The organism is Streptomyces sp. NPDC007205, from assembly GCF_040634095.1.
Classification (GTDB): domain Bacteria; phylum Actinomycetota; class Actinomycetes; order Streptomycetales; family Streptomycetaceae; genus Streptomyces.
The window spans coordinates 1-57,671 of the sequence record NZ_JBEYEW010000036.1; the positions used below are offsets into that span (position 1 = coordinate 1).

Annotated in this window: 45 protein-coding genes and 3 pseudogenes (1 of these 48 running past the window's edge); 25 read left to right on the forward strand and 23 right to left on the reverse strand. The window is 71.0% G+C overall.

What is annotated here, in order from left to right; translation table 11 throughout:
* The 8 genes from ABZ624_RS35115 to ABZ624_RS35150 all read left to right on the forward strand — a co-directional run.
* Positions 1-276, forward strand: a 276-nt coding sequence (locus ABZ624_RS35115) for a carbonic anhydrase (RefSeq protein ID WP_360098358.1), incomplete at its 5' end; no start/stop codon positions are given.
* Positions 277-284: 8 nt separating this feature from the next.
* Complete coding sequence (locus tag ABZ624_RS35120; protein ID WP_360098360.1) at positions 285-1,763, forward strand: SulP family inorganic anion transporter; 1,479 nt, start codon at positions 285-287, stop codon at positions 1,761-1,763.
* Positions 1,764-1,868: 105 nt separating this feature from the next.
* Positions 1,869-2,672, forward strand: coding sequence for a slipin family protein (locus tag ABZ624_RS35125; protein ID WP_360098362.1), 804 nt, complete (start codon positions 1,869-1,871; stop codon positions 2,670-2,672).
* 10 nt (positions 2,673-2,682) lie between these two features.
* The gene (locus ABZ624_RS35130; RefSeq protein ID WP_360098364.1) at positions 2,683-3,231 is read left to right on the forward strand and encodes a YbhB/YbcL family Raf kinase inhibitor-like protein; all 549 of its coding nucleotides are present in this window, start codon (positions 2,683-2,685) and stop codon (positions 3,229-3,231) included.
* A 55-nt stretch (positions 3,232-3,286) separates the two neighbouring features.
* Positions 3,287-4,141 carry a PPK2 family polyphosphate kinase gene (locus ABZ624_RS35135; RefSeq protein ID WP_360098367.1) on the forward strand — a complete coding sequence of 285 codons (855 nt, stop codon included), beginning with the start codon at positions 3,287-3,289 and terminating at the stop codon, positions 4,139-4,141.
* 114 nt (positions 4,142-4,255) lie between these two features.
* A complete protein-coding gene (locus ABZ624_RS35140) occupies positions 4,256-4,546 on the forward strand; it encodes a hypothetical protein (protein WP_360098369.1) in 291 nt (96 codons plus the stop codon).
* A gap of 191 nt (positions 4,547-4,737) precedes the next feature.
* Positions 4,738-6,261, forward strand: a complete 1,524-nt coding sequence (locus ABZ624_RS35145; protein WP_360098371.1) for an FAD-dependent oxidoreductase — start codon at positions 4,738-4,740, stop codon at positions 6,259-6,261.
* Positions 6,262-6,370: 109 nt separating this feature from the next.
* Positions 6,371-7,225: a polysaccharide deacetylase family protein gene (locus ABZ624_RS35150; RefSeq protein WP_360098373.1), complete on the forward strand. Its 855-nt coding sequence runs from the start codon at positions 6,371-6,373 to the stop codon at positions 7,223-7,225.
* 175 nt (positions 7,226-7,400) lie between these two features.
* Here the strand turns inward: ABZ624_RS35150 and ABZ624_RS35155 are convergent, their stop codons facing one another.
* Positions 7,401-8,150: a helix-turn-helix domain-containing protein gene (locus ABZ624_RS35155; RefSeq protein WP_360098375.1), complete on the reverse strand. Its 750-nt coding sequence runs from the start codon at positions 8,148-8,150 to the stop codon at positions 7,401-7,403.
* 236 nt (positions 8,151-8,386) lie between these two features.
* On the opposite strand from ABZ624_RS35155, the gene ABZ624_RS35160 reads away from it, so the two are divergent.
* From ABZ624_RS35160 to ABZ624_RS35185, 6 genes are all read left to right on the forward strand, one after another.
* The gene (locus ABZ624_RS35160) at positions 8,387-9,052 is read left to right on the forward strand and encodes a DUF4097 family beta strand repeat-containing protein (protein ID WP_360098441.1); all 666 of its coding nucleotides are present in this window, start codon (positions 8,387-8,389) and stop codon (positions 9,050-9,052) included.
* A 67-nt stretch (positions 9,053-9,119) separates the two neighbouring features.
* Positions 9,120-9,836, forward strand: coding sequence for an aminoacyl-tRNA hydrolase (locus ABZ624_RS35165; protein WP_360098377.1), 717 nt, complete (start codon positions 9,120-9,122; stop codon positions 9,834-9,836).
* Between the two features lie 129 nt (positions 9,837-9,965).
* Positions 9,966-11,375, forward strand: a complete 1,410-nt coding sequence (locus tag ABZ624_RS35170) for a DUF692 domain-containing protein (protein ID WP_360098379.1) — start codon at positions 9,966-9,968, stop codon at positions 11,373-11,375.
* 204 nt (positions 11,376-11,579) lie between these two features.
* Positions 11,580-12,350, forward strand: coding sequence for a DUF4142 domain-containing protein (locus ABZ624_RS35175; RefSeq protein ID WP_360098381.1), 771 nt, complete (start codon positions 11,580-11,582; stop codon positions 12,348-12,350).
* A gap of 98 nt (positions 12,351-12,448) precedes the next feature.
* Entirely contained in the window at positions 12,449-13,228 is a 780-nt protein-coding gene (locus tag ABZ624_RS35180) for a TIGR04222 domain-containing membrane protein (protein WP_360098383.1), read from the forward strand.
* A 147-nt stretch (positions 13,229-13,375) separates the two neighbouring features.
* Positions 13,376-15,022: an alpha/beta hydrolase gene (locus ABZ624_RS35185; RefSeq protein WP_360098385.1), complete on the forward strand. Its 1,647-nt coding sequence runs from the start codon at positions 13,376-13,378 to the stop codon at positions 15,020-15,022.
* A gap of 64 nt (positions 15,023-15,086) precedes the next feature.
* Here ABZ624_RS35185 and hemQ read toward each other — a convergent pair whose 3' ends face one another.
* Both hemQ and hemG read right to left on the reverse strand, forming a co-directional pair.
* Positions 15,087-15,818, reverse strand: a complete 732-nt coding sequence (gene hemQ / locus ABZ624_RS35190; protein WP_360098387.1) for a hydrogen peroxide-dependent heme synthase — start codon at positions 15,816-15,818, stop codon at positions 15,087-15,089.
* Positions 15,819-15,823: 5 nt separating this feature from the next.
* Positions 15,824-17,323 (reverse strand): protoporphyrinogen oxidase, encoded by a 1,500-nt coding sequence (hemG, locus tag ABZ624_RS35195; RefSeq protein WP_360098389.1) that lies wholly within the window; start codon positions 17,321-17,323, stop codon positions 15,824-15,826.
* 159 nt (positions 17,324-17,482) lie between these two features.
* Between hemG and ABZ624_RS35200 the strand changes: the two are divergent.
* Positions 17,483-17,641 (forward strand): annotated as a pseudogene (locus ABZ624_RS35200) (DUF4349 domain-containing protein); the annotation flags it as partial.
* A 69-nt stretch (positions 17,642-17,710) separates the two neighbouring features.
* The gene (locus ABZ624_RS35205) at positions 17,711-19,123 is read left to right on the forward strand and encodes an FAD-dependent oxidoreductase (protein ID WP_360098391.1); all 1,413 of its coding nucleotides are present in this window, start codon (positions 17,711-17,713) and stop codon (positions 19,121-19,123) included.
* A 4-nt stretch (positions 19,124-19,127) separates the two neighbouring features.
* On the opposite strand, the gene ABZ624_RS35210 is transcribed toward ABZ624_RS35205, so the two are convergent.
* The gene (locus tag ABZ624_RS35210) at positions 19,128-19,391 is read right to left on the reverse strand and encodes a hypothetical protein (protein ID WP_351251173.1); all 264 of its coding nucleotides are present in this window, start codon (positions 19,389-19,391) and stop codon (positions 19,128-19,130) included.
* Positions 19,392-19,482: 91 nt separating this feature from the next.
* On the opposite strand from ABZ624_RS35210, the gene ABZ624_RS35215 reads away from it, so the two are divergent.
* The gene (locus tag ABZ624_RS35215) at positions 19,483-20,307 is read left to right on the forward strand and encodes a rhomboid family intramembrane serine protease (RefSeq protein ID WP_360098393.1); all 825 of its coding nucleotides are present in this window, start codon (positions 19,483-19,485) and stop codon (positions 20,305-20,307) included.
* Position 20,308: 1 nt separating this feature from the next.
* Here ABZ624_RS35215 and hemE read toward each other — a convergent pair whose 3' ends face one another.
* Positions 20,309-21,367, reverse strand: coding sequence for a uroporphyrinogen decarboxylase (gene hemE / locus ABZ624_RS35220; RefSeq protein WP_360098395.1), 1,059 nt, complete (start codon positions 21,365-21,367; stop codon positions 20,309-20,311).
* Between the two features lie 86 nt (positions 21,368-21,453).
* Here hemE and ABZ624_RS35225 point away from each other — a divergent pair, with 86 nt between their 5' ends.
* From ABZ624_RS35225 to ABZ624_RS35235, 3 genes are all read left to right on the forward strand, one after another.
* Positions 21,454-22,131, forward strand: a complete 678-nt coding sequence (locus ABZ624_RS35225; protein WP_360098397.1) for a DUF3000 domain-containing protein — start codon at positions 21,454-21,456, stop codon at positions 22,129-22,131.
* A gap of 288 nt (positions 22,132-22,419) precedes the next feature.
* Entirely contained in the window at positions 22,420-23,076 is a 657-nt protein-coding gene (locus ABZ624_RS35230) for a response regulator transcription factor (RefSeq protein WP_351211103.1), read from the forward strand.
* Between the two features lie 133 nt (positions 23,077-23,209).
* Positions 23,210-24,499 carry a ribonuclease D gene (locus ABZ624_RS35235; RefSeq protein ID WP_360098399.1) on the forward strand — a complete coding sequence of 430 codons (1,290 nt, stop codon included), beginning with the start codon at positions 23,210-23,212 and terminating at the stop codon, positions 24,497-24,499.
* Between the two features lie 16 nt (positions 24,500-24,515).
* Here ABZ624_RS35235 and ABZ624_RS35240 read toward each other — a convergent pair.
* Positions 24,516-24,629, reverse strand: a pseudogene (locus tag ABZ624_RS35240) (carbohydrate ABC transporter permease); the annotation flags it as partial.
* Between the two features lie 154 nt (positions 24,630-24,783).
* Between ABZ624_RS35240 and ABZ624_RS35245 the strand changes: the two are divergent.
* Together ABZ624_RS35245 and ABZ624_RS35250 are read left to right on the forward strand one after the other, a co-directional pair.
* Complete coding sequence (locus ABZ624_RS35245; RefSeq protein WP_360098401.1) at positions 24,784-26,001, forward strand: acetyl-CoA C-acyltransferase; 1,218 nt, start codon at positions 24,784-24,786, stop codon at positions 25,999-26,001.
* Positions 25,998-28,127: a 3-hydroxyacyl-CoA dehydrogenase NAD-binding domain-containing protein gene (locus ABZ624_RS35250; RefSeq protein ID WP_360098403.1), complete on the forward strand. Its 2,130-nt coding sequence runs from the start codon at positions 25,998-26,000 to the stop codon at positions 28,125-28,127. The genes ABZ624_RS35245 and ABZ624_RS35250 overlap by 4 nt, the downstream gene beginning before the upstream one ends.
* 117 nt (positions 28,128-28,244) lie before the next feature.
* Here ABZ624_RS35250 and ABZ624_RS35255 read toward each other — a convergent pair whose 3' ends face one another.
* The 6 genes from ABZ624_RS35255 to ABZ624_RS35280 form a co-directional block, all read right to left on the reverse strand.
* Complete coding sequence (locus tag ABZ624_RS35255) at positions 28,245-29,261, reverse strand: hypothetical protein (RefSeq protein WP_360098405.1); 1,017 nt, start codon at positions 29,259-29,261, stop codon at positions 28,245-28,247.
* A gap of 46 nt (positions 29,262-29,307) precedes the next feature.
* Complete coding sequence (locus tag ABZ624_RS35260; RefSeq protein ID WP_360098407.1) at positions 29,308-30,360, reverse strand: NlpC/P60 family protein; 1,053 nt, start codon at positions 30,358-30,360, stop codon at positions 29,308-29,310.
* A 37-nt stretch (positions 30,361-30,397) separates the two neighbouring features.
* Positions 30,398-30,880 (reverse strand): poly-gamma-glutamate biosynthesis protein PgsC/CapC, encoded by a 483-nt coding sequence (locus ABZ624_RS35265; RefSeq protein ID WP_351251157.1) that lies wholly within the window; start codon positions 30,878-30,880, stop codon positions 30,398-30,400.
* Complete coding sequence (pgsB, locus tag ABZ624_RS35270; RefSeq protein WP_360098409.1) at positions 30,877-32,505, reverse strand: poly-gamma-glutamate synthase PgsB; 1,629 nt, start codon at positions 32,503-32,505, stop codon at positions 30,877-30,879. The genes ABZ624_RS35265 and pgsB overlap by 4 nt, the downstream gene beginning before the upstream one ends.
* Before the next feature lie 6 nt (positions 32,506-32,511).
* On the reverse strand, positions 32,512-34,845 hold the full coding sequence (locus tag ABZ624_RS35275; RefSeq protein ID WP_360098411.1) for a HAMP domain-containing protein: 2,334 nt from the start codon (positions 34,843-34,845) through the stop codon (positions 32,512-32,514).
* 203 nt (positions 34,846-35,048) lie between these two features.
* A complete protein-coding gene (locus ABZ624_RS35280) occupies positions 35,049-36,266 on the reverse strand; it encodes a CapA family protein (RefSeq protein ID WP_360098413.1) in 1,218 nt (405 codons plus the stop codon).
* 20 nt (positions 36,267-36,286) lie between these two features.
* Here ABZ624_RS35280 and ABZ624_RS35285 point away from each other — a divergent pair, with 20 nt between their 5' ends.
* A complete protein-coding gene (locus ABZ624_RS35285) occupies positions 36,287-37,261 on the forward strand; it encodes a hypothetical protein (protein WP_360098415.1) in 975 nt (324 codons plus the stop codon).
* 38 nt (positions 37,262-37,299) lie between these two features.
* Complete coding sequence (locus ABZ624_RS35290; protein WP_360098417.1) at positions 37,300-37,716, forward strand: NTP pyrophosphohydrolase; 417 nt, start codon at positions 37,300-37,302, stop codon at positions 37,714-37,716.
* 513 nt (positions 37,717-38,229) lie between these two features.
* Here the strand turns inward: ABZ624_RS35290 and ABZ624_RS35295 are convergent.
* The 10 genes and pseudogenes from ABZ624_RS35295 to ngcE form a co-directional block, all read right to left on the reverse strand.
* Positions 38,230-38,481, reverse strand: a pseudogene (locus ABZ624_RS35295) (glycosyltransferase); the annotation flags it as partial.
* Positions 38,478-39,986, reverse strand: a complete 1,509-nt coding sequence (locus ABZ624_RS35300) for an amino acid permease (protein ID WP_360098419.1) — start codon at positions 39,984-39,986, stop codon at positions 38,478-38,480. The pseudogene ABZ624_RS35295 and the gene ABZ624_RS35300, both read right to left, overlap by 4 nt.
* A gap of 151 nt (positions 39,987-40,137) precedes the next feature.
* A complete protein-coding gene (dxs, locus tag ABZ624_RS35305; protein ID WP_360098421.1) occupies positions 40,138-42,066 on the reverse strand; it encodes a 1-deoxy-D-xylulose-5-phosphate synthase in 1,929 nt (642 codons plus the stop codon).
* A 128-nt stretch (positions 42,067-42,194) separates the two neighbouring features.
* On the reverse strand, positions 42,195-43,505 hold the full coding sequence (locus ABZ624_RS35310; RefSeq protein WP_360098423.1) for a sugar ABC transporter permease: 1,311 nt from the start codon (positions 43,503-43,505) through the stop codon (positions 42,195-42,197).
* On the reverse strand, positions 43,502-44,302 hold the full coding sequence (locus ABZ624_RS35315) for an ATP-binding cassette domain-containing protein (RefSeq protein WP_360098425.1): 801 nt from the start codon (positions 44,300-44,302) through the stop codon (positions 43,502-43,504). The genes ABZ624_RS35310 and ABZ624_RS35315 overlap by 4 nt, the downstream gene beginning before the upstream one ends.
* 188 nt (positions 44,303-44,490) lie before the next feature.
* A complete protein-coding gene (locus tag ABZ624_RS35320; protein ID WP_360098443.1) occupies positions 44,491-45,591 on the reverse strand; it encodes a substrate-binding domain-containing protein in 1,101 nt (366 codons plus the stop codon).
* A gap of 133 nt (positions 45,592-45,724) precedes the next feature.
* Positions 45,725-46,936: an ROK family transcriptional regulator gene (locus tag ABZ624_RS35325; RefSeq protein WP_360098427.1), complete on the reverse strand. Its 1,212-nt coding sequence runs from the start codon at positions 46,934-46,936 to the stop codon at positions 45,725-45,727.
* A gap of 205 nt (positions 46,937-47,141) precedes the next feature.
* Positions 47,142-48,065 (reverse strand): carbohydrate ABC transporter permease, encoded by a 924-nt coding sequence (locus tag ABZ624_RS35330; protein WP_360098429.1) that lies wholly within the window; start codon positions 48,063-48,065, stop codon positions 47,142-47,144.
* A gap of 5 nt (positions 48,066-48,070) precedes the next feature.
* The gene (locus ABZ624_RS35335) at positions 48,071-48,997 is read right to left on the reverse strand and encodes a sugar ABC transporter permease (RefSeq protein WP_360098431.1); all 927 of its coding nucleotides are present in this window, start codon (positions 48,995-48,997) and stop codon (positions 48,071-48,073) included.
* Positions 48,998-49,027: 30 nt separating this feature from the next.
* Positions 49,028-50,473, reverse strand: a complete 1,446-nt coding sequence (ngcE, locus tag ABZ624_RS35340) for an N-acetylglucosamine/diacetylchitobiose ABC transporter substrate-binding protein (RefSeq protein WP_360098433.1) — start codon at positions 50,471-50,473, stop codon at positions 49,028-49,030.
* Positions 50,474-50,834: 361 nt separating this feature from the next.
* On the opposite strand from ngcE, the gene ABZ624_RS35345 reads away from it, so the two are divergent.
* The gene (locus ABZ624_RS35345; protein ID WP_360098435.1) at positions 50,835-54,638 is read left to right on the forward strand and encodes a GH92 family glycosyl hydrolase; all 3,804 of its coding nucleotides are present in this window, start codon (positions 50,835-50,837) and stop codon (positions 54,636-54,638) included.
* An 11-nt stretch (positions 54,639-54,649) separates the two neighbouring features.
* On the opposite strand, the gene ABZ624_RS35350 is transcribed toward ABZ624_RS35345, so the two are convergent.
* Positions 54,650-57,671: the 3' portion of a GH92 family glycosyl hydrolase gene (locus tag ABZ624_RS35350; RefSeq protein WP_360098437.1), read on the reverse strand. The gene runs 401 nt beyond the window's last position; only the last 3,022 of its 3,423 coding nucleotides appear in the window; its start codon lies beyond the right edge, outside the window; it ends in the stop codon at positions 54,650-54,652.

Below are 57,671 nucleotides of genomic sequence, written 5' to 3' on the forward strand. Positions count from 1 at the left end.
GCGCTGGTGCGCGGCGACGACCTGACCGCCGTACCCGCCGTGCGCGACTGGCTCGCGCACGCCACCCCGCGTCCGGCCGGCGCGGCCGAGGATCCGGAGGTCGCCGAGGGCGTGCAGGCCCACGTCCTGACCCAGCTGCTGCGGCTGCGCTCGTACCCGTGTGTCGAGCGCAGGCTCGCGGCGGGGCAGCTGGAGCTGCACGCCTGGTACTACGAGGTGCACACCGGCACCGTACGGACGCACCGCCCGCAGACCGACACCTTCGAGTCCCTGTGAGCGCGCCGATGACCAGCAAGAACCTGATATCCCGGTTCCCTCACCTGCGGCAGGACTTCGCCGCCTCCCTCGTCGTCTTCCTGGTCGCGCTGCCGCTGTGCGTGGGGGTGGCCGTCGCCTCCGGGGTCCCGGCCGAACTGGGCCTGGTCACCGGCATCGTGGGCGGCCTGGTCACCGGGCTGATGCGCGGCAGCAGCCTGCAGGTGTCGGGTCCGGCGGCCGGCATGACCGTGCTCGTCTACGAGGCGGTCAAGGAGTTCGGCCTGCCGGCGCTCGGCGTGATCGTGCTCGCCGGCGGACTGATCCAGGTGGGCATGGGCCTGCTCGGGCTGGGCCGCTACTTCCGCGCCATCTCGGTCTCCGTCGTCGAGGGCATGCTGGCCGGCATCGGACTCGTGCTCGTCGCCGGGCAGTTGTACCCGGCGCTGGCGGCCAAGGCCCCCGACTCGGGCCTTGACAAGATCGCCGGGCTGCCCGGGGCGTTCTGGGGCGCCCTCGGCAACGGCACGGCGCTGGCCTCGCTCGCGGTGTGCGCGGGCACGGTCGCCGTACTGCTGCTGTGGAAGCACGTCCCGGCCAAGGTGCGTACGCTGCCCGGTCCGCTGGCCGCGGTCGGCCTCGCCACGGTGGCCGCCTTCGCGCTGGACCTGCCGGTCGCCACGGTCGAGGTGCAGGGCCTGCTGGGCTCGGTCCAGCCGCCGCCGCTCAGCGCGTTCGGCGGGCTTGCGGGCATCGGGATGCTCGGCACGGTCGTCGCCTTCACGCTGATCGCGTCCGCCGAGTCGCTGTTCAGCGCGGCGGCCGTGGACCGGCTGCACTCCGGGCCGCGCACCGATTACGACAGGGAACTGGTCGCCCAAGGCACCGGCAACACGGTGTGCGGGCTGCTGGGCGCACTGCCGATGACCGCGGTGATCGTGCGCAGCGCGGCCAACGTCCAGGCGGGCGCCCGTACGAAGGCCTCCCGTGTCCTGCACGGCGTGTGGCTGCTGCTGTTCGCCGCGCTGCTGCCCGCCGTGCTCGCCTACCTCCCGATCCCGGCGCTCGCGGGCATCCTGGTCCACTCCGGCGCCAAGCTGGTCCCGCTCCGGGCGTTGGCCGTGCTGTGGCGCGAGCACCGGGGCGAGGCGCTGATCCTGTCCGTCACGGCGGTCTCGATCGTGGCGGTCAGCATGTTCGAGGGCGTGCTGATCGGTCTCGCGCTGGCCGTGGTCAAGACCGCCTGGGAGGCCTCGCACATCAAGCTGGAGGTCATGGACAAGGGCGCGGGCCCGGTCGACGCGCATCTGTCCGGCAACGCGACCTTCCTGCGGCTGCCGAAGATCCTGGACGGCCTGGAGTCGCTGCCCCAGGACCGCCCGGTCCGCCTCGACCTGTCCGGCCTGCACCACCTGGACCACGCCTGCCGTACGGCCCTGAAGAACTGGGCGGAACGGCACAGCGCGGCTGGGACGGAACCGGTGAAACTGACGGTGCCGGTGGGCTGAGGTGGTCTGAGGCGGCCGTACCAGGGGGCACCGCTCCCTGGTACGGCAGAACTGGCATATCGTTACAGCAGCGGACAAAGCAGGCCTCACGAACTGGAGGTCATCATGGTCCAGGAACTGCTGGGAGCGATCGCCGCGGCGGGCAGCGCCGGTCTGGTGTACCTGGCGATGGCGGCCCGGGTCGTCAAGCAGTACGAACGGGGCGTGCTGTTCCGGCTCGGGCGCGTCGCGGACGACGTACGGTCGCCGGGCCTGAACCTGATCATCCCGTTCGTGGACCGGCTGCAGAAGGTCAACATGCAGATCGTCACGATGCCGATCCCCGCCCAGGAGGGCATCACCCGCGACAACGTCACCGTCCGCGTGGACGCGGTCGTCTACTTCCGGGTGGTCGACGCCGAGAGCGCGCTGGTGAAGGTGGAGGACTACAAGTTCGCGGTCTCGCAGATGGCCCAGACGTCCCTGCGGTCGATCATCGGCAAGAGCGACCTGGACGATCTGCTCTCCAACCGCGAGAAGCTCAACCAGGGCCTGGAGCTGATGATCGACAGCCCGGCCGTCGGCTGGGGCGTCCAGGTCGACCGGGTGGAGATCAAGGACGTGTCGCTGCCGGACACGATGAAGCGGTCCATGGCACGCCAGGCCGAGGCCGACCGGGAGCGCCGCGCCCGGATCATCAACGCGGACGCCGAGTACCAGGCCTCCAAGAAGCTGGCCGAGGCCGCCCAGCAGATGGCCGACACACCCGCCGCGCTCCAGCTGCGGCTGCTGCAGACGGTGATGGCGGTGTCGGCCGAGAAGAACTCCACACTGGTCCTGCCCATCCCGGTGGAGCTGCTGCACTTCCTGGAGCGGGGCAACCGGCAACCGCTCGCGTCGAACAGTGACGGGGAGCCCCGCTCCGGCTAGCGTGCCGCCCATGCGCAGGAGCTGGGTGATCGCCGTGGCCGCGACGGCCCTCGTAACGGGCTGCGGGCGCGGCGGCCGGCCGACCGCCGCGCCCTCCCTCGACGCCCCCCGCAAGCTGACGGTGACCAGTGCGGCCTACACCGACGACGGCACCGTCCCCGGCCGGTACACCTGCGACGGCGCGGACGTCTCGCCTGCGCTGGCCTTCACCGCCGTACCCACGGACACGGCCGCGCTGGCCCTGCTCCTGCGGGACCCCGACGCCCCCCGGGGCCCGTTCACGCACTGGCTGGTGTGGGACATCGGCCCGCACACCCGGCAGCTGTCCGCCGGTGAGCGTCCGCCGGGGGCGACCGAAGGCCGTAACGACTTCGGGAAGACCGGGTACGGCGGCCCCTGCCCGCCGCGCGGAGACCACCCGCACCACTACGTCCTGACGGTCTACGCCCTCGATCACCGGCTCTCCCTGCCCCCGGACGCATCCGCCGCCGACCTGCTGCGCGCCCTGTCCGGCCACACGCTGGCGACGGGGACACTGACGGGGCGCTACTCCCGTTGATCACCGCGCGGGGCGCCACGGCTGGCGGAACCGGCAGGGTCGGGCGCACCATGCCGTGGTGAAGGAAAGCGCGAAGGATCTCAGGGAGTTGTTGCGCCTTCCGCCCGGTGAGCCGGTTGTGCTTGCCGGGCATGACGCGCGGGCCACTCCCGGCGCCCCGGGCGGGAAGCGGGCCGGGCGCGCCGACAGTGCTCGTCTGGGCAAGCGCCTGGCGAACCTTCAGGAACGGCTGTGGGCGGCGGCCACGGCGGGGGACCGGCGGCGGGTGCTGCTGGTGCTCCAGGGCATGGACACCAGCGGCAAGGGCGGGACGGTCAAGCACGTCATCGGCCATCTCAACCCGTCGGGCTGCCGGATCCAGGCGTTCAAGGCGCCCACCGAGGAGGAACGGCAGCACGACTTCCTGTGGCGGGTGCGCCGGGCCCTGCCCCGGCCGGGCGAGATCGGCATCTTCGACCGCTCGCACTACGAGGACGTCCTCATCGCCCGTGTACGGCATCTGGCCCGGCCCGCCGAGATCGGCAGCCGCTACGGCCTCATCAACGACTTCGAGCGCTCCCTCGCCGAGGACGGCGTGACCGTGATCAAGTGCTTCCTGCACGTGTCCTACGACGAGCAGCGACGCCGGCTGCTGCGCCGCCTGGACCGCCCGGAAAAGCACTGGAAGTTCGATCCCGGCGACATCGACGAGCGCACCCTGTGGCCCGCCTACCAGGAGGCGTACGAACTGGCCCTGGAGCGCTGCGCGGCGCCGTACGCGCCCTGGTTCCTGGTGCCGGCGGACCGCAAGTGGTACCGGAACTGGGCGATCAGCCGCCTGCTGCTGGAGCACCTGCGGGAGATCGACCCGCACTATCCGAAGGGCGACTTCGACGTGGCGGAATGCCGGGAGCGGCTACTGAAGGGCTAGATCCAGAAATACCGGCGCGTCGCTGCCGATTTTGGGCTATTTTCACATAATCTCCGTGACTGTAAGAGGTCGCCCCGTTGCAGACCGCATCCACACTCACGTCATGGAGATGACATGCACAGACTTCGCAGGGCTGCCGTGCTCGTCGCGGCCCTCAGCACCGTCGGGCTCGTCACCGCCGGCACGGCCTACGCCGACGAGCACGAACACGGTGACGACCACGACAAGGGGGGGTGGCACGTCATGCAGAGCTCCAACTGCAAGGACCACGACCTGAACGTCGACGTGCTCGGCGAGGTCGGCATCCTCAACGGCCTGCTGGGCAACGCGCTCAACGGCGAGGGCGACCCGGGCGCGCAGGCGACCCACATCGGCTCGACCATGGGCTGCAGCAACAAGGCCTGACACCGGTCCGGCTCAGAACTCCCTGACGGCGGGAAGCGGCAGCGGGCCGGACATCCGGTGGGCCGGTCCGCCGCCCACCGCCGACAGGGACGGGCGTGGTGACCTCACGCGCAGGTGCGTGTGGGGCCACCACGCCCTCACTCGCTTCGGGAGCGATCACTGAAGACGCCGCGCGTGGGTACCCGGCGGCCATGCAGGAGCAGCGGCACGTCACCGACTCGTACTGGCTCCGGACCGCACCGGCGCCGCCCCGTCCCGCGCTGGCCGAGGACCTGGACGTCGACGTGGCCGTCGTCGGCGCGGGCATCGCCGGGCTGAGCAGTGCCCACGAGCTGACCCGGGCCGGGCTGCGGGTGGCGGTGCTGGAGGCCGGGCGGGCGGCGGCCGGGGTCACCGGCTACACCACCGCCAAGCTGACGGCTCAGCACACCCTCGTCTACGACCGGCTGCGGCGCACCCGCGGCCCCGAGGGAGCCCGGCTGTACGCCCGCTCCCAGTCCGAGGCGATCGAGCACGCGGCGGGGCTGGTGGCCGAGTTGGGCATCGCCTGCGAGTGGGAGACCCGGGACGCGTACACGTATGTGCGGGACCGGGCGCGCGTGGACGAGGTGCGGGCGGAGGCGCATGCGGCGCGCGAGGCGGGGCTGCCGGCCGCGTTCACCACGGAGACCGGGCTGCCGTTCCCGGTGGCGGGCGCGGTCCGGGTGACCGGGCAGGCGCAGTTCCACCCGGTCAGATACCTGCGGGCGATCATCGACGACCTGGTCGCGCGCGGTGGCCGGCTGTACGAGGGGACACGGGTCGTCGGCCTGCAGGAGGGCGGCGAGCCCTGCCGTCTGACGACCGAGTCGGGGCACACGGTCACCGCCCGCGACGTGGTGATCGCCACCCACTACCCGGTGTTCGACCGGGCGCTGCTGTTCGCCCGGCTCTCCCCGCGCCGCGAGCTGGTCGTGGCGGGTCCGCTGGGCGCGGGCCCGGATCCGGAGGGCATGTACATCACGCCGGAGGAGAACACCCGCTCGGTGCGGACCGCGCCGTACGGCACCGACGGGCAGCGGCTGCTCGTCGTCACCGGGGAGCACTTCACACCCGGCACCGGCGATGTGCGGGCCGGCTTCGAGGGGCTCGCCGCCTGGGCCGAGGAACACTTCCCCGGGGTGGCCCTGGACCACGCCTGGGCGACCCAGGACAACGACTCCACCGACACCGTGCCGCTGGTCGGCCCCTTCCACCCGGGCGCCCGGCACACCTGGGTCGCCACCGGCTTCGGCGGCTGGGGGCTGAGCGGCGGGATCATGGCCGGGCTGCTGCTGACCGCGCTGATCACCGGCCGGGACTGCGCCTGGCGCGAGTTGTACGACCCGCGGCGGCTGAAGTCGGTGGTGCGCGAGGCGCCGTCGCTGCTGAAGACACAGGCGGAGGTGGCCCGGCACTTCATCGGCGACCGCCTGAAACCGCCGGCCTCGGTGGACGACCTGGCACCCGGCGACGGGGCGGTGGTCCGCGGGGACGGCGGCCGGCTCGCGGTGCACCGGGACGAGGAGGGCGCGCTGCACGCGGTCTCGGCCCGCTGTACCCACCTCGGCTGTCTGGTCTCCTTCAACCGGGCCGAACGCGCCTGGGAATGCCCCTGCCACGGTTCCCGCTTCGCCGTCGACGGCACGGTGCTGCAGGGCCCGGCGGTCCGACCGCTGGAGCAGCGGGACCTCTGAGGCCGCGCCGGCTCCTGCCGCGCCGGAGTCTCCCGCCGCACGGGGGCCGTATCACCCCACTGCAGGACAAATAATCACACAAGTCGTCAGTTAGTCATATTTTCATATCGTGATCCCACAACTACGCCGTATCACCACCGTCTGTGCCCTGGGCGCGGCTCTCGCCGCCTGCGGTACCGCGGACCCGGCGGGCAGCGCCCGCCGGGTCCCGGCCGACTCCCCCGTCCCCGCCTCCCCGTCCGCCTCACGTCCGCCCGTGCTGACCCCGGGCCCCGGCGGGCTGACCCCGGTCTTCGAACACGGCCCTCGCACCCTGGGCAAGACCGTGGCGCTGACCTTCGACGCCGACATGACCGCCGACGAGGGGCCGCGCGCGGCGGCCGGCGAGCACTTCGACAACCCGGATCTCATCGGCACCCTGCGCACGCTGAAGGTGCCGGCGACGATCTTCATGACCGGCCGGTGGGCCGACGAGTACCCGACCGAGGCCCGCAGCCTCGGCCACGACCCGCAGTTCGAGGTCGCCAACCACTCCTACAGCCACTACGCGTTCACCAGCGACTGCTACGGCCTGCCCACCGTCGACGCCGGCACGATGCGCTCGGAGGTGGAGCGGGCGTACGCCTCCCTGCACAAGGCGGGCGTGCCGCACGCGCTGCCGTACTTCCGCTTCCCCGGCGGCTGTTACGACCAGCAGGCGCTGCGCGCGCTGAGCGGGCTCGGGGTGACCGCGGTGCAGTGGGACGTGGTGAGCGGAGACGCGTTCGCCACCGACGCCGACGCCGTCGCCCGGCAGGTGCTGGACGGGGTGAAACCCGGCTCGGTGGTCGTCATGCACTGCACCCGCAGCGCCGCCCCGACCACCGAACGGGCCGTGCGCGCGGTCGTACCGGAACTGCGCAGGCGCGGATACCGGTTCGTGAAGGTCTCCGAGCTGATCGGCGAGACGTCCGGCCATCGGTGACCGTCCTGGGCTGGAGGCATGAGCGACGAGGACTACTGCACGATCGTCGATGCCGCCAAGCCGCCCCAGGCCGACGACCCGCCGTATGCCGGGTGTGTGCTGTGCCGGGTGCTCCCGCGGCCGGACGAACCGTCAGGTCCGTCCGCCGCGACCGGCGCCTCGCCGAGGCCCCGGGTCAGGGGCGACGGGGCGCGGCCGTGTCGCCCGAGGTCGTCTCGGTTGTGGTGTAGAGGATCTCGCGGGCCTGCTCCGCGGCGCGGGTGACGCTCTCGTTGATGAAGTCGAGGAAGCGGGCGACGTTCTCCAGGCGGGTGGCCGCGGGGGTGTGGGGGCCGAGGACGGTGACGCCCTGCCGTGCGGTTTCGACGAGCTGGTCGTTGGATCGGGCGCTGCGGATCATCGACTGGTACCAGAGGTCGTCGTCGACGATGTAGCGCTCGCGGCGGCGTTCGTCGCGTTCCCGGCGGACGAGGTCCAGGTTCTCGAGGAACGTGATCGCTTTGGAGACGGACGCCGGGCTGACCTTCAGGCGCTGGGCGAGTTCGGAGGCGGTGAGGCTGCCCTCGTCGGTCATATAGAGGCAGCCCAGTACCCGGGCCGTCATCTTGGGCAGGCCCGACACCATGAGAACGGTGGTGAGCCTCTCCTGGTACTCGGCCACGGCCTCGGCGTCGCGTCCGTGGGGCTGGGGGACTGACTCCGGCCCCCGGGAGGAGGCGGGCCTGCGCCGGTGAGCGCGGCGTTCGGTGGCGCGATGGGCCAGATCGGCGCGGTAGGCGGTGGGGCCGCCGTTGCGCATCACCTCGCGCGTGACCGTAGAGGTCGGACGTTCCAGGCGTCGGGCGATCTCCGCGTAGGCGAGGCCGTCGGCCAGCCCCAGCGCGATCTGCTGGCGTTCCTGCTGGGTGAGCCTGCCTCCCGGCATCGGCAACTCCTCGGTGGTCCTTCGTGGTGCTCCCTGAGCCCCACTATAGCGTTCACTTTCGATCCATTGCAACGAAAGGCCGGTCTTCGTTGCGTTACCTTCAGGGCCGTTGCAACACTTTAACCGCTGTGACCTGCGCAGATACTTATTTTGCGCAACGAATGTGTTGCCATGGATTGGAAGGCAACGTAGCTTTTCCGGTGTCAGAAACAACGAAGCGAACACCGGAGAGCATGATGCAGAAGTTCGACACCCCCGCCCCGATCTCCGCCGTCCTGCACGTCCCCGCCGGACGCGTCCAGTTCATCGCCGCCGAGCGCACCGACACCACCGTCGAGATCCAGCCCGCCAACCCCGCCAAGCGGCGCGACGTCCAAACCGCCGAACAGACCGGTGTCACCTACGCCGACGGCGTCCTGCGGATCAACACCGCCGAGCCCAAGAACCAGCTCTTCGGCCCCTCCGGCGCCATCGAGGTCACCATCAAGCTGCCCGCCGGCTCCCGCGTCGAGGCCACCACCGCCGGCTGCGAACTCCGCGGCGTCGGCCGCCTCGGCGACGTCGTCTTCGAAGGCGCCTACCGCCAGATCAAGGTCGACGAGACCGCGAGCCTGCGCCTCACCGCGGTCGACGGCGACATCGAGGTCGGCCGCCTGGGCGGCCCCGCCCAGATCAGCACCGCACGCGGCGACATCCGCATCACCGAAGCCATACGCGGTACCGTCGAGCTGCGCACCCAGTCCGGCGACATCACCATCGGCGCCGCCACCGGCGTCTCCGCCGCCCTGGACGCCGGCACCAGCTACGGCCGCATCACCAACACCCTCAAGAACGACGGCACCACCGCACTCGACATCCGCGCCACCACCTCCCACGGCGACATCACCGCGCGCAGCCTCTGAAGGGACGCGACCGTGGGGCGGTGACCGCATGTCAGACGCAGGCCACCGCCCCTTAGGGTTGGCCGGTGTGAGCCAGAATCTGCCGTCCCCCGGAGTCAGTCCCTTCCAGGCCGAGCGCAATCCCCGTGACGAGGCGCCGCAGTTCGTGCTGCCGCTCGTGGTGCGGATCGAGCGGAGTGCGCCGCCTGCTCGTACCGATGCGCTGGAGACGGCCGCCCGGGCGGTGCTCGAACTGCTCGGGGACGAGCGGGCCCGCGGCGACGGGGAGTGGGCCGAGGCCGTGCGGAACTGGGAGGACGCGCGGATCCGCAAGGTCGTCCGGCGGGCCCGGGGCGCCGAGTGGCGGCGGGCCGAGTCGCTGCCCGGGATCACGGTGGCCGGCAAGTCCGCGGAGGTACGCGTCTTCCCGCCGATCCCGCTCGACGGCTGGCCCAAGGACCTGGCGAAGCTCCAGGTGTCCGGCACCGAACTGGAGGACCCCGAGCCGCCCACCGGGTCCGATCCGGCGCAGCCCGTGCTGTGGCTGAACCCGGAGCTGGAGATGTCGGCCGGGAAGGCGATGGCCCAGGCCGGGCACGGCGCCCAGCTGGCCTGGTGGGCGCTGCCCGACGCGGAGCGCACCGCCTGGCGGGACGCGGGTTTCGCGCTGGCCGTCCGTGCGGCGGACCCCGCCGACTGGCCCCGGCTGACCGGCAGCGGGCTGCCGGTGGTCAGGGATGCCGGCTTCACGGAGATCGCCCCGGGCAGCTGCACGGTCGTCGCCGACCATCCCGCGCTGCGCTAGCCAGGGCCGCTCTCCGGGCCCCGGACGGCGCGGGGCCGAACCTCAAATATTGCTCTGAACCCGGTGCGCAGGAGGTTCGGGGCCGGCCACCGGGGCCATACCCCCGTCATTCGCAGGAGGGGTGGAACCATGCGGCGACTGGGTACGGGGATCGGCTGGCGGCCGGAGATAGCGGACGCCGTGGAGCGTATGCCGGGCATCGACTGGGTGGAGGTCGTGGCGGAGAACGTCTGCCCGGGCCACCTGCCCGCATCACTGCTGCGGCTGCGTGAGCGCGGGGTGACCGTGATCCCGCACGGCGTCTCCCTCGGCCTGGGCGGCGCCGACCGCCCCGACAAGGGCCGGCTGACGGCACTCGCCGAGCGGGCGCAGGCGCTGGGCGCGCCGCTGGTCACCGAGCACATCGCGTTCGTCCGCGCGGGCGGCCCGCTCACCGCCTCGCCGCGCCTGGAGGCCGGGCACCTGCTGCCGGTGCCGCGCACCAGGGACGCCCTGGACGTACTCTGCGAGAACGTGCGCATCGCCCAGGACGCCCTTCCGGTGCCGCTGGCCCTGGAGAACATCGCCGCGCTGTTCTCCTGGCCGGGCGAGGAGCTGACCGAGGGGCAGTTCCTGTCGGAGCTGGTCGAGCGCACCGGCGTACGGCTCCTGATCGACGTGGCCAACCTGCACACCAACCACGTCAACCGCGGCGAGGACCCCGCCGAGGCGCTGGGCGCGCTGCCCGTGGAGGCGATCGCCTACGTCCATGTCGCGGGCGGCTTCGAGCGTGACGGCGTCTGGCACGACAGCCACGCGCACCCCGTACCGCGCCCGGTGCTCGACATCCTCACCGACCTCGCCTCCCGCACCGTCCCGCCCGGTGTCCTGCTGGAACGGGACGAGAACTTTCCGGAACCGTCCGAGCTGGAGCGTGAGGTGGCCGCGGTCCGGGAGGCGGTCACGGCCGGGCGCGGGCGTGCGCGCGGGGCCGCGGAGACAGCCGCCGGCACCGGCGCCGGCTCGGCGCGTGGGAGTGTCGCGGTTCTGACTCGACCGGCGGTCGGTGCGCGGGAGGACGTCGGCGGGCGGGAGGGCATCGGGGCGCGGGAGGACGTCGGCGGGCGGGAGGACGTCGGCGGGCGGGTCGGTGCGCGGGAGCGGGTCGGGGTCGCCCAGGCCGCCGTGCTGTCCTCGCTGGTGGCCGGGACGCCGGTGCCGGAGGGGTTCGACCGGGTGCGGATGGGGGTGCAGGCGCGGGCGCTCGGGGCGAAGCGGGCTGATGTGGTGGCGAAGGTTGCGCCCGAGCTGCCGGTGATTCTCGGTGACGGGTACCGGGGGGCGTTCCTGGAGTATGCGCGGGTGCGGCCGATGAGTGAGGGATACCGGCGGGACGCGCTGGACTTCGCCGGACATGTGCTGGAGGCCGGGCGGCCACAGGACGCGGGGGCCCGGCGGGCGCTGCGGGAGTGGTGGCTGGACCGGGCGGGGCCGGCGCCGAGGGCCGCCGGGCGGGTGGCCCGGGTGGCACGGAGGGTGCTGCAGCGGCACGGGGGCTGAGCGGGAGGTGGGGTCGCTCACCGGCACCGGCCAGGTGCAGTTCCCCGGGGGCGCGCAGACCTGCGCGACCAGCCACGACGCACCCGTGGTCGCCGACGCACCGTGGCCCCACCGCGACAGCCGAAGCCCCGCAGAGAACCCGCGTAATATGCCAAGCCGCACCACCCCCTGCTCATTCGCGTACGGTGCGCTACAGGAGGCGCCATGCGACCCCGACCCCCGGTCAAGGGCCGAGGCATATTCAACGGCACCGGACTCGTCATCACGGCCCTCGCGGCGACCGCGGTGGCGCTGCTGTACCCGCTCTGGTCGTACGCCGACCGCCAGGGCACGGTCGGCGCGAACGTGCTGAGCGCGCAGACCGTCACCACCCCGTACGGCCCCCTGTCCGCGCAGGACCGGGACTTCGTCACCAAGGTCCGGCTGGCGGGACTCTGGGAACTGCCCGCCGGCGAGCTGGCGGAACAGAAGGGGACCACGGCCGCCGTGCGCACCGCGGGCCAGCACCTCGTCGACGGCCACACCTCGCTGGACGCGCATGTGCGCACCGTCGCCACCCAGCTCGGCGTACCGCTGCCGAACGAGCCGAACGACCAGCAGAAGCAGTGGCTCGCCACCCTGGGGGCGGCGCAGGGGGAGGACTTCGACCGCCGGTTCGCCGCCGTCCTGCGGCTCGCCCACGGCCGGGTGTTCGCGCTGGTGGCCCAGGTACGGGCCGGCACCCAGAACTCCCTGGTCCGTGATCTCGCCGACGACGCCAACGCGACCGTCCTGGACCACATCAAGGTCCTGGAGGCGACGGGATACGTCGACTTCGCGGCGCTCGCGCGGGACCTGGCGGCCTCGCCCACCCCCGTGCCGTCCCCGCCCGCCGTCGCCCCGAGCGCCGCCGTGCCGGTCCTGCCCTCGCCGGGCGAGTCGTACTCCCTGCCGCCCGCCGCCGCCAGCCCGCCGCCCGCGACGGCCGGCCCCTGACCCGGGCCCGAAACGGAACGTCACATACCGCTAACACTGTGTGCGGATATGGAAACGGGGCATGGTGTTCACCCAGGCCTCTGGCATAGAAACACATCATGTTCTGGGTCCTTCTCCTGCTTGTGGCCTGCGCTTTCGCCGGTACGGCGTGCACCCGGCTGTGCCTGGCCGCCCTCCGCGCCGCGGCCCTGGACACGGATGCCGCCGCACCGGACCGGGAGCACGGTCTGACCCTGTACGAGGCCGCCTTTCTCTCCGGCGGTCCGGCCCGGGTCGCCGATGTGACCCTGGTCTCCATGGCCCGACAGCGGCGCCTGCTCCTCGCGCACACCGGCTGGGCCACGGTGGTGGACCCGCGGGGGCGCGACGAGATCGAGCAGTCCGTCATAGGGGCCATAGGGCCTGAGGGGCAGTCACGGATCGCGCCCGTGCGGGCACGGGCGGCCGGTGCCGAGGCGGTGCGGCGGCTCGCCGACCGGCTGGTACGCGCCGGTCTCGCCGTCCCCGACGGCGCCGGTACGACCGTGGGCGCCGCCGTCCGCCAGGTGCGCGCCGCCGCGCTGGCCGCCGCGGCGCTCGGCCTGACCGCGCTGCTGCTGCCCCTCCCGACCGGGACGCCGCGGCTGCTGGTCGGTCTGTGGTTCGCCCTGCCCCTCACACTGGCCCTGAGCTGCCTGGCCATCGCCCGGTTCGAAGTGCATCCGTACCCGCGCTGGGCCTCCCCGGCCGGGCAGCGGCTGCTGAGCACGCTCGTCCGCAGGCCGGCTGGTGACGAGCGGTCGTTCCTCACCTCGGTCGCCCTGCGCGGGATCCGCGCGATCGGCGAGCCGGAGCTGCGCGCCGCGTTCACCCACCGCGACCAGCCCTGGCGGGAGTGACAGCGCTACGGGGGCGCATAGGGGCATTGACGCCGACACCGGCCCGGTGGTGCTTGCCTTCGTCCATGGCCGACCGAAATATCCCTTCTGTTGTCGCCGGGCCGTGGCAGCCATGCCATCGCCGCCGTTGCACCGAAGGGATATGCGATGAGAGCTGCCGCCCTGTACTCGGCTGCAGGGACCCTGCTCCTGACCACCCTGGCCGCGGCCCCGGCAGGCAGCGCGCCCGCCGCCGGAGCGGCCCCCGGTGCCCCCGGCGCGGCCGAACTGCGCGGCACCGAGGCGGCCGTGGCCCGCGCCGGGGCGTCCGGCATCGCCTTCGGCGCGTGCTCCCCCGCGGACGTGCCGCACGCGCCGAAGAACGTGCGGTGCGGCACGGTGACCGTCCCGCTCGACTACGCCCACCCGAACGGCAAGCAGATCACCCTGACCGTCAGCCGGGCCCTGGCGACCCAGAAGGACCCGCACAACAGCAAGCGGAAGGTGCCCCGGCAGGGCGCCCTCGTCTACAACCCGGGCGGCCCCGGCGCGTCCAGCATGCACTTCCCGCTGGTCGGCACGGCCCCGGAGTGGAAGCGGATCGCCGCCGCCTACGACCTGGTCGGCTACGCCCCGCGCGGCGTGGGCCGTTCGGCGCCGCTCTCCTGCGAGGACCCGAAGCACTTCTTCAAGGCGCCCACCGCGTCGCCGGCGCACCCGTCGGAGGCGTACAAGCGCGAGCGGATCGCCGAGGCGAAGGCCTACGCGCGCGGCTGCGCCGAGCGCTCCGGGGACAAGCTGCGCCACTACACCTCCCTGAACAACGCCCGGGACCTGGACGTGCTGCGGGCCGCGCTGGGCGAGAACCGGCTGACCTTCCTCGGGGCGTCGTACGGCACCTATTTCGGTGCGCTGTACGCGACGCTGTTCCCCGCGCACGTACGGCGCATGGTGCTGGACTCGGCGGTGAACCCGGACCCGGCCAAGGTCTGGTACCGGAACAACCTCGACCAGTCGGCCGCGTTCGAGGGGCGCTGGGCGGACTTCCGGGACTGGATCGCCCGCCACGACGACGTCTACAAGCTCGGTGACACCGCCGGGAAGGTCCAGCACAGCTACGACACCGCGCGGGAGCGGCTGGCCGCCAGGGCGGCCGGCGGGAAGGTCGGTCCCGGCCAGCTGCAGAGCGCGTTCCTGCGGGCCGGGTACTACGACGACTTCTGGCCGAGCCAGGCCCAGGCCCTGTCGGCGTATCTGCACGGTGACCCGAAGCCGCTGGTGCGGCTGGCGGCGCCGGACCTGAAGACGGCCGCGGAGGCGGAGAACGGCAACGCGGTCTACACGGCCGTGGAGTGCAACGACGCGCCGTGGCCGACGGACTGGAAGGTGTGGGACCGGGACAACACCCGGCTCGCCCGGGTGGCGCCCTTCGAGACCTGGGACAACGCGTGGATGAACCTGCCGTGCGCCTTCTGGCCGGCGCCCCGCCAGGAGCCGCTGGATGTGCGGACCGGGCTGGGTGAGCTGCCGCCGGTGCTGATCCTGGCGGCCGAGCGGGATGCGGCGGCGCCGTATCCGGGTGCGCTGGAGATGAACCGGCGGCTGGCCGACTCGGTGCTGGTGACCGAGCGGGACGCGGGCACGCACGGCATCGGGGGCGGCGCCAACCAGTGTGTCAACGCGTATCTCGACGCCTACCTGCTGGAGGGGCGGGTGCCCGGGCGGCGCGCGTCGTGCGCGCCGCACCGGTTGCCTCCGGCGGTCGGGCCGGCAAAGGAGTCCCAGCGGAGCTCTCTTCCCCGGGGCCGGCGCTAGGGGCCTGCCGGGGTGCCGCCGTCGGCCGTCGGGCGGCTTTGGGGCGCTGCCCCTCGGGGCGCCGTCAGGCCAGGCCCGCCACCAGGTCCGCGATGTCCTTGCGGCGGCCCGTGTAGAACGGGATCTCCTCGCGGACGTGCCTGCGGGCCTCGGAGGCGCGCAGGTGGCGCATGAGGTCGACGATGCGGTACAGCTCGTCGGCCTCGAAGGCCAGGACCCACTCGTAGTCGCCGAGGGAGAAGGAGGCGACCGTGTTGGCGCGCACGTCGGGGTAGCCGCGGGCCATCTTGCCGTGGTCGGCGAGCATGCGGCGGCGGTCCTCGTCGGGCAGCAGATACCAGTCGTAGGAGCGCACGAACGGGTAGACGCTCACGTAGTTGCGGGGCGTCTCGTCGGCGAGGAACGCCGGGATGTGCGAGCGGTTGAACTCGGCCGGGCGGTGCAGCGCCATGTTGGACCACACGGGCTCGAGCGCGCGGCCGAGCTTGGTGCGGCGGAAGAGGTTGTACGCCTCCTGCAGTTGGTCGCTGGTCTCGGCGTGCCACCAGATCATGAGGTCGGCGTCGGCGCGCAGGCCGGAGACGTCGTAGGTGCCGCGGATCGTCACGTCCTTGGCGGTGAGCTGGTCGAACAGCTCCTGGACCTCGTCGGCGTAACCGGCGCGGTCCTGAGGCAGCACGTCCTTCAGCTTGAAGACCGACCACAGGGTGTAGCGGATGACCTCGTTGAGGTCCTTGGCCAGCTTGCCCTTGTTCGGGATCCTGCCGGACTCGGTGGTGGGGGCGTCGTCACTCATGGTCCCTATTCTCCCGCTCCGCCGTGGAGGCTCTGCACCGGGTTGGCCGTGAGCTCCCGGATTCCGCTCAGGTCACCCCCCAGCTGATCCACCGCCGCGTACGCGCTCGCGATGCACGCCGGGATGCCCACGCCGTCGTACTGCGCGCCGCACACCGCGAGGCCCGGCAGCTCGGCGACGTGCTCGCGGATACGGGCCACGCGCGCGTGATGCCCGACCGGGTACTGCGGCAGTCCGTCGGTCCAGCGGGTGACCCGGGTCTGAAGGGGTACGGCGTCCAGGCCGGTGGCCTCCCGCAGGTCGTGCCGGGACACCTCGGCCAGGGCGGCGTCGTCGGCCTGGAGGATCTCCGTCTCGCCGAACCGCCCGACGGACGTGCGCAGGACGACCACGTCGGGTTCCTCCTCGGCGATCCAGCCCCACTTCTGCGAGGCGAAGGTCGAGGCCTTGATGGTGCGTCCGTCGACGGGCGGCACGAGGAAGCCGCTGCCCTCGGGGAGTTTCAGGTCCGCGCGCCGGTAGGCGAGGGTGACCAGGGCCATCGAGGCGTACTCGACGGCGGCGAGTTCGGTCGCCGCGGCCGGGGCCTCGGCTCGCAGGAGGCCGGCGGCCGCGCTCGCGGGGACGGCGACGACGACCGCGTCCGCGTTCAGCACGCGGTCACCGGCGACGACGCGCCACGCCGTCTCCCCGGGTGCCTCCGCTCCCCCGCTCTCGGGGCCCGGTTCCGCCGTCCCGCCCCGGCGCAGCTCGCGCACCGGCGTCCCGGTGAGGATCTCTCCCCCGCGCGCCCGCACCGACTCGCAGACCGCGAGCGGGAGGCTGCCCACCCCACCCTCGATGCCCATGAACACCGGCCCGGTCTGCTGGGCGGCGGCGGCCTTCGCCTGGATGTCGCGGACGGCCTCCGTGAGGGAGGCGTGTGCGCGGGCGGCCTGGAAGAGCTGCGGGACGGCCGAGCGCATCGAGATGCGGTACGCATCGCCCGCGTACACCCCGCCGAGCAGGGGCTCGACCAGGCGGTCGACGACCTCGCGGCCGAGCCGGGCAGCCACGTACTCCCCCACGGCCACGTCGTCGCCGAGCTCGGTGCGCGGCAGGTCGGCCTCGCGCCCGATGCGGGCGAGACCCTCGTCGGACAGCACCCCGGAGAGCGCGGCGGCGGTGCCGGGCACGCCCATGACATGGCCCTTGGGCATGGGGCGCAGGGCGCCGCGGGTCCAGATCGAGGCGCTGGCGGTGGCCGGGGGCTGGAGCCGGCCGGCGAGGCCCACCTCCCGCGCCAGGGCCACCGCCTCGGGGCGGCGGGCGAGCATCGACTCGGCGCCCAGGTCGACCCGCACACCCGCGATCTCGCCCGCCAGCAGCTTGCCGCCGACCCGGCCGGAGGCCTCCAGCACCGTCACGCGCATGCCGCGCCCGAGCAGCCGGTGGGCGGCGGCCAGCCCGGCGATACCGGCTCCGATGACGACGACATGCCCCGTACGCGTACCCGTTCCCCTCATGCCCCCACTCTCTCAGACCCCACTGACACTGCGGCCGGAGCCCGAGGTCCTCCGCACCGGGCCGCTGTCCGAACGTTCCGGGGCGTCCGGCGGTCGTAGGGGCCCGGCCACCACGTTCCGCATGACCCCTACGCCCCACCAGGGCCCTGGCGGGGATCCGAGGACGTCACCGGCCAGGTCGTGGACGTGGACAGCCGCGTCGAGTCGCAGCGGGCCGGCGTGGACCGGGTCCGGGCGCTGATGGTCCGGGCGGCCAGGCCGGGCGATGTCGCCGTGCTGGAGGGCGAGTTGAGGAGTGGCGAGGCCGGCCTGGAGGCGCCGGTGCCGCAGCCCTCGCCGGAGCAGCCCGGCCGGGACTGGCATGCCCCCGCCCCGTAGCGTGGTCCCATGACCATGAGCGGTGGGCGGGGCGGCAGCGGCAGCGGCAGCGGCAGGGAACGGCTGGTCGTCATCGGCGGCGACGCCGCGGGCATGTCCGCGGCGTCGCAGGCGCGCCGGCTGAAGGGGCCCGGCGAACTGGAGATCGTGGCCTTCGAACGCGGCCACTTCACCTCCTTCTCGGCGTGCGGCATCCCGTACTGGGTGGGCGGTGACGTCCCCGAACGGGACGCCCTGATCGCCCGCACACCCGGGGAACACCGCGCGCGGGGCATCGATCTGCGGCTGCGCAGGGAGGTCACGGAGATCGACGTGGCCGGACAGCGGGTACGCGCGCGTGACGTCGATTCCGGCGCCGAGTCCTGGACGCCGTACGACAAACTCGTCATCGCGACCGGCGCGCGCCCGGTCCGCCCCGACCTGCCCGGCGCGGACGCCCCCGGCGTGCACGGCGTGCAGACCCTGGACGACGGCCAGGCCCTGCTGGACACGCTGGCACGCACGCGTGGCCGCCGAGCGGTGGTCGTGGGGGCGGGCTACATCGGAGTGGAGATGGCAGAGGCACTGCTCCACCGCGGCTTCGAGGTGACCGTCGTGAACCGCGGCAGGGAACCCATGTCGACGCTCGACCCGGACATGGGCCGGCTGGTGCACCGGGCCATGGAGGGCCTCGGCATCACCATGGTGAACGACGCCGAGGTCACCAAGATCCTCACCGGGGAGGACGGCCGGGCCCGCGCGGTCGCCACCGAGGACGCCGAGTATCCCGCGGACGTGGTGGTCCTCGGCATCGGTGTCCGCCCGGAAACCGCGCTCGCCAGGGCCGCGGGCCTCCCGCTCGGCGCCCACGACGGCCTGCTCACCGACCTCGCGATGCGGGTGCGCGGCCACGAGAACATCTGGGCGGGCGGCGACTGCGTGGAGGTGCTGAACCTGGTCTCCGGCCAGGAGCAGTACATCCCCCTCGGCACCCATGCCAACAAGCACGGCCAGGTCATCGGCAGCAACATCGGCGGCGGTTACGCCACCTTCCCGGGCGTGGTCGGCACGGCGGTCAGCAAGGTCTGCGACCTGGAGATCGCGCGCACGGGCCTGCGCGAGAAGGACGCCCAGCGGGTGGGCCTGCGGTACGAGACCGTCACCATCGAGTCCACCAGCCGCGCCGGCTACTACCCCGGTGCCTCCCCGATGACGGTCAAGATGCTCGCCGAACGCCGCACGGGCCGGCTGCTGGGCGTCCAGATCGTCGGCAGGGAGGGCGCGGCGAAACGGGTCGACATCGCCGCGGTGGCGCTGACCGCGCAGATGACGGCGGACCAGATGACGGCCCTGGACCTGGGCTACGCCCCGCCTTTCTCACCGGTATGGGACCCGGTACTGGTGGCAGCGAGAAAGGCGGCGGCGAAGATCCGCGTCTCCTAGGGGCCTAGGCCGTCCCGCTGATCCGCGGCAGAGCGGAAACAGCGGCCGGCTGCTCCCCGGACGGCTTCGCATGAGTCGCCGTCGGCCGGGCGGACCGCAGCCGGTAGCTCACGGCCTCGTCCAGCGTCACGGGCCGCTGCATCTGCGAAGCGAGCCGTCCCGCTTCCTGACCGAGCCGCGCGACGTCCTCCCACGGGAGCCGTACGACCAGGGAGAGCTCCGCCTCGCCGTCGGGCAGAGCATGCATGGGAGTAACTCGTTCGCTCATCGCCTGTCCTCACATCGGTTGACGGAAGATACGCACGCCCGCCCGACGGCGTTCACCGATTCGCCCGCCCCGTCCCGGGCACTACTTCTGTGTGGTCATCCCCGTCCATGACGTGAACCCGGTGCGCCGCACCCCCTGGGTGACGTACGCGCTGATCGCCGCGAACGTCCTCGTGTTCGTCACCACGCCCGGCATGGCCGGTTCCGTGGCCGGCGGCAGCGACCTGGCACAGCTGTGCCATCTGCACGCCTTCATGGACCACTACGCGGCGGTCCCCAGAGAGCTCATCCACCATCGGATACCCCGGCTGGTCCCGACGGGAGACGTCGGCGTGGGCCCGCACGGCCCGGGCTGCGTCGTGGCACCGCCGTCCTACGACAAGTCGCCGCCGCTGTCGGTCTTCACGGCGATGTTCCTGCACGGCAGCTGGCTGCACCTGCTCGGGAACATGCTCTTCCTGCTGATCTTCGGCAACAACGTCGAGGACCGGATGGGCCACATCCGCTTCTTCCTCTTCTACGTCGTCTGCGGTTACGCCGCCGGCTACGGCTTCGCGCTGCTCAACGCCACGTCGGGGGACCCGCTGATCGGTGCGTCGGGCGCGATCGCCGGGGTCCTCGGCGCCTACATCGTGCTGTGGCCGGGGGCGAGGGTCTGGGTCCTCGTGCCGTTCCTGGTCTTCCTGCCGCTCAGGCTGCCCGCCTGGCTGGTGCTGGGCTTCTGGTTCGTGCTGCAGGCGGTGTACTCGTCCGGGCACGGTGTGTCCGGAGCCGGCACGGTGGCGTACGCGGCGCACGTGGTCGGCTTCGTGGCGGGCATGCTGCTCGCCTGGCCGCTCAAGCCCGGCACGCCACCACCGCCGGAGCCGCGCGGCCTGCTGTTCGGCAGGCGGGCCCGGCCCCGGTACACGTGGTGACTCAGCGTGCCGTCTGTGTGTGGACGTACTCCACGAGGCGGGTCAGCGCGTCCGGGTCGGTGTTCGGCATGACGCCGTGACCGAGGTTGAAGACGTGCCCCTCCAGGCCGGCGGCCGCGTCCAGCACCTCGCGGGCCCTGGTCTCGACGGTGTCCTTGTCGGTGAACAGCACCGTCGGGTCGAGGTTGCCCTGCAGCGCCTTGCCGGGCCCGACGCGGCGCACCGCTTCGTCCAGCGGGACGCGATAGTCGACGCCGACGACGTCCGCGCCGGCCTCGCCCATGAGCTTCAGCAGCTCACCGGTGCCCACACCGAAGTGGATGCGCGGAACGCCGTAGCCGGCGACGGCGTCGAAGACCTTCGCGGAGGCCGGCATGACCGAGCGCCGGTAGTCGGCCGGGGCGAGGGCGCCGACCCAGGAGTCGAACAGCTGGACGGCGCTCGCGCCGGCCTCGATCTGCACCTTCAGGAAGGCTGCCGTGATGTCCGCGAGGCGGTCGAGCAGGTCGGCCCACAGCTCGGGGTCGCCGTACATCATCGCCTTGGCGTTCTCGTACGTGCGCGAGGGACCGCCCTCGACGAGGTAGCTCGCGAGGGTGAAAGGCGCGCCCGCGAAACCGATCAGCGGGGTGGCGCCCAGCTCCTTGGTGAGCAGGCCGATCGCCTCGGTGACGTAGGAGACGTCCTCGGGCGTGAGGTCGCGCAGCCGGGCCAGGTCGGCGCGGGTGCGGATGGGCTCCTCGACGACCGGGCCGATGCCGGGCTTGATGTCCAGGCCGATACCGATGGCCTTGAGCGGGACGACGATGTCGCTGTAGTAGATCGCCGCGTCCACGCCGTGCCGGCGCACCGGCTGCAGCGTGATCTCGGTGACCAGCTCGGGCCGCGTGCAGGACTCGAGCATGGGGATGCCCTCGCGCACCTTGCGGTACTCGGGCAGGGAGCGGCCGGCCTGACGCATGAACCACACCGGCGTGTGCGGCACGGGTTCGCGCCTGCACGCCTTGAGGAAGGCGCTGTCGTACGTCGCTGTCGGCTGCATGCTGTCGTTGGCGGTCACGGGGCAAGTCTCGCACGAGGGCAGCGGGCGACGGCGCGGGGTGTCTTGCCCTGCACAAGGCCTCGCTTCCCCTTACTCTTCCCCGCATGGCTGCGGCTCACGGACGAATGTCGGACAGCGCTGACGGAATGGACGACGTGAAGGACACCGAGGAGGCGGACCGGCGCGCGAGCACCTCGGGTCCGCCGGCTTTCCGGGCCGCGGTCGACGCCCTGCGCAGCAGCCGGCTGCGGCCGCAGGTCGAGGTGGAGCCCACGCCCGCCCCGCAGCGGCTCGCCCCGTACGCGTACGCGCTGGAGGCCGTGGTGATCGACGGCGAGCAGGAGCTGGCCGACGGACGGCTGGTGCTGCTGCACGACCCGGCAGGCCATGACGCCTGGCGCGGAACGTTCCGGCTGGTGACGCTGGTGCGCGCGGAGCTGGAGCCGGAGATGGCGGCCGATCCGCTGCTGCCCGAGGTGTGCTGGTCGTGGCTGACGGGTGCGCTGCAGGCGCGGGGGCTCGGCTACGGCGAGCCGAGCGGGACGATCACGCGCGCGAGCAGCCACTACTTCGGCGGTCTCGCCGACCGTCCGTCGGCCTCGCAGATCGAGATCAGGGCGTCCTGGACGCCCCGCGAGGGGCTCGGCGGGGTGCCGGACACGGCCTCCCATCTGGTCTCCTGGTGCGATCTGCTGGCCCAGGTCGCGGGCCTGCCGCCGGCCGGTCCGGGCGACGCCTCGGTGGTGACGCTGCCGCAGCGCAGGGGCCCGCAGCCACGGTGATCAGGTGAGCCGGCCGGCGGGTGCCGGCGGCGTCATCCGCATGGGCGCCTTATTGACCATCCCTTTGTCGATACGGCCACTTTCCGACCCGGAATCGCATCCGCTCGGGCCGACTCGATCTTCGGATGATCGATCGTGCGTCCGAATTGCGCAGATTGTTACTCACTAGATCGTGATCATTCTCTAAAGGCGGACGAGTTTGCTGCCGAAGACGACTGTGACCTTGAAAGCACGGTTCGTCCCGGCTTCCTCCCCCAAGCCGGCCCCGTCCCCCACCCAGGAGGCCTGGTGTCCGTTCTCCTCGAGCAGCCCGCAAGCCTGGTCGCCTACCGCCCGAACAAACCGACCGCCATGGTGGTCGTGGCCGACCCGCGCGTCCGTTCCACCGTCACCCGTCATCTGTGGGCTCTCGGCGTGCGCGATGTCATCGAGGCCTCGTCCATCGCGGAGGCCCGCCCCCGCATCGGCAACCCGCGCGACATCTGCGTCGCCGATGTCCACCTGCCCGACGGCTCCGGCCTGACCCTGCTGTCCGAGACCCGCGCCGCGGGCTGGCCCAACGGGCTGGCCCTGTCCGCCGCCGACGACATCGGCGCCGTGCGCAACGCCCTGGCCGGTGGGGTCAAGGGGTACGTCGTCACCGGCACCCGTACCAACCTCGGCCTGCCCGCCCGGCCCGGCGCCGCTCCCCTCGGCGCCGCCCGGATGCACCGCCGCCCCCCGGGTGCCCCGAGTCACCCGGGCGGCTACCGCGAGCTGTCCGGACGCGAGGTCGAGGTGCTGCGGCTGGTCGCGGAGGGCCAGTCCAACAAGGCGATCGGCGTCTCGATGGGCCTGTCCGCACTGACCGTCAAGAGCCACCTCGCCCGCATCGCCCGCAAGCTGGGCACGGGCGACCGGGCCGGTATGGTGGCCGTGGCCCTGCGCACCGGGATCATCCACTGAGCCGTTCGGAGCGCGGCCGGTTCACTCATGTGAACCGCACCGTTCACCGGCCTGACTGGTTTACGACCATTCCGCGCCCGTCGACGGAACGTTCCGGCGACGGGCGACGTCCCCGCACGGATACCCTTGACAGGTGACCGACGCCCAAGAGACCGCAGCAGACAGCTCCCTGCGCACCACCGGAGGCACCCCTCCGGACGACGCCGGATCTTCTGTGACAGGGGCGCCGACACCGCTGCTCGAACCCCGCGAGGGCATTCCGCCCGTCGTCACCGACGCGGCCGCGCTCGCCGAGGTGGTCGCCGCCTTCGCCGCGGGCTCCGGCCCGGTCGCCGTCGACGCCGAGCGCGCCTCCGGCTACCGCTACGGCCAGCGGGCCTATCTGGTGCAGCTGCGCCGCGAGGGCGCCGGGAGCGCGCTGATCGACCCCGTGGCCTGTCCCGACCTGTCCGGGCTCGGCGAGGCGCTGTCCGGCGTCGAGTGGGTGCTGCACGCGGCCACCCAGGACCTGCCCTGCCTGCGCGAGATAGGCATGGTCCCGACCCGGCTCTTCGACACCGAGCTGGCCGGCCGGCTGGCCGGGTTCCCCCGGGTCGGCCTCGGCGCGATGGTCGAGAGCGTCCTCGGTTTCGTCCTGGAGAAGGGCCACTCCGCCGTCGACTGGTCGACCCGGCCGCTGCCCGAGCCGTGGCTGAGGTACGCCGCGCTCGACGTGGAACTCCTCGTCGACCTGCGCGACGCCCTGGAGAAGGAGCTGGACCGGCAGGGCAAGCTGGAGTGGGCCCTGCAGGAGTTCGACGCGATCGCGGCTGCTCCCCCGGCCGAGCCGAGGAAGGACCCGTGGCGGCGCACGTCCGGGATGCACAAGGTACGTCGGAGGCGGCAGCTCGGTGTCGTGCGGGAGTTGTGGGAGACGCGGGACCGTATCGCTCAGCGCCGGGATGTGTCCCCCGGCAAGGTGCTGAGTGACGCGGCCATCGTGGAGGCCGCGCTCGCTCTGCCCGCCCATGTGCACGCCCTGGCCGCGCTGAACGGGTTCGGGCACCGCATGGGGCGGCGGCAGCTGGAGCAGTGGCAGGCGGCGGTGGACCGGGCCAAGGCCCTGCCCGACAATGCGCTGCCGCAGCCCGGGCAGGCGGTGACGGGGCCTCCGCCGCCGCGCGCCTGGGCGGACAAGGATCCCGTCGCCGCGACGCGGTTGTCGGCGGCCCGGGCGGGGGTGACCGCTCTTGCCGAGCAGCTCACCATGCCCCAGGAGAATCTGGTGTCTCCGGACACGGTGCGGCGCATCTGCTGGGAGCCGCCGAAGGTGGTGGACGCCGGCTCCGTGGGGGCCGCCCTGGCGGGGTACGGCGCGCGGGCGTGGCAGGTGGAGCTGGTGACGCCGGTGTTGGTTTCGGCGCTGTCGGTCAAGGGAGCCTGAGGACCTCACCTCGTCGCGGGAGGATCACCAGGACCGTTCCCGCGGAGATGATCTCCCAGTGGGCCCCGCAGGGGCCGCGGAAGCGGAACCGGGACGTCGAGATCACGCCAAGATCCCGGGACGGCATCCAACGACGACTCACCGTTGTGCAGAGCCCACCAGTGTGACGTTCACCGCTCCAGCCGAGGGGACTGGGCAGTCACGTTACTCGTAAGTAGCATGGGTTCTGAGCGCGCGCTCAGCGCAGCGCGGCAGTGCCATCCCGCATCTGGAGGAGAGCCATCGTGCCTCGTACCGTCAGGGACGTCGTCTTCGTCGACGGCGTCCGCACCCCGTTCGGCAAGGCGGGCCCGAAGGGCATCTACCACGAGACCCGCGCCGACGACCTCGTCGTGAAGGCGATCCGGGAGCTGCTGCGCCGCAACCCCGGTCTGGACCCGAAGAAGATCGACGAGGTCGCCATCGCCGCGACCACGCAGATCGGTGACCAGGGGCTCACGCTCGGCCGCACCGCCGGGATCCTCGCCGGTCTGCCGCAGTCCGTGCCCGGCTACTCGATCGACCGCATGTGCGCCGGCGCCCTGACCGCCGTGACGACGACCGCCGGTTCGATCGCCTTCGGTGCCTACGACGCCGTCATCGCCGGTGGCGTGGAGCACATGGGCCGCCACCCGATGGGCGAGGGCGTGGACCCGAATCCGCGGTTCGTCTCCGAGAAGCTGGTCGACGAGTCCGCCCTGTTCATGGGCATGACCGCGGAGAACCTGCACGACCGGTACCCGCAGATCACCAAGCTGCGCGCCGACGAGTACGCGGTGCGCTCGCAGGAGAAGGCCGCCAAGGCGTACGCCAACGGCAAGATCCAGCAGGACCTGGTGCCGATCTCGGTGCGCCGCACCAGCCCCGAGGCCGGCGAGACCGGCTGGGGCCTGGTCACCGCCGACGAGCCGATGCGCCCGGGCACCACCCTGGAGAACCTGTCCGGCCTGAAGACGCCGTTCCGTGTGCACGGCCGGGTCACCGCCGGTAACGCGGCCGGTCTCAACGACGGTGCCACCGCGTCGATCATCGCGAGCGAGGACTTCGCCCGCGAGAACAACCTGCCGGTGAAGATGCGGCTCGTGTCGTACGCCTTCGCGGGTGTCGAGCCGGAGGTCATGGGCTACGGCCCGATCCCGGCAACGGAGAAGGCCCTCGCCAAGGCGGGTCTGTCCATCTCCGACATCGGTCTGTTCGAGATCAACGAGGCCTTCGCCGTGCAGGTGCTGGCCTTCCTCGACCACTACGGCATCGCGGACGACGACGAGCGCGTCAACCAGTACGGCGGCGCCATCGCCTTCGGTCACCCGCTGGCCTCCTCCGGCGTCCGGCTGATGACGCAGCTGGCCCGCCAGTTCGAGGAGCAGCCGAACGTCCGCTACGGCCTGACCACCATGTGCGTCGGCTTCGGCATGGGCGCGACGGTCATCTGGGAGAACCCGCACTTCGAGGGGGACAAGTGAGCACCACCGCCGAGCTTCTGAAGCAGGCTTCCGACCTGTTCCCCGACGAGGTCGTCACCAGTGCGCACGTGCGCCACTTCGACCTGCCGTCCGGCGCCGGCCGCTTCGCGCTGATCACGCTGGACAACGGCCTGGACCACACCAAGCCGACCACCTTCGGCCCGGCGTCGCTGGCGAACCTGAACACCGCCATCGACCAGGTCGAGAAGGAGGCGGCCGACGGCGAGATCGTCGGTGTCGGCATCACCGGCAAGCCGTTCATCTTCGCGGTCGGCGCCGACCTCAAGGGCGTCGAGCTGCTGAAGGAGCACGAGCACGCGCTCGCCATCGGCAAGGGCGGCCACGAGGTCTTCAAGCGCCTGTCCAAGCTGGCCGTGCCCACCTTCGCCTACTACAACGGCGCGGCGATGGGCGGCGGCGTCGAGGTCGGTCTGCACTGCAGCTACCGGACCGTCTCCAAGGCGATCCCGGCGTTCTCGCTGCCCGAGGTCTTCCTCGGCCTGGTGCCCGGCTGGGGCGGCTGCGCGCTGCTGCCGAACCTGATCGGCGCCGACAAGGCCGTCTCGGTCATCATCGAGAACTCCCTGAACCAGAACAAGCAGCTCAAGGGCGAGCAGGTCTTCGAGCTCGGCATCGCCGACGCGATCTTCGAGGGTGCCGACTTCCTGGAGCAGTCGCTGATCTGGACCGCCCAGGTGCTCAAGGGCGACATCGAGGTCGAGCGCCCGGTGATCGACCGTGGCGAGGCCTGGGACCAGGCCGTCGCCAAGGGCCGCTTCATCGCGGACTCCAAGGTGCACGGCGCGGCTCCGGCCGCCTACCGCGCCCTCGACATCATCGCCGCCGCCAAGAACGGTGACCTCCAGCAGGGTTACGACGCCGAGGACCAGGCCCTCGCCGACCTGATCATGGGTGGCGAACTGCGCTCCGGTATCTACGCGTTCAACCTCGTCCAGAAGCGCGGCAAGCGTCCCGCCGGCGCCCCGGACAAGAACCTGGCCCGCCCGGTCACCAAGGTCGGCGTGGTCGGCGCCGGTCTGATGGCCTCGCAGCTCGCCCTGCTCTTCCTGCGCCGCCTGGAGGTGCCGGTCGTACTGACCGACATCGACCAGGAGCGCGTCGACAAGGGCGTGGGCTACGTCCACGCCGAGATCGACAAGCTGCTCGGCAAGGGCCGTATCAACCAGGACAAGGCCAACCGCCTCAAGGCGCTGGTCACCGGTGTCCTGGACAAGGCCGAGGGCTTCTCCGACGCGGACTTCGTCATCGAGGCCGTGTTCGAGGAGATCGGTGTCAAGCAGCAGGTGTTCGCGGAGGTCGAGGCAGTCGCCCCGGCGCACGCGATCCTCGCGACCAACACCTCCTCGCTCTCCGTGTCGGAGATGGCGTCGAAGCTGAAGCACCCCGAGCGGGTCGTCGGCTTCCACTTCTTCAACCCGGTCGCGGTCCTGCCGCTGCTGGAGATCGTCCGCGGCGAGAAGACCGACGACGCCTCGCTGGCCACCGCGTTCGCCGTCGCCAAGAAGCTGAAGAAGACCGCGGTCCTGACCAAGGACGCCCCGGCGTTCGTCGTGAACCGCATCCTGACCCGCTTCATGGGCGAGATCCAGAACGTCATCGACGAGGGCACCCCGGTCGAGGTCGCCGAGAAGGCCGTCGAGCCGCTCGGTCTGCCGATGTCCCCGCTGGTGCTGCTGGAGCTGGTCGGCCCCGCGATCGGCCTGCACGTCTCGGAGACCCTCAACCGGGCCTTCCCGGACCGCTTCACGGTCTCCCCGAACCTCGCGGCCGTCGTCAAGGCGGGCAAGCGCGGCTTCTACGTCTACGACAGCGGCAAGCCGGAGCTGGACCCGGAGGTCGCCGCGCTGCTGAAGCAGGGCGATGTCGTCCTGACCGAGGAGCAGGTGCGGGCGCGGGTGCTCGACGCGGTGGCGCAGGAGATCGGGCTCATGCTCGACGAGGGCGTCGTCGCCGAGGCCCAGGACATCGACCTGTGCCTGATCACGGGCGCCGGCTGGCCCTTCCACCTGGGCGGCATCACGCCGTACCTGGACCGCGAGGGCGTCTCGGAGCGGGTGAACGGCAAGAAGTTCCTGGCCCCGGGCGTCGCGAGCGTGCCGGCGTAACGCTGGACCGGTGAACGCCGGGTGCCCGTACTCCTGTCGGGGTGCGGGCACCCGGCGTTTGCGCGTGCCGGGTCGGAGCGCGAACCAGGGGACACGGCAGGCGTGCGGCCGGGCGGCTCAGACCTGCCGCCACGCCTCCAGCGCAAGCCCCGGCTCGTCCTTGCGGCGGGTCAGCAGGAGTTGGCCCGTGGACGGGGACAACGTCGCCGCCGTCACCCGGCCGTCGGCATCCGTGCTGAGGGACACCGTCGCGTCCACGGGCAGGCGCGGGCCCGACTCGGTCCACCAGGCGCCCGCCGACTCCAGTTCGGTCGGATAGGCGGCGAAGGCGACGCGCCCGCTCTCCGAGCGCTGGGCGAGCAGGGTGCAGTCGTGGCCGTCGAGTTCGCAGCGGACCGCCGCGACCGGGCCGGGGCCCGCCGCGGGCAGGAGGACCGCCGGCTTGCCGCCGGGGCGCCAGGCGCACAGGTCCCCCGAGATGTCCGTGAAGAAGACCGTCGTGCTCTCGGGTGAGGTCACGAGGGCGCGCAGTGTGCCGGGGCGGACCGGGGCCTTCAGCGGCTCCTGCATGACCGGCCGGGCGCCCGGCTCCTCCTGGCGCCAGTGCAGGATGCCGTCGGGAACGGCCGCGTACACCTCGACCCTGCCGGACTCCCCGGTCACCGCCGCCAGGCCGTCCTGGACCTTGCTGCCCCGCAGGTCCCTCCAGGGCTCCCAGCCGCCCTTCTCCACCTGGACGATGTGGTGCACCCCCGCGCCGTTGTTGCGGACGAACACATGGGCGCGGCCCTGCGCGTCGACGGTGACGGCCGGTGTGCCCGTACGGTCGCCCTTCTTCTTCGGATGACCGATCGGGTTCCAGTCCAGGGGCGCGAGCAACGGGCGGAAGTGCGTGGAGTGCACCAGGCCCGACTCGCCCTCGGCCGTGGGCCGCCAGGCCACCAGATGGGCATAGCCGTCCGTGCCCCGGCCGACACCGGCCGAGGGATGCAGCCGCTGATCGCCGCCCACCCTCCGCGGTTCGGTCCAGGGGCCGCCGGGCTCGCGCTCCGCCCGCACCAGGACGGCGTCGCCCGACAGCTGGTAGACACTGAGCCGGCCGTCACGGCCGCGCAGGAGCCAGTCGCCGTTCACCGGATCACTCCAAGCCGTGGGCCGGCAGCGGCCCTCGCCCGCCTGCTCACAGCCGCTTCGCGCTGCGGAACAGCTTGGCGTAGAAGCCGTTGCCGTCGAGGCGCGAGACACCGCCCTGGTCGCCGATGGTGGGTCCGTTCTGCTCCTTGCGGCTGGAGATGAAGACCTTGTGGCCCTCGGTGTCCGGGCCGAGGTAGATCGCGGAGTGGTCCATGTGGTTGGCGGTGCGGTGGTCCATCTTGAAGAACAGCAGGTCGCCGGGCTGCAGGACGTCGATGTTCTTCGGCTGCACATACCAGGGGCTCGGCCCCTGGAGCTTGATGATGTCGACGCCCTCCTTGCCGCGGGCCATGCCGTCGGCGGTGCGCGGCAGCCCGTCGCCGTGGGTGTTGTCGGACATCAGCGGGTAGCGGGCCCGGTAGCCGTAGACCAGCCGCAGATAGCCGGAGCAGTCCACGGCGCGCAGCCGGTCCTTCTGCGGGTACATCGTCACCCCGTCCCGGAAGGTGTACGGGATGCCCAGGTAGTCGTAGAAGTCGGTCTGTTCGTAGCGGTCGACGCCGTCGGCCCTGAGGGGGCCGTAGGTGGCATGGCCCGCGTACTGGACTCCCTGGTCGTCCTTCTTGACCGGCGCGCCCTGGATGTACGAGAAGGCGAAGGCGAAGACGTCGTCCTCCTCGCTGCCGTAGTACTGCTTGAACCAGTCCTTGAACCACTGCTGCTTCTCGGCACCCTTGGCCCAGGTGTCCGGCATCAGCCGGACCCAGTCGTCGGTGACCACCTTGGTGGTGGTGTTGGCCGGTTCGGTGAAGGTCCGCGTCGGGCCCTTGAGGGTGGCCGTACGGGCGCCGTCCGTGAAGGTGGCGATGACGGCGCCCTTGCCGTCGCGCAGCACCGAGCGCGCCGGGTTGTTCAGCCGTTCCCAGGTCTGCTTGCCGGTCGCCTTGCCCGAGCTCTGCAGGTTCTCGGTGATCGTCTGGGCGGCCGGGAGCTTCGCCTGCTCGTCCTTGCGCAGCTCGTAGGTGAAGTACGCGCTGCCCGCGAGCAGCGCCAGGACCGTCGCCGCGTGGAGGACGGGCCGGCCTTTGCGCTTCGGCATGGTGGAGGCTCCAGGGGTACGTGAGGTACGGAAGGGTTCAGGCGGTCGGCATGGCGCCCAGGAGGATGCCGGCGGTCAGGACCACATAGGTGGCCAGCGAGACCGACGCGACGGACAGCAGCGTCGCGCCCTTGGGCTGACGGACCAGCTGATAGCCGATCAGGCCGGGGACGATGAAGCCGAGCGTCTGGTTCGCGTACAGCAGCGGGAACTCCATCTGCAGCACGATGATCACGGTGGCCTGGATCAGCACGCCGCTGAGCACGACGGCCGCGAACAGCCGCTTGCCGTACAGGATCACGAACTTCTGCATGAGCAGCGTGGCGAGGTACGTCAGCACGGTCACGCCGATGACCAGGGCGGCGCGCTGGAGGTCCTCGATGAGGGTGAGCGCGAGCCAGCCCGGGGTGATCATGCCGCCCGGCGACAGATTGGTCGTCAGGTAGCACATGAGCGAGAACATCAGGCCCAGGCCGATGCCGATCGCGGCGATCTCGGGGGTGAGGACGGAGGGGATCAACGCTGTTCTCCTGGGCTGTGCCACTGCTGGCTGTCGTCGGCGGAAGACTGGGGCGGGACGCGGGGTTCGAACAGCCCGCGGGGCGCGGCCTGTTCGGGCGTCCGGCCGCTGTCCGCGGGTTCCTGCGGGACGGCGGGGGCGGGCCGGTCGCCGTCGTGCGACTGCGGCTGCGGCTGCGTCCATGTGTCGTGGGCGTACGTCCGGTCGTACGGCGCCTGACTCGTCCGCTCCCCCTGCGGGTACGGGTCTGCAGCCGCCCGCTGGGCGGGGAGCGGCTGGATGTACGGCTGCTGGGCGTAGCGGGACTCGTACGCCTCCGGGTAGCCCTGGAAGGGGTCGAGGCGGGGCGCGTACAGCTGCATGGTCTCGACGTGCTCGACCACGGCGGGGGCCGCCTCGGACCGGCCGGCCGGGGCCGTGGCGGCCACCGGTTCGTCGGCGCTGTCGTCCGGCGGCAGTTCGGCGAGGTGCTCCAGCAGGATCTCGCCCTGACCGTGGATGTTGCCGATCGCAACCATCGACGAGTCCGGGCCGAGCATGTCCAGCATCTTGCCCATGAACTCCCCGGGGTCGCGCTTGTCGCCACCGAGGTCGACGGCGCGCGAGCGGAACTCGGCGGGGATGGCGTCGATGGCGGACTTGGCCGGGTGGCCGATGACGAAGACCCGCTCGGGATCGAGGTCGGGGATGATCTCGCCCATCTGCCCGTTGCGTTCGACGCGGTCGGGACGGCAGTTGACGACCACGTTGAGCGGGCGGTGGATGGCGCCGAGGTCGAGCAGCTGGTTGATGTTCATCAGCGTCGACTCGGGGTCGTTGGCCGCGAAGACGTTGGCGAAGCGCAGCTTCTTGCCCTCGTGCGTCCGGTAGCGCTCGACGGAGAGGACACCCGGGTCCGGCGGGGCGTCGTACATGCCCTGCAGGGCCGTCTCGCGGTCCACACCGAGGAGTTCGGCGACCGTGAGGGCGATGGCCACGTTCTCCTTGAAGGTGAACCAGCTGAAGCCGCGCAGCTCCTCGTCGGTGACGGTCTCCGGGTCGGCGTAGATCAGCTTGCAGTTACGGGCGTCCGCCTCCTCCTGGAGGATGTGGAAACGATCCTTCTCGGCGGTGACGCAGATGCCGTCCTCGGGCATCGAGCGGCACAGCGAGCGGGCCACGTCGTCCAGGGTGGGGCCCATCTCGGCGAGGTGGTCCTCACGGACGTTGCACAGCACGCCGATGGTGGAGCGGATCAGCTTGGACTGGTTGATCTCCTGCAGGGCCGGCATGACGGCCATGCACTCGATGACCAGCGCGTCCGGCTTGTATGCGGCGGCCCGGCGCACGATGCCGATCTGCTCGACCACGTTGGCGATGCCGAACTTGCGGTAGACCGGCTCCTCGGTGGCGTCCGGGTGGATGAAGCGGGCCGCGGTGCCGGTGGTCTTGGCGACGGTCACCAGGTCGCCGCCGCGCAGCGCGCCCGCGCACAGCCGGGTGATGGAGGACTTGCCGCGGATGCCGTTGACCAGCACCCGGGTGGGGATGTTCTCCAGGTTGGCGAAGTGCCGCCGCTGCTCCACGACGCCCGCGGCGAGCAGAATCGCACAGCAGACCAGCAGCACGGTGTAGAGGAAGAGCACGGGTGATCAGTTCCTTGTGTACTGCTGGGGCGTGGGCTGCCGGGGCGGGTCCTGGTGCGTGCTCCGCTGCCCGGGCGGGTCCTGGCGTGGCGTGGACTGCTGCCCGGCGGACGGCGGGGGCAGGGTGCGGCCGGGCTGCTGCCGGCGCTGGTCCTGCAGTTGCTGCCGGATGAGTTCCAGGGAGCGGGTGACGGCGCCGACCTCGTCGTGGTGCTGCGGGAAGAGCACGGTCTTGCGGTCGCCTCCGGCCAGCGCTTCGGCCCGGTCGGCCAGGCTGCGCAGCGGCCGGGCCACCACGATATGCAGCCAGCCCAGACAGGCGGCGGCCGCGGCGGCACCGAGCAGACCGGCGAGGACGGTGCGGTTCTGGGCGTCGTACTGCGGGATGGCGAGCCGGTCGACGGGCTGCCAGCTGACCACGCTCCAGTGCAGCGACTCGGCCGTGCCGCTGCCGGAGAACGGCGCGGCGGCGGCGATCCGCACCCCGTGCTCGCGGTAGAGCACGCCGCTCGGCTGCGGCTTCTTGCCCAGCCGCTGGGCGCTGGCCGCGACGAGGTCCTTCAGGTGGTCGTCGGGCAGCGACTGGAAGGCGAGGAAGCCGGTGTTTCCGGCGATGATCTTGTGCTGGTCGTCCACCAGCCGGACCACGCCGAGGCCCGGCCGGGTCAGCAGCGCGTTGAAGAACTCCACGCGGAACTCGCCGACCAGCTGGGCGCCGTTGCGGCCGGGTATCTCGGCGGTGGCGACGACCACGGGCTCCTTGCCGCCGTGGCCCAGCAGCCGGACCGGCTTGCCGGAGACCCGGTCGGACTGCTCCACCTTGGGCGTCTTTCCCTCGCGGGCCTGGATCGCGCCGTGGGAGTCGACGACGTAGAGGGAGCGGTAGCGCCTGTTCTCGTTGTAGGTGTCCTCCAGCACCGTCTCCATGGCCTCGGGCGAGGTCTTGTCGCCGATCAGCGAGGCGACCGACTGCAGGTCGACGTCGCCCTCGTTGACCGCGCGGCGCACCCGGTCGCTGAGCGTGTCGGTGCGTTCGCGCTGGTCGTTGACGAGCTGCCGGGGGACGTCGGCCGTGTTGTCCGCGCGGTTGAACAGCAGCATCAGCGGTGCCGACCAGGCCAGCAGGAGCACCGCGCAGACCGCGAGGAAGGCCCGCGTGTCCACCCGGCGCAGCCCCCGTGGGCTCTCGGCCGGGCCGGTGGCCTCGGCGCTCTCGCCGAGCAGCTGGCGGCGCAGCCGTTCCAGAGCACCTCCGATGCGGTGCGCCTCGCCGTGGCCCGGGACGGTGACCGGCCGGGTCAGATCGCCGCGGGTGAGCCGGCGGGACTCCAGGAACAGCCGGATGAGCGGGCGCTGCACGGTGCCCAGCAGCACCGCCACGGCCAGGGCGCCGACGACGAGCAGCGCGCCGGCCGCCAGCACTCCGAACACCGGGGAGCCGGCCGGGGCGGACTCCTCGGTCACCTTGACCATGGAGACCACGGACAGGCCGAGCCCGGAGGCGGTGGTTCTCTCGCCGGGCTCGGCCGCGGCGAGGGTGGCGTATCCGGCGACGGACCGGTCGCCGAGCAGCTTGCCGCCGAGCAGGCTGCCGCTGACGCCCTGGTAGCCGCCGCTGCCGGGCTCCCTGCTGCTGCGCGGGTCCTGCTGCGCCCGCCGGGCCACCGCCTGGGCGAAGTCCTTCAGCTGCTTGCGGGAGGCCGTGAGGTCCTTGCGGTCGGTGCTGTTGCGGGCCGACGCGGGGTCGGCGATGCCGTCGCTGCTGAGGATCGCGCCGCCGGCGTCGACGACGGCGATGGAGCGGAACTGGCCGAGGCTGATGCCGGGGAACTTCAGGTTCCTGGAGGCCACCAGCAGCAGCTGCGGCCTGCCCGGCCAGGTCAGCAGGCCGAAGGAGAGCAGGCGCACCTCGCCGTTCTTCAGCCGGACCATGCGCGGGGCCAGTCCGTCGTCGCCGCTGAGGCCGGAGAGGTCCACGTCGGTCAGCGGCACCGTCTCGCCGCGGGCCGCGACCAGCTTGCCGGTGCGGATCTCGACGACGGCGGTGCCCATCCACTTCTGGTAGGTGCTGCCGAGTTTGTCGAGGACGGCGTCGCCGGAGACCGGCTGCCCGGCGCTGAACAGCGCGGCGGAGCGGGTGACGTCGGTGACGGACTCGTCGATGGAGGCGCGCAGCGCGATGGCGCCGTCCTCGGCGAAGTGCTGCTGGGACGTCAGTACCGCCTTCGGCACCCCGGCGTCGTCGACACGGCCCAGCACGAGTGCCGTGATGGCGGCGAGCGTCAACAGGAGTGCCGAAAGGACCGCGATCGGCGGGCGGATGCCTCCGATCAGCGACATGTCGGCTCGGCGGCGGGCTCGGTGCTGCCGCGCCGTGGGCGGTGACGCCACAGAACGTCCTCTCAGGAAATGCGGTCCGGGCGCGTGGATGGTAAGACCGCGCCCAGAAAGCTCAGACATGTAAGCGGGGGGTTAAGTTGCAGTAAGTCGGACGTGATCTAGGCAACATCACTCAACCACCAAACAAAAATGGACAAATGAGGCTAGGGCAGCGGCGTCAGCGGCTTCAGTCCGTCCGCCGCCGCGCCGCGGTTGAGCAGGGTGCCCTCGGTGCGCTCGAAGGCCAGCCGCAGCCGCGCCTTCTGGGCGTCCGTCAGGCCGTGGTCGGCGCGGAGCGCGGCCGGCACGTCCAGCAGGCGGTAGTCCCGCATGTCGTCGCCGGAGTAGTCGGCGGTGCCGCCGTCCCGGACGTTCTCGGCGTCCGGCGGGATCGTCAGCAGCGTCGGCTCGAAGCGCGGCTGGACGTCCCAGTGGCCCTTGCCCCGCTCGGTGAACGTGAACCAGGCGATCACGCCCTCCTCGGTCAGCCCCGTCGGCACCTCGTGCCGGGCGATCTGGTTTCCGAGGCCGTAGCTGATCCAGGTGCCGTCGACCTTCTCCATCGGCTCCACCACGTGCGCGTGGTGCCCGATGACCAGGTTGATGCCGGTGTTCCGGGCGATCTGCCGGGCGAAGGAGATCTGCCCGGCGGACGGTTCCGGATGGTGCTCGCGGCCCCAGTGCAGGGACAGGATCACCACTTCGGCACCGGCCTTGCGGGCCCGCCGCTCGGCGGCCCTGATCCGGCCCAGATCCTGCTCGTTGGCCAGCCACGGCTTGCCCTTCGGCAGCGTGTGCGGCTCGTTGAAGCCGTAGGCGAAGGAGATCTGCGCGACCTTGACGCCCTTGACGTCCATGATCAGCGGGGTGTTCGCCTCCTTCTCGGTGCGGGCGGAGCCGGTGTGCTTCAGACCGGCGGCGTCCAGCGCGTCCAGGGTGCGCTTCACGCCCTCGTAGCCGTGGTCGAGGGTGTGGTTGGAGGCGGTGGAGCAGGTGTCGTAGCCGATGTCCTTGATCGTCTTCGCCTGCTGCGGCGGCACCTGGAAGTCCGGGAAGCCCTCGAAGGGGCCCTTCGCCGGGCCCATCACCGGCTCGAAGTGACAGATCGCCAGGTCCGCCTTGCTGATCAGCGGCTTGATGCCCGCCATCATCGGCCCGAAGTCCAGGCCGTCCACTCCCTTGCCGGTGCGCTTGGCGTCCTTGCGTGCCTGGTCGACCAGCTCGGGGTGCATCAGGATGTCTCCGGCGGCGGCGACGGTGAAGGAGCGCCCGCCACCCTGGCCGCCGGCGTCGTCCGAGAGGAGACCGCAGCCGGTGGTGGCCGCGAGGAGGGAGAGCGGGGTCAGCAGGGACAGCAGGGTCCGGCTACGGCGTCTGTTCACCAAGATATCTTGATACAACCATGAGAGCCCATCGCTCACGCGCCATAACGATCGCAACAATTCTGCTCGTCATCGCCGGTCTCGCCGCCGGTCTCACCGCCCTGCTCCGCGCCAAGGGCGACGGCGCCGGCCATGCCGGCCGGCCCGCCCCGACGGGCGTCGCGCAGGTCGACCTGGCGCGCGAGGTGGCGGACTACACAAGCCGCTTCGGCCCCGACCGGGGGTATCTGCATCCCGGCCGGGCCGACCGCGAGGACATCGCCGCGGCGGTCGGCCTGTTGCTGGACGGCCACCGCGACCAAGCGGAAAAGCGCCTTTCGCAAAGGGACTTCACGGTGCGCACGGTCTTCGACCGGCCCTCCGGGCACCGCTACACGGAGGTGGCCGACCGCACCGACTCCGCCGTGACGCCGCGCGGCTGGGGCCGGGTCTACCTCGATCTGGACCACCGCCCGAGCTGGTCGGTGCAGGTCCCGCACCCCGGCTTCGATCTGGGTACCGAGCAGTTGGGCGTCCGGGTGCTGCGCGGCTCGCCCGGCGGGATCCTGGTGATCGCAGGTGCACATCGCAAATCCGGAGTCGGTAATTCCGCGGACGTGGCGCACCGCGAGGACACCGTCTTCCACGCCATCTGCGCCGAGCTGGCCCGCCGCGGGATGCCCGGGATCCAGCTGCACGGCTTCGCCGCCTCCGCCGCGCCCGGCTACGACGTGATCGCCTCCACCGGCGCCGGGTCGGCGGGCCGGCGGGAGGGCCGCGACCTGGCCGACGCCCTGCGCGGTCACGGCTTCCAGGTGTGCCGGGCCTGGGCGCGCTCCTGTCCGCTGGAGGGCCGCACGAACGTGCAGGGCCAGGTGGCCGACGACGACCACGTGCCCTTCCTGCACGTCGAGTTCTCCCCCGGGGTACGCGCGGGCGGGCGTCCCGCCGAGCGGGCGGCTGCCGCGGTCGGCGAGATCACACGCCGGTGGGCCGGTACACCCGTGACACACTGATCCTGCCACGGACGCGACAGAGCAAGGCTGTTGGTGACATGACGGACACCTCGGGCGCGACGAGCGGGACGGACGGGGCCGGAGAGCCCCTGCCCCTGCTCATCGTCGACGGCGCGAACGTCGTCGGATCGGTGCCCGACGGCTGGTGGCGCGACCGCCGCGGGGCCGCCGAGCGCCTGCGTGACCGTCTCGTGCCCTTCGCGCGGTCTGGCGTGGCCGGCCTGCCCGGCCCGCTGGAGCTGGTCCTGGTGGTCGAGGGGGCGGCCCGGGGCGTGGCCCCGGTGCCCGGGGTGCGCATCGAGGAGGCGTCCGGCAGCGGGGACGACCGCATCGTGGACCTCGCGGCGGCGGCCGGCGACCGCCCGTGCCTGGTCGTCACGGCCGACCGCGAGCTGCGCCGCCGCGTCCGCGACCACGGCGCCGAGGTCACCGGCCCCCGCACCCTCCTGAACTGAACCTGCGCCCACTCCCACCGCACGCCCCTGGCTGAAGCCCGCCTCACCGGCCCGCCCGGCCGAAGCCCGACCCCGCCCCGCTCCCCGCACGGCCCCAGCCACGCCCCGCGACTCACCCGCACGGCCCTGAGCGGAGCCGCCACCCCGCCCGGCCCCGAGCCGGCCCCGCCGGCTCCCCCACGCTCCCGAGCTGCCCGCCCCACCCCCCGCACAGTCCCCGCCGAGCCTGCAACTGGCCCGTACGGCCCTGAGCCGACCCCGCCGGCTCCCCCACGCTCCCGAGCTGCCCGCCCCACCCCCCGCACAGTCCCCGCCGAGCCCGCGACTGGCCCGTACGGCCCCGAGCGGAGCCACCACCCCGCCCAGCCCCGAGCCGACCCCACCGGCTCCCCCACACTCCCGAGCTGGCCGCCCCACCCCCCGCACAGTCCCCGCCGAGCCCGCGACTGGCCCGTACGGCCCTGTTCAGCGGCGCCGGGTGGGTGAGGCCGCCGCCGCGGTGGTGGTGAACGGCTGGGCGAGGACCGCGAGCGTTCGCAGCGGAGTCTGGGAGCCGCAGACCGTGAACGCCGCCTCGTACCGCCGGGGGACGAGCGGCGGCTTGCGGTTCGCGGCGGTGTCGTACAGCTGGCCGCCCTGGGCCGGCAGCCGCGCCGGTACGGTGAGGTGGCCCTCGTCCGGGTTCCACAGCGGCCGGACGAAGGACGGCAGCCGGGTGACGCGGGCCGGCGCCGCGAGGAGGGGCGGCACGCCGTCCGGCGTCACGGAGTGTTGCCCGCGGTCTGCTGGGCGGCCTTCTCCCGCAGGGCCAGCCGGCTGTGCGTGCGGCCGTAGAGGAAGTAGACGACGAAGCCGATCAGCATCCAGACGGCGAACCGGATCCAGGTCTCGGCGGGCAGGTTGAGCATCAGCCACAGCGTGGCGCACACGGACAGGACGGGGACGAACGGGACCCAGGGAGTGCGGAAGGCGCGCGGCAGGTCGGGGCGGGTCCTGCGCAGGATGAGCACGCTGATCGCGACGACGACGAACGCGAAGAGCGTGCCGATGTTCACCAGTTCGGCCAGCTCGCTCAGGCTGGTGAACCCGGCCACGATCGCGATGACCACGCCGAGCAGGATGGTCGGCCGGTGCGGGGTCTTGAAGCGCGGGTGGACGCGCGAGAAGAAGCGCGGCAGCAGTCCGTCCCGGCTCATCGCGAAGAACACCCGGGTCTGGCCCAGCAGCAGGATCATGCACACCGTGGTCAGGCCGACGGCGGCGCCGAAGCTGATGACCCCGGCGTACCAGGGGTGCCCGACGGCCTTGAAGGCGTCGGCGAGCGGAGCCTCCACGGACAGCCTGGAGTACTTCTCCATGCCGGTGACGACGACGGACACGGCCACGTACAGCACGGTGCAGATGAGCAGGGAGCCGAGGATGCCGCGCGGCATGTCCCGCTGCGGGTTGCGGGTCTCCTCGGCGGCCGTGGCCACGATGTCGAAGCCGATGAACGCGAAGAACACCACCGAGGCGGCCGTGAAGATCCCCATCACGCCGAAGTTGGCGGGCGCCCAGCCGAACATCAGCTGGATGAGCGGCGCTTTGAGGTTGCCGCCCGCCGGCACCGGCTGGGGGTGCGGGATGAACGGCGTGTAGTTGCCGCCCTTGACGAAGAAGGCACCGGCGACGATCACGATGAGGACCACGACCACCTTGATGGCGACGACGAGCGAGGTGATCCGGGCCGACAGCTTCATGCCGAGGACGAGGATGCCGGTGAGCACCAGCACCAGGACGGCGGCGAGGATGTCGAAGCCGAAGCCGGAGGCGTTGTCCCGGCCGGCCAGGTAGCCGGGCAGATGCCAGCCGGCGTTGTCCAGCAGCGAGCGGATGTAGCCGGACCAGCCGACCGCCACCACCGCCGTGCCGAGCGCGAACTCCAGGACCAGGTCCCAGCCGATGATCCAGGCGGGCAGCTCGCCCAGGGAGGCGTAGCTGAACGTGTACGCCGAGCCCGCCACGGGGACCGTGGACGCGAACTCGGCGTAGCAGAGGGCGGCCAGCCCGCAGACCACGCCGGCCACCACGAAGGCCAGGGACACCGCCGGACCGGCGTTGTTCTTGGCGACCTGTCCGGTGAGGACGAAGATGCCCGTGCCGATGATGACACCGACGCCGAAGACGGTCAGATCGAGCGCGGAGAGGGACTTCTTGAGCGAATGCTCGGGTTCCTCGGTGTCCCGGATGGACTGCTCGACGTTCTTCGTCCTGAACAGCGCGCTGCTCACGTAGTGCCTCCCACGCTTGGGGACTCGCCCTGGCCCGACATGATCGAGAGGGTCGGGGTGCGTATGCCCCGGCACAGGCAGGTTCACGCAGACGGGCCGGTTCCGCCACCGCAAGGAGTGGCGTCACCGGCCCGTGGGGGCGCGTCGCGCGTCAGTCGCGCGCGGGCTCCACCGAGTCCACCTCGTCGGCCGTACGGTCGAACCGGCCGTCCAGCCTGGCGACCAGTCCGGTGACCTGGCGGGCGATGTCCAGGGCGGTCAGGCCGATCTCGGCGAGCACCTCGCCGCGGGAGGCGTGGTCGAGGAAGCGCGGCGGGATGCCGAAGTCGCGCAGCGGCACGTCCACGCCCGCGTCGCGCAGGGCCTGGGCGACCGCGGAGCCGACACCGCCGGCGCGGCTGTTGTCCTCGACGGTGACGACGACCCGGTGCCGCTCGGCCAGCGGGGCCATGGCCTCGTCGACGGGCTTGACCCAGCGCGGGTCGACGACGGTGGTGGAGATGCCCTGCTTGTCGAGCAGGGCGGCGATCTCCAGGCACATCGGCGCGAGCGCGCCCACGGAGACCAGCAGCACGTCGGGCCGGTCGGTGCCGGGCTCGCGCAGGACGTCCATCCCGCCGACGCGGCCCACGGCGGGTACGGCGGGGCCTACGGCGCCCTTGGAGAAGCGGACCACGGTCGGCGCGTCCGTCACCTCGACGGCCTCCCGCAGCTGCGCCCGCACCTGCTCGGCGTCACGCGGCGCGGCGAGCCTGAGACCCGGGACGACCTGCAGGATCGACATGTCCCACATGCCGTTGTGCGAGGCACCGTCGGTGCCGGTGATGCCGGCCCGGTCGAGCACGAAGGTGACCCCGCACCTGTGCAGGGCCACGTCCATGAGGACCTGGTCGAAGGCGCGGTTGAGGAAGGTGGCGTACACGGCGAAGACGGGGTGCACCCCGCCGTGCGCGAGCCCGGCGGCCGACACGGCGGCATGCTGCTCGGCGATTCCTACGTCGTACACGCGCTCGGGGAACTGCTTGGCGAACTTGTCCAGGCCGACGGGCTGGAGCATGGCCGCGGTGATGGCGACGATGTCCTCGCGCTCCTGCCCCAGCCTGACCATCTCGTCACCGAAGACGGAGGTCCAGTCGGCGCCGGAGCTGGCGATCGGCAGGCCGGTGTCCGGGTGGATCTTGCCGACGGCGTGGAAGCGGTCGGCCTCGTCCTGCAGGGCCGGCTGGTAGCCGCGCCCCTTCTCGGTGAGGCAGTGCACGATGACCGGCCCGCCGAAGCGCTTGGCCCGCGCCAGCGCGGACTCCAGCGCCTCGATGTCGTGCCCGTCGATCGGGCCGACGTACTTGAGGCCCAGGTCCTCGAACATGCCCTGCGGGGCGATGAAGTCCTTCAGGCCCTTCTTGGCGCCGTGCAGCGTCTCGTACAGCGGCCTGCCGACGACCGGGGTCCTCTCCAGCACCTCCTTGGTGCGGGCGAGGAAGCGCTCGTACCCGTCGGTCGTGCGCAGCGTGGCCAGGTGGTTGGCGAGGCCGCCGATGGTCGGGGCGTAGGAGCGCTCGTTGTCGTTGACGACGATGACCAGCGGTCGGTCCTTGGCGTCGGCGATGTTGTTGAGGGCCTCCCAGGCCATACCGCCCGTGAGGGCACCGTCACCGATCACGGCGACGACATGGCTGTCCCGCTTCTTCAGCTGGTTGGCCTTGGCGATGCCGTCGGCCCAGCCGAGCACCGTGGAGGCGTGGCTGTTCTCGATGACGTCGTGCTCGGACTCGGCCTGCGAGGGATAGCCGGACAGGCCGCCCTTCATCTTCAGCTTCGAGAAGTCCTGCCGGCCGGTGAGCAGCTTGTGCACATAGGACTGGTGGCCGGTGTCCCACAGGACCTTGTCCTTCGGGGACTCGAAGACCCGGTGCAGGGCGATGGTCAGCTCCACCACACCGAGGTTCGGGCCCAGGTGCCCGCCGGTCTTGGAGACCTCCTGGACGAGGAAGGTCCGGATCTCCTCTGCCAGCTGGTCCAGCTCCTCCAGGCTGAGCCGGTCCAGATCGCGCGGTCCCCTGATGCGGGTCAGCAGCGGCACCCGTGCCTCCTTGCAGTAGAGCTGATCGAGCTTTCGCCGGGCTCGCCCGAGTCTAATCTTCAGGCTTTCCGCGACACGACAGCGCCCGGCACCTTTCGGGCACCGGGCACTGGTCCGACGAGTGAGCGTTATGCACGCCCCGCCGTCTTCTGCGTCTTACGGGTGATCGAGTCGATCACCACCGTGGTCAACAGCACAGCCGCGGTGATCATGTACTTCACCGGCTCGGCGATGGACTCCAGCTGCAGACCGTACTGAATCGACACGATCACCAGCACACCCAGCAGCGCGTTCCACGTACGGCCCCGCCCGCCGAACAGCGACGTACCACCGATGACGGCAGCGGCGATCGCGTTCATGAGCAGGTCACCCGTACCGGCGCTCTGGTTCGCCGACGCGATCTTCGAGGCGAGGAACAGACCACCGATCGCCGCGAAGCCACCGGAGATGGCGAACACGGAGATCCGCACCGCCGTGACATTGATGCCCGCACGCCGCGAAGCCTCGACGCTGCCGCCGAGCGCGAAGATCTTGCGGCCGTAGGAGGTACGCCGCAGCACGAAGTCCGTGCCGACCAGGAAGGCCACGAAGATCACCGTGGCCAGCGGCAGACCCTTGTACTGGTTGTACATGTACGCGGCGGCGAAGGAGACCACGGCCAGCAGTACGGTCCGCAGGATCGTGTCGCTGAGCGGCCGGAACGGGATGCCCGCGGCCTCGCGGCGCCGGTTGCCGAGGAAGGAGGTGAGGAAGAACACGGCGACCACGACGACGGCGAGCCCGTAGGCGGCGGCCACGTCGGCGAAGAAGTACGTGGTCAGCTTGCCGACCAGGCCGTTGGAGTCGAGGTTGATCGTGCCGTCCGAGCCCAGCACCTTCAGCATGAAGCCCAGCCAGAACAGCAGGCCGGCCAGCGTGACGGCGAAGGCGGGGGCGCCGAGCACCGCGAAGAAGAAGCCGTGCAGCGCGCCGATCGCGATGCCGGCGACGACGGCGAGGAGCACGGCCGCCCACTCGGGCCAGCCCTGGTTGACGGCGAGGACGGCCGCGAGGGCGCTGGCCGCGCCGCTGACGGAGCCGACGGACAGGTCGATCTCGCCGAGCAGCAGCACGAACACGATGCCGACCGAGATCATGCCGGTGCCGACCATCGTGACGGTGATGTCACTGAGGTTCTGCGCGGACAGGAACTCGGAGTTCAGCAGCTGGAAGATGACGCAGATGATGGCGAGGCCGACGATGACCGGGAGGGAGCCCAGTTCACCGGCCTTCATCTTGCGCTTGAACTCGTGCCAGTAGCCGAGCAGGCCCTCTTCCTGCACCAGCAGGCGCGGGTCGACCGCGGTGACCGAGGCGGACGCGGCCTCGGGGTTCTCGACGACGTGCTCGTCCTGCGAAGGCGTCTTGTCGAGGTTCGCGGAGGTCTTGTCGATGCTCACTTGGAAACCTCCCCGTTCGCGCCGGAGGTGCGGGCCGCACGGCGGGTCACGGCGTTGTCGGTGGCGCCGGTGATGGCGGAGATGATGTCCTCCTGCGAGGTCGTCTTGACCTCGAAGACGCCGTTGTTGCGGCCGAGGCGCAGCACGGCGACCTTGTCCGCCACCGCCTTCACGTCCGCCATGTTGTGGCTGATGAGGATGACGGCGTGGCCGCGCTCGCGCAGACGCTCGACGAGGTCGAGCACCTGGGCGGTCTGCTCGACACCGAGGGCGGCGGTGGGCTCGTCGAGGATCACCAGCTTGGGCTCGCCGAGCATGGAACGGGCGATGGCCACGGTCTGGCGCTGACCGCCGGAGAGCGAGGCGATCGGGATACGGACGCTGGGGATGCGGATCGACAGCGTGGTGAGCAGCTCGCGGGCGCGGCGCTCCATCTCGACCTCGTCCAGGACGCCCCACTTCCGCAGCTCACGGCCGAGGAAGAGGTTGCCGACGACGTCGATGTTGTCGCACAGCGCGAGGTCCTGGTAGACCGTCGCGATGCCCAGCGCCTGGGCGTCGTGGGGCCTGTTGATGGTGACGGGCCTGCCGTCCCACTCGATGACACCCTCGTCGATGGGGTGCACGCCGGCGATCGTCTTGACCAGCGTGGACTTTCCGGCGCCGTTGTCGCCCACCAGGGCGACCACCTCACCGGCGTGGATCTCGAGCTCTACGTCGGTGAGCGCCTGAACGGCACCGAATCGCTTGGAGACCCCGCGCAACGCCAGCACGGGCGTAGCGGACACGTGAACCATCTCCTTCGCCGCCTGACCCGGCGGGAGGTTGTGCAGAAAGATTGGGGGGTGTTCCGTCCGGCGCCCCGCGCCGAGCTTGCGGGGCTGTGTGAGTGCGCGGGACGCCGGAGGAGCCGGGGGCGGTCGGTCGGCTTCCCTACGGGCATTCAAGGACGAACGCCCGGGTACGGGAAGGGACTTGACGCCGCTTACTTGAGGCCGATCTTGTCGCAGGCCGCCTTGTAGTCGGTGGTGCAGATGTCGCTGACGGTGTAGATGCCGTCCTTGATCACGGTGTCCTTGATGTTGTCCTTGGTCAGCGAGGTGACCGGGACGAGCACCGAGGGGACGTCCTTCTGGGAGGTGCTGGAGACCTTGTCCTTGGCGATGGAGTCCAGCGGCTTGCCCTGGGCGAGCGCGACGGCCATCTCCGCGGCGATGTTCGCCTCCTGCGGGTACGACTTGTAGACGCTCATGTACTGGGTGCCGGCGACGATGCGCTGCACGCCGGCCAGCTCGGCGTCCTGGCCGGTGACCGGGACCTTGATGCCCGCGGCGTCGAGGGCGGTGATGATACCGCCGGCCATGCCGTCATTGGCGGAGTAGACACCCGCGATCTTGTCCTTGCCGACCGCGGAGATCGCCGCCTCCATCTCGGAGTTGGCGTTGTCCGGCGACCACTCCTTGGTGTCGTACTCCTTGGCGATGGTCACCTTGCCGTTGAGGACCTTGTGGGCGCCCGCCTTGAACTGGGCGGCGTTCGGGTCGGTGACCGAGCCGTTGACCATGACGATCTTGGAGGACTTGGTGGCCTTGCTGCCCAGCGCCTTCAGCAGGGCCTGGCCCTGGGTCTCGCCGACCTTCTCGTTGTCGAAGGAGGTGTAGGCGCTGATCGGGCCCTCGGCGAGGCGGTCGTAGGCGACGACCTTGATGCCCTGGTCCACGGCCTTCTGCACGGAGTTCTGGATGGCCTTGGCGTCCACCGCGTCCACGATCAGGACGTCCACCTTGTTGGTGATCATGGTGTCGACCTGCTGGGCCTGCAGGTTCGCGTCCTGGTGGGCGTTGTTGTACGAGAAGGTGGCCTTGCCGTTCGTCAGCTCCTTGATCTTCTTCTCGATCAGCGGCTTGTCGAACTTCTCGTAACGCGCGGTCTTGTTCTCCGGAAGCAGGAGACCGACCTTGATGTCGTCACCCTTCTTCGGCGACGAGGAGGAAGAGCTGCCGCCCTTCGCCTCCTTGGCACTGCCACAGGCGGCCAGCGAGACCGCCATGGCCCCGGCGGCAACGGCAACGGCGGCACGACGCATACGTGCGTTCAATTCAGAAACCTCCCTGACGAGGCCGCGTCGTTGCGGCCGAGGTGGCTGGAAGTCAACTCGGCCACACGTGCGACGTCAAGAAGTAAATCCTTAACGAGATGGCAACGGTGCCATCCGTTCTCTAAGTGAAGACGGGGGCCGCAGTGGGCAGCCCACCGGCGACAGACCCGTCCAAGAGCGTCGAATCGCCCATCTCGCTGAGGGCGAGGGCGAGCGCTCCGAGCACCTCGGCGCGACCGCCAAGTGCCCCCGGAAGAACGGACAGTTGGCGCGCCGCGCTGGGGATGGCGTAGCGGCCGACGGACTCCCTGATCGGCCCGAGCACCAGCTCACCGGCCTCGGCGAGATCACCGCCGAGGACCACCCGGCTCGGGTTCAGAAGGTTGCAGAGATTGGCCACTCCACTGCCGATGTGGCGGCCGACGTCGGCGATCACCCGACGACAGCCCGGGTCACCGTCCCTGGCCAGCCGTACGACGCCTTCCATGGTCAGGTCGGGGCCGTGGCCGGGCTGGAGCAGCGGCAGCACATAGCGTGCGGCCGCGAAGGTCTCCAGGCAGCCGCGGTTCCCGCAACGGCAGACCGGGCCGGATTCATCGAGTGTAATATGTCCGATTTCTCCGGCCGTGCCGCCCGGGCCGCGGTAGATCTTCCCGTCGATCACCAGACCGGCGCCGACACCGCTGGCGACCTTGATGTACGCCAGGTCCCGGACGCCTTTGCCGGCGCCCCAGACCAGCTCGCCGAGGGCGCCGAGGTTGGCGTCGTTGTCCACGTGCACGGGCACGCCGAGCCGCTCGCGCAGCTCCTCGGCGGGCTTGGTGCCGCCCCAGCCCGGCAGGATCGCGGTGGACCCCAGCGTGCCCGACTCCACATCGATCGGACCCGGCACGCCGAGCCCCACGCCGGCCACCTTGGACCGGTTCACGCCCGTGGCCGCGATCAGGCGGCTGACCAGCTCTTCCGCCCGGTCGAAGCCCTGCGCGGCGGAGGCGTCGACATCCAGCGGCTCGGCCTCCTCGGCCAGCACCTGATGGGCGAGGTTGCCGATCGCCACGCGCAGGTGGGTGTGCCCGAAGTCGACACCGATCACGATCCCGGCGTCCCCGCTGAGACTGACGCTGCGCGCCCTGCGCCCGCCCGCCGAGGTGGGCGTGACCTCGACGGTTCCGCCGTCCTTCAGCTCCCGCACGATGTTGGAGACGGTCGCGGCGGACAGACCGGTCGTCCGCGCGATCTCCGCCTGCGTGAGGGACCCGGCCAGGCGCACGGCCCGTACGACCCGCTCCAGGTTGGCTCGGTGCAGCGACGACTGCGACCCTGGAGTCTCCACGACGACCTCCTGAGCGCGGGGCCGCTTCGGCGAGGCCCCGCGTATGTCCAACTAGTGAACTCTAAGCTGAGCCGTTCGGGGTTGCTTACGTCAAGAGGTTGAACCGTTTCCGGGTACCCGTCACAGACACGGGCACGCCGCCCCGGGCACCGGGACGGCGTGCGTACGGACGGACGCGGGGCGTCACCCGCCGGGGGTCGCGGCGCTACTTCAGCGCCCCCGCGGTCAGGCCCTGGACGACCTGGCGCTGGAAGACGATGTACGCCCCCAGCACCGGCAGCATGGCCATCACCAGGCCGGCGAAGAGGCCGGACCAGTCACCCTTGTAGCCCTGGCTGACGGCCAGCTGGACCAGGCCCTGGGTGAGGACGCGTTTGTCGGGGTCGGTGTTGAGGACCGTGGGCAGCATGTACTGGTTCCACTGGCCCAGGAAGTTGAAGATCCCGACGCTGATCAGGCCCGGCTTGGCCATGGGCAGCATGATCTGGAAGAACGTACGCGTGTGCGAAGCGCCGTCCACGAAAGCCGCCTCCGCCACCGAGGTGGGCAGGGTGCGGAAGAAGGCCGTGAGGAAGAAGACGGTGAACGGCAGCGAGTACGCGATGTAGACGAGGATCAGGCCGTGGATCGTGTTCAGCAGGCCCATGTTGTTCACGACGTAGAACAGCGGGACCAGCGCGAGCATGATCGGGAAGCTCATGCCGCCGATGAACAGGTAGTAGATGAACCGGTTGCCCGGGAAGTCGAAGCGGGCGAGGACATAGGCCGCCATGGAGCCGAGCGCCAGGGTGCCGATGAGCGAGCCCCCGACCACCAGGACGGTGTTGAGGAAGTAGTCGCTCATGTTGGCCTGGGTCCAGGCCCGCGACCAGTTGTCGAAGTGCAGCTTGTCCGGCAGCGACCAGGGCGAGCCGAAGATCGAGCTGTCGTCCTTGAAGGATGTCATCACCGCCCACAGCAGCGGCATGACCACCATCACCGCCCAGATGACCAGCACGCCGTGGGAGAAGACGTTGAGGACACCGCCCTCCTTCTTCCGCCGGGCGGGCCGCGCGGCCGGTGCGTCGGTCTTGGAGACGGTGGCCCCGGACTCGGCCGGCAGCGGGGCGGGGGTCTCGGTCGTCTTCATCGCTTCTAGAACTCCAGCCGCTCGCGACGGCCCAGCCGCATCACGATCGCCGCGAAGGCGAGCGTGACCACGAGCAGGGCGACGCCGATGGTGGTGGCGTAGGCGGCCTGACCGTCCCGGAACGCCTTCTGGTACACGTACAGGACCATCACCGTGGTCGAGTAGTCGGGCCCGCCCGGTCCGGTCGTCATGATCTGTACGACCGCGAACGACTCGGCGCCGAGCGCGAGGATGCCCATGTAGACCCAGCCGGACTGCACGGTGTCCCACAGCAGCGGCAGGGTGATCCGGAAGAAGGTGGCGAAGCGGCTCGCACCGTCCAGCAGGGCCGCCTCGTACAGCTCGGCCGGGATGGAGGCCATGCCCGCCGAGAACAGGACCACGAAGAAACCGACCGTGGACCACACCAGCACGGCCATCACGCACCACAGCGCGAGGTCCGGGTCGCCCAGCCACAGCGGCTGGACGTGGTCGAGGCCGATCCCGCGCAGGAGTGAGTTGATCGCGCCGCTGTCCGGGTTGTACGCGAACTGGAACAGCAGTGCGACGATCGCGATGGAGAGCACCTGCGGGAAGAAGTACACGATCTTGTAGAAGGACGAGCCCCGGACACCCGAGATCACGGGGCCGCCCCTTCTCCGGCGTCCGCCCACATTGATCATGAAGGCGAAGAACAGCGCCAGACTGATCGTCACCAGCGGGAGCACCAGGGCGAACAGCAGACTGTGCTGCAACGACTTCCAGAAGATGTCGTCGTCGAGCATCCTCTTGTAGTTGTCGAAGCCGACCATCTTGAATTCGGGGCTCAGACCGGTCCAGTCCGTGAACGAGTAGTAGATGGACTGGATGAACGGCCACACCACGAAGAGCGCGTACAGTCCCAGGGGCAGAACCAGAAACCCCACGATGAACCGGTACTTGCCGTGCTGCATCGCCACTCCGGTGCGTTGAAAGGGTGCTGGTTACTGGTGCTTGTAGTGCTTGATGGAGGTGTCCTTGGCCGCCTCGTCGGCGAATGACTGGATCTTCTTGATGGCCTCGGCCGGGGTGAGCCGGCCGGCCATCATCTCGCCGAGCCCGGCGACACCGATCTTCTCCTTCTGCAGCTGCACGTACCAGTCCTGCAGCCGCGGATTCACCACGTTGGATCCGGCCAGCTTCAGCGCCGCCACGCCCGACTTCAGGCCGGGGGTGAGAGTGACGCCGGTGGTGCCGCCGTTGTACGCGGTCAGCGACTTCACCTTGGCCGTGAAGTTCTTCGAGGACGCCTCGGACAGCATGATGCGCAGCTGCTCCATGCCGCCCTCGGCGTTCGCGGCCTTGGCCGGCACGATGAAGGGCTCACCGCCGGAGGCCCAGATGGTGCCGAACGGCATCTTGTCGGAGCCGTCGAGGCCGGAGGGCGCCGAGACGGCGAGGTCGAAGCCGGCCGGGATGACATTGGCCGACTCGTTCTCCACCCAGGAGCCGTTCGGGATGAACAGCGCCTTGCCCTTGGCCCAGGCGGTCTGCGACTGGATGTGGTCCAGGCCCGGGGTGCCCTGGAGGATGTACCCCTTCTTGTACAGCTCGTAGTACGCCTCGAAGCAGGCCTTGACGGCCGGGTGCTTCCAGGCGTTCGGCTCCAGGTTGTCGATGGCGTCGAGCACCTCGCGCCCGCCGACCTTGCCGATCATCGGGTAGAGCGAGAAGGGGATGTAGTACGGGTACTTGCCCGCGTACGTCCAGCCCGCCATGCCCTTCTTCTTGGCCTTCTCACAGACCTTGAGCATCTCGTCCCAGGTCTGCGGGTACTTCTCGTCGAGCGAGTCCAGGGCCTTCTGCGAGTACCAGACGCCGTACACCGTGTAGGCGTAGTAGAGGATCCAGACCGGCTTGCCGTCGAACTGGCCCATCTCCACGATGCCGGGGCGCAGCGTGTCGCGGACCTTCTTGTTCGGGTCGTCGTACGACGGCGCGTCCAGCAGCGGGGTGAGGTCGGCCAGCTGGTCCTTGCCGACCAGCACACCCATGTCCATCTGCTCGGCGCCGGAGTTGTCGATGAGATCCGGCGGGTTGCCCTGGTTGAAGCGGGGCTGCAGGGTGGACTGGATCTTCTGGGTGGCGGAGAACTTCACCGTGGCCTTGGGGAAGTCCTTCTCGTAGATCTTCACCGCGTCCTGGGCGTACTCCTTGCCGAAGCCGCCGTCGAAGAGGACGAATTCCATCTTGACGGTCTCGTTGACCCCGAGCGGGTTCTTGGCGGTCTTCTTGCCCGCCTTGTCCTTCTTCTGGCCGCCCCCGCCGCTGCTCGCACAGGCCGACAGCAGGCCCATGCCGGGGCCCGCGGCCAGGCCGAGCGCGGCGGACCGCTTGATCAGATCCCGCCGGCCGACACCTTCGGCACCGTGGTTCGAGGTGGATCCCATGCTCAAGTCCTCGCCTTCTCCAGGACTCAGGCGGTGAACCGGATCCTCCCCGGCACCGCGGTCGGGTAGTGCTGGGTCGTGCAGGGTCGTGCAGGGTCGTGCAGGAAACGCCGACAGGTATAGTCCACTTTCGGTCGGCTGAGCAAGATCGAATGCAGGGTTCGCCATGGGTCTTTTCCGAGTTGAGACCTCCCGGACATATGAGCGACCTGTGCCCGGCCTGGCGGAAAAGGTCGCGACATAAGTCCCTGAATGCCACACCCAACGCCCTTGACATCACGGGCCACTTGACGCCCTACTGGTTCCTGCGTCCCGAAGTTGACAACGTTGTCCGCAGGGGGCGCAGGAGGGGAATCCGTAGATGCAGCGGAGAACTCGGCACAGATGGGGTCCGGCGGTCGTCCTCACGGCCGCCTTTGTCATGGCCGTCGGCGCACAGGGCGCGGCGGTCGCCCTGCCTGCACGGGGGGCCCCGGCAGACCAGGAGTTCGCATCCTCGTTCGAGACGGGCGATCCGGCACCGGACTGGCTGAACACCGTGGACACCGGGCCGGACGGGACCCGGCGCGCCTCCGGCGTCGACGGCGGCTACAGCACCGGCATTCCGGGCAATGTCACCGACCATGTCACCGATGTCCGGGCGAGCGGCGAGAACGCGGGCGCCGGCGAGGTGAAGGAGAACCTGGTGGACGGCGAGCCCGGCACCAAGTGGCTGACCTTCGAGCCCACCGGCTGGGTCGAGTTCGACCTGGACAAGCCCATCAAACTGGTGACATACGCGCTGACCTCGGCCAACGACTACGCCGAGCGCGACCCGAAGGACTGGACGCTGCTCGGCTCCACCGACGGCAAGGACTGGAAGACCCTCGACACCCGCTCGGGCGAGAGTTTCTCCGAGCGCTTCCGGACCAAGTCCTACGACCTGGCCGAACCCGCCGTGTACCAGCACTTCCGGCTGGAGGTCACGCAGAACAACGGCGCCTCGGACATCCTGCAGCTTGCCGACGTCCAGTTCTCCACCGGCGGCGGGGGCGACCCGGTGCCGCAGGACATGCTGACCCTGGTCGACAAGGGTCCGACCGGCTCGCCGACGGCCAAGGCGCGGGCCGGTTTCACCGGAAAGAGGGCGCTGCGCTACGCCGGGCGGCACACCGCGGAAGGCCGGGCGTACTCGTACAACAAGGTCTTCGACGTGAACGTGAAGGTCGCCGGCGACACCCGGCTGTCGTACCGCATCTTCCCGTCGATGGCCGACGGCGACCGGGACTACGACTCCACGAACGTCTCCCTCGACCTGGCCTTCACGGACGGCACCTATCTGAGTGACCTGGGCGCACTGGACCAGCACGGCTTCCCGCTGTCCCCGCGCGGGCAGGGCACGTCGAAGTCGCTGTACGTCAACCAGTGGAACAACGTGGTCTCCCGGATCGGCCAGGTCGCGGCCGGCAAGACGGTCGACCGGATCCTGGTCGGGTACGACTCCCCCGCCGGGCCGGCGAAGTTCCGCGGCTGGATCGACGACATAGCGCTCAAGCCCGCACCGCCCGAGAAGCCGAAGGCACATCTGTCGGACTACGCGCTGACCACGCGCGGCACCAACTCCAGCGGCAGCTTCTCGCGCGGCAACAACTTCCCCGCCACGGCCCTGCCGCACGGCTTCAACTTCTGGACGCCGGTGACCAACGCGTCCTCGCTGAGCTGGCTGTACGAGTACGCACGTGCGAACAACGACGACAACCTGCCGACGATCCAGGCGTTCAGCGCGAGCCATGAGCCGAGCCCGTGGATGGGAGACCGGCAGACCTTCCAGGTGATGCCGTCGGCCGCCGCCGGCACCCCGGACACCGGCCGGACGGCACGCGAGCTGCCGTTCCGGCACGAGAACGAGACCGCGCGGCCGTACTACTACGGAGTGCGTTTCGAAAACGGTCTCCGAGCCGAGATGACCCCGACCGACCATGCGGCGGTGCTGCGCTTCACCTACCCCGGCGACGACACGAGCGTGCTGTTCGACAACGTCACCGAGCAGGCGGGGCTGACCCTCGACAAGGAGCACGGGACCGTCACCGGCTACTCGGACGTGAAGTCGGGCCTGTCGACCGGCGCCACCCGGCTGTTCGTGTACGGCACGTTCGACAAGCCGGTGACGGACGGCGGGTCGAGCGGGGTGAAGGGCTATCTGCGCTTCGACGCGGGCGCCGACCACACCGTGACCCTGCGCCTGGCGACCTCGCTGATCAGCGTCGACCAGGCCAAGGACAACCTGCGCCAGGAGATCCCGGACGGCACCACCTTCGACACGGTCAGGGCGCGGGCGCAGCGCACCTGGGACAGGCTGCTCGGCAAGGTCGAGGTGGAGGGCGCGACGGAGGACCAGCTGACCACGCTGTACTCCAGCATGTACCGGCTGTACCTGTACCCGAACTCCGGCTTCGAGAAGGTCGGGGACACCTACCAGTACGCCTCTCCCTTCTCGCCGATGCAGAGCCAGGACACCCCGACCCACACCGGCGCGAAGATCGTCGACGGGAAGGTGTACGTCAACAACGGTTTCTGGGACACCTACCGCACCACGTGGCCGGCGTACTCCCTGCTGACCCCCTCCCAGGCGGGCGAGATGGCCGACGGCTTCGTGCAGCAGTACAAGGACGGCGGCTGGACCTCGCGCTGGTCTTCCCCCGGCTACGCCGACCTGATGACCGGCACCTCCTCGGACGTGGCGTTCGCCGACGCGTATGTGAAGGGCGTGAAGTTCGACGCGAAGGCCGCCTACGACGCGGCCCTGAAGAACGCGACCGTGGTCCCGCCGATGTCGGGCGTGGGCCGCAAGGGCATGAGCACCTCACCGTTCCTCGGTTACACCGGCACCGCCACCACCGAGGGCCTGTCCTGGGCGATGGAGGGCTATGTCAACGACTACGGCATCGCCAGAATGGGCGAGGCCCTGTACCGGAAGACCGGCGAGAAGCACTACAAGGAGGAGTCCGCGTACTTCCTCAACCGCGCCCGGGACTATGTGAACCTGTTCGACGCCAAGGCGGGCTTCTTCCAGGGCCGCGACGAGAAGGGGAACTGGCGGCTGGACTCCTCGACGTACGACCCGCGCGTGTGGGGCTACGACTACACGGAGACCAACGGCTGGGGCTATGCCTTCACCGCCCCGCAGGACAGCCGGGGCCTGGCCAACCTGTACGGCGGCCGGCAGGGCCTCGCGGAGAAGCTGGACGAGTACTTCTCCACCCCGGAGACGGCCTCCCCGAACTTCGTCGGCTCCTACGGCGGGGTCATCCACGAGATGACCGAGGCACGGGACGTGCGGATGGGCATGCTCGGACAGTCCAACCAGGTCGCACACCATGTGCCGTACATGTACGACGCGGCCGGCGAGCCCTGGAAGACACAGGCGGCGGTCCGCGAGATCCTCTCCCGGCTGTATGCCGGCAGCGAGATCGGGCAGGGCTACCACGGTGACGAGGACAACGGAGAGCAGTCGGGCTGGTATCTGTTCTCGGCGCTCGGCTTCTACCCGCTGGTGATGGGCAGTGGCGAGTACTCCATCGGCTCCCCCCTGTTCACGAAGGTCACCGTGCACCTGGAGAACGGCCGTGACCTGGTCGTCAAGGCACCGCGAAACAACGCGAAGAACGTCTACATCCAGGGTGTGACGTTCAACGGCCGCCCCTGGACGTCCACCTCGCTCCCCCACTCGCTGCTGTCCCAGGGCGGGGTGCTGGAGTTCTCCATGGGCGCCCGGCCGTCGACGTGGGGCACGGGCAAGAACGCCGCCCCGGTCTCCGTCACCCAGGACGACCAGGTGCCGGTGCCCCGGGCGGACGTCCTCAAGGGGGACGGACCGCTCTTCGACAACACGTCGGCGACGGACGCGACGGTCACCTCGGTGGACCTGCCGGTCGACGAAGCCGTGCGGCCCGTCCAGTACACACTGACCTCGTCGGCCGACCACACCAGGGCGCCGACCGGCTGGACCCTCCAGGGCTCCACGGACGGCACCACCTGGCAGACCCTGGACCACCGCTCCGGCGAGAGCTTCGCCTGGGACCGCCAGACCCGGGCGTTCACCATCGCCACGCCGGGCACGTACGCGAAGTACCGGCTCGTCCTGGACGGCGAGTCGACGCTGGCGGAGGTGGAGCTGCTGGCCTGACGGCGCGCGGTTCAGTGCGTGGCCAGGGTGAACACGTGCAGGTCGTCGTCGTGCGGGAGCCGGACGCTCGGCACGGCCTTTCCGCCGGGGGCGGTGAACGGCCTGGTGGCGAAGACGTAGGCGAAAACCGGGTCCTGGCCGGCGCCCGCGACATTGCGGTACGCGGTCTTGGCGACGACCCGGTTGCCGTACTGGACCGTGCCGCCTCCACCGCCGACGGTCCAGTCGGTGAAGGACAGGTCGACGGTGTCGGTGCTGCCGTCGGTGTAGGTGACGGTCGCCCTGTCCTGCCGGTTGCCGTTGACCGCGCTGCCGATGAAGGACAACTGCGCCGCCGGGGCGGGGAGTTCGATGGTCTGGCCGGCTCCCGTGGCGTTGTCCGGGCGGCCGTCGGGCGAGGTGGGCCAGCTGAAGGTGAGGCCCTCGACGGCGCCCTGCCCGCCCGGGGTCAGGCCGGCCGCCGCGAGGGCCTGACGGGAGTAGCTCCAGCCGCCGCCGTCGTAGTCGGCCTCGTCGTGGTCGCCCGCGTCGTCGGAGACGCCGGTGCTGTTGTAGGCGGCGAGCAGGGAGCCGGGGGCGGCCACGGTGAGCAAGACCGGCTGCTCGTACGAGGTGTCGCCCGAGCTCACCGTGACCTTGACGTCGGCGAAGCCCTGTGCGGCACCCTTGGCCACGGTGAGGGTGATCTCCTGGACACCGCCGGAGACCGTGCCCTCGGCGGGGGCTGCCGTGACGCCGGCCGGGGTGTCCACCCGGAAGCGCACCTCCGGACCGGTGCCGCCGGTCAGCGACAGCGCGCGAACGGTGGTCCGGGTGCTGTCACCGGGTGCGAGCGTGGCGGCGGTGGGGCCGACGCCGATCTGGTAGGGCTGCTCGCCCTCGCGGAAGGACGGCGGCGGACTGTCGGCGCCCCACGCGCGGTCGGGGGTGGCGGACAGGGTGTAGTCGAGCCGGCCGCCGTCGCGGACGAAGGACGCCGGCAGCCAGGGGCGGTCGCTGGCCCGTCCGTCGACCTTCAGGGAATGGATGTACGGTGCGTCGGCCGCCGCACCGGTCGCACGGAGGGAGATGTCGTTGCCCTGCGGCCGGCTGATCTCCACCCGCTCGAACAGCGGGGAGGCGAGGACGAGTTCGGCGCGGGAGGGCACCTGCGGGTACATGCCGAGGGCCGAGAAGACGTACCAGGACGACATCGCGCCGAGGTCGTCGTTGCCGGGGATGCCGCCGGGCCCGGCCGACCACAGCTGCCGCATCGCGGCCCGTACGGTCTCCTGCGTCCGGTACGGGGCGCCCGCGTAGTCGTACAGGTAGGGGACGTTGACCGACGGCTCGTTGTCCAGCTCGGACTTGGTACCGCCGTGACCGGTGAAGGCCCAGCCGCCACTGTCGTCGTGGAAGAAGTCGTCGAGCCGGGCGAGCGCCTTGCCCCTGCCGCCCAGCGCGGCGAACAGGCCCGCCGGATCGTGCGGGACCATCCAGGTGTACTGGGCTGCCGTGCCCTCCACGAAGCCGTTGCCGGTGTCCGGGGTGAAGCCGGTGACCCAGCTGCCGTCGGCCTTGCGGTCGGCGACGTAACCGCCGCTCGGGTCGGCGGCGATGTCGAAGTTGTTCTGCCACCACTGGGCGCGACGGGCGAAGGCGGCGGCCGTGTCCTTCTCTCCCGCCGCTGCGGCGAGTTGGGAGACCGAGAAGTCGGCCGTGGACATCTCCAGGGTCTCGGCGGCGCCGCCCCAGGCGTTGGAGACACTCGGCATGTAGTGCAGCTTCAGGTACTTGTCCAGCGAGGGCCGCTGGCCGGCGGACAGCACCGGCTTGCCCGCCGGGGACAGGTCCTGTTCGGTCGGCACGGTGGCCGCCTCGACCAGCGAGTCCAGCGCACCGCGCAGATCGAAGTCCGTGCCGCCGAAGGCACGGATGCCGGCCAGCGCGGTCGGCGAGGGGTCGCCGTTCATGACATGGGTGCCGCTCGCGCCGTGCAGCCAGCGGTCCCAGGTACCGCCGTTCTGCCGGGCCAGCTCGTACAGCGACTGGGCGATGTCGGAGCCGGTGCGCGGGTCGAGCAGGGTGAGCAGCTGCACCTGGTCGCGGTAGACGTCCCAGCCGGAGAAGGTGCCGTACTGGGCATGCCGTCGGCTGTCGACCGTATACGGTGGCCCGTCTGCAGCATCCCGTCTCGCGTCGACGATATGCGGTCGACCGTCGGCAGGATCTCGCCTCGCGTCAACGGTATGCGGTCGACCGTCGGCGACATCCTGCTCACCGCCGACTGTATGCACTCGTCCGTCAGCCCCCCGGTACCTGCCGTCGGCGTCGCTGATGACGTTCGGGTGCAGCAGCGCGTGGTACAGCGCGGTGTAGAAGACGGTGCGGTCGGCGTCCGTGCCGCCGCCGACGCGGACAGCGTCGAGCCGTTCGCGCCAGGCCCGGCGGGCCGCGTCCCGGACCGCGTCGAAGGGGCGGCCCGGCGGGTTCTCGGCGGCGAGGTTGGCCTCGGCGGCCGCCTTGCTGACGTAGGAGATGCCGACCTTGACGTGCACCGGTCCGGTGCCGGGCGCGAACTCGACGTACCCGCCGGCACCCTTGCCGGCAACGGGCCGCCCGCCGTGCGAGAAGCCGCCGGTGCCGCCTGAGGCCGTCAGCGCGCCGGGGTTCAGCCTGTCGTCCTGCCAGGTGCCGGCGCTTGTGACGGGGCGGTCGAAGCGGGCGGTGAAGTACAGGGTGTAGTAGGCGCGCTGGCCTTCGGGGTCGAGGTATCCGCAGAAGTTACCGGAGGTGACGGATCCGGACACGGTACGGCTCTCCGGGTCGATCGTGACGGACGAGTCCTGCGATCCCACCTCGGAACTGGCGGTGCGCACCAGCAGTGAGGCGGGCTTGCCGGACGGAAAGGTGAAGCGGGCGGAGCCGGTGCGGGCGGTGGCGGTGAGGTCGGCGGTGACGCCGGAGGCCAGGCCCACTGTGTAGTGACCGGGCTCGGCGGTCTCGTCGGCGTGGGTGAAGCCGGAGGCGTAGCGGGCGTCCTTGGTGTCGCTC

Excerpts from the sequence above, each read along its gene's own strand:
- ABZ624_RS35120 (WP_360098360.1), top strand. The coding sequence starts at position 285 with ATGACCAGCAAGAACCTGATATCCCGGTTCCCTCACCTGCGGCAGGAC.
- ABZ624_RS35125 (WP_360098362.1), top strand. The coding sequence starts at position 1,869 with ATGGTCCAGGAACTGCTGGGAGCGATCGCCGCGGCGGGCAGCGCCGGT.
- ABZ624_RS35130 (WP_360098364.1), top strand. The coding sequence starts at position 2,683 with ATGCGCAGGAGCTGGGTGATCGCCGTGGCCGCGACGGCCCTCGTAACG.
- ABZ624_RS35140 (WP_360098369.1), top strand. The coding sequence starts at position 4,256 with ATGCACAGACTTCGCAGGGCTGCCGTGCTCGTCGCGGCCCTCAGCACC.
- ABZ624_RS35145 (WP_360098371.1), top strand. The coding sequence starts at position 4,738 with ATGCAGGAGCAGCGGCACGTCACCGACTCGTACTGGCTCCGGACCGCA.
- ABZ624_RS35155 (WP_360098375.1), bottom strand. The coding sequence starts at position 8,150 with ATGCCGGGAGGCAGGCTCACCCAGCAGGAACGCCAGCAGATCGCGCTG.
- ABZ624_RS35160 (WP_360098441.1), top strand. The coding sequence starts at position 8,387 with ATGCAGAAGTTCGACACCCCCGCCCCGATCTCCGCCGTCCTGCACGTC.
- ABZ624_RS35170 (WP_360098379.1), top strand. The coding sequence starts at position 9,966 with ATGCGGCGACTGGGTACGGGGATCGGCTGGCGGCCGGAGATAGCGGAC.
- ABZ624_RS35175 (WP_360098381.1), top strand. The coding sequence starts at position 11,580 with ATGCGACCCCGACCCCCGGTCAAGGGCCGAGGCATATTCAACGGCACC.
- ABZ624_RS35180 (WP_360098383.1), top strand. The coding sequence starts at position 12,449 with ATGTTCTGGGTCCTTCTCCTGCTTGTGGCCTGCGCTTTCGCCGGTACG.
- ABZ624_RS35185 (WP_360098385.1), top strand. The coding sequence starts at position 13,376 with ATGAGAGCTGCCGCCCTGTACTCGGCTGCAGGGACCCTGCTCCTGACC.
- hemQ (WP_360098387.1), bottom strand. The coding sequence starts at position 15,818 with ATGAGTGACGACGCCCCCACCACCGAGTCCGGCAGGATCCCGAACAAG.
- hemG (WP_360098389.1), bottom strand. The coding sequence starts at position 17,323 with ATGAGGGGAACGGGTACGCGTACGGGGCATGTCGTCGTCATCGGAGCC.
- ABZ624_RS35205 (WP_360098391.1), top strand. The coding sequence starts at position 17,711 with ATGACCATGAGCGGTGGGCGGGGCGGCAGCGGCAGCGGCAGCGGCAGG.
- ABZ624_RS35210 (WP_351251173.1), bottom strand. The coding sequence starts at position 19,391 with ATGAGCGAACGAGTTACTCCCATGCATGCTCTGCCCGACGGCGAGGCG.
- ABZ624_RS35225 (WP_360098397.1), top strand. The coding sequence starts at position 21,454 with ATGGCTGCGGCTCACGGACGAATGTCGGACAGCGCTGACGGAATGGAC.
- ABZ624_RS35260 (WP_360098407.1), bottom strand. The coding sequence starts at position 30,360 with ATGCCGAAGCGCAAAGGCCGGCCCGTCCTCCACGCGGCGACGGTCCTG.
- ABZ624_RS35275 (WP_360098411.1), bottom strand. The coding sequence starts at position 34,845 with ATGTCGCTGATCGGAGGCATCCGCCCGCCGATCGCGGTCCTTTCGGCA.
- ABZ624_RS35285 (WP_360098415.1), top strand. The coding sequence starts at position 36,287 with ATGAGAGCCCATCGCTCACGCGCCATAACGATCGCAACAATTCTGCTC.
- ABZ624_RS35290 (WP_360098417.1), top strand. The coding sequence starts at position 37,300 with ATGACGGACACCTCGGGCGCGACGAGCGGGACGGACGGGGCCGGAGAG.
- ABZ624_RS35315 (WP_360098425.1), bottom strand. The coding sequence starts at position 44,302 with ATGGTTCACGTGTCCGCTACGCCCGTGCTGGCGTTGCGCGGGGTCTCC.
- ABZ624_RS35320 (WP_360098443.1), bottom strand. The coding sequence starts at position 45,591 with ATGCGTCGTGCCGCCGTTGCCGTTGCCGCCGGGGCCATGGCGGTCTCG.
- ABZ624_RS35330 (WP_360098429.1), bottom strand. The coding sequence starts at position 48,065 with ATGAAGACGACCGAGACCCCCGCCCCGCTGCCGGCCGAGTCCGGGGCC.
- ABZ624_RS35335 (WP_360098431.1), bottom strand. The coding sequence starts at position 48,997 with ATGCAGCACGGCAAGTACCGGTTCATCGTGGGGTTTCTGGTTCTGCCC.
- ngcE (WP_360098433.1), bottom strand. The coding sequence starts at position 50,473 with ATGGGATCCACCTCGAACCACGGTGCCGAAGGTGTCGGCCGGCGGGAT.
- ABZ624_RS35345 (WP_360098435.1), top strand. The coding sequence starts at position 50,835 with ATGCAGCGGAGAACTCGGCACAGATGGGGTCCGGCGGTCGTCCTCACG.